The following is a 57,671-nucleotide window of genomic DNA, read 5'->3' on the forward strand; positions in this document are numbered from 1 at the left end:
CCGACGATCTCGCCGGCCGCGACGAATTCCGTACGGCGCTGGTGGAATCGCTGCAGGACGGGTTCTTCGTCGCCGACTCCCGCGGCACGATCATCGAGGTCAACAAGGCTTTCGGGGAGCTCACCGGGTACGGCGCGCCGGGCGTTCCCTACCCGATTCCCCATCCGTGGTCGATACCGGAGGGACCGCGCTACCCCGATTTGGGCACCGAGGCGTCCCGGTTCGTGGTGCCGATCCAGCATCGGGACGGCCGGCGCCGCTGGATCGGGGTGAGTACCAGCTCATTGGTGAAACCCGACGGCGGGGAGCATATCTTCGTCGGCACCGTTCGCGATGTCACGGCCGAACACGACGCACAGGCGCGCGATCAGGCCGCCAACCGTCTCGCCACCGCCTTGGCCGCCGCCACCACAGTGGCCGAGGTGCTCGAGGTGGGTCTCGACGAACTACGGCGGACGGTCGGCGCGGAAACCGCGGTGGTGGCGGTCTGGGCCGCCCATCAGGCACCGGCGGTGTACGTGTCCGGAACACCGCCCGCCGCGCCCGCGGAAGCGAGCGCCACGGGCCTGAAACCGGCGACCGAGGCCATTCTCAAACGCGCGCGCCTACGTCCCGGCCGCACTCTCATCGCCGTCCCCGAGGGTGCGGGCAGCGCGGAGGGGATCGTGGCGCCGCTGGGCGAAACCGGAGATGCCGCCCTATGGCTGCGGTTTGCCGTGCCGCGAGTTGTCGACGCCGCCGATTGGACGCTGTTCTCGCTGCTCATCGGGCATCTGAGCCTGGCCGTGCAGCGGGCACGCAACTTCGACCAGGCCCGCTCCACCTCGCTGACCCTGCAGCGGGCCATGCTCGGCCCGATCGAACTCCCACCCCGCTTCTCGGTGCACTACGAACCCGCGCTGCCGCCGCTCGAGATCGGCGGTGACTGGTACGACGTGGTCCCGCTGCCGGACGGGACGATCGGGGTCGTGGTCGGCGACTGTGTGGGCCGCGGACTCTCGGCCGCCGTGGTGATGGGCCAGCTGCGCACCGCCGCCCGCGCGCTGCTGCTTCGCGGCGCCGGACCGGCGCAGCTGCTCACCGAACTCGATCCCGTGGCGGCCCGGATCCCCGGTGCCCTGTGCACCACCGTCTGCGCGGCAGTTCTCGACCCGGTGCGCGGACTCGTCCGCTACAGCAATGCCGGGCATATGCCGCCCATCCTGGCCGATGTGGACAAAACCGGCCGGCTGCTCGAGGGCGGCCGATCGGTTCCGCTGGCGACCTTCGAAACCCTGCGCCGTCCCGAGGCCACCACCCCGCTGCCGCCGGGATCGACCCTGGTGCTGTTCACCGACGGACTGGTGGAACGCCGCGGTGAGGATATCGACGAAGGTTTCACGAAGATCGCCGAAACCTTGGCCGATACGGCCGAGAAGCTACCGCGCGAGGTGGCCGATTCGGTACTTTCGGCCTTGCGGCCGGACGGCGGATACGACGACGATATCGCCATGGTGGTCTACCGCCAGCCCCCGGAACCGCTGAAACTGGACCTACCGGCCCGGCCCGACCGGCTGACCATGCTGCGCCGCTCCCTGACGGCCTGGCTGTCCGCTGCGGCGGTCCCGCACAACCTCACCGCCGATCTGGTGGCAGCCACCAACGAAGCGTGCAGCAACAGTATCGAACACGCCTATCAGGACGGCGCCACGGACGCCGAACGCGTGACGATCACCGCCGAATGCGCCGGCGACCGGGTGATCATCGAAACCACCGATACCGGGACGTGGCGGCCCCGCCCCACGGACCCGGGCCCGCGGGGCCGGGGAATCGATATGATGCGGGCACTCACCGAGGAACTCGAGATCGACCACCCGGGTCCCGGCACCCGGGTACGGATGTCGGTGACCCTGCCGGCGATCACATTCCCGGTGGCCAGCGCCCTGCGCGGAACGAACAACCGATCCCACGGGGGTACGATGCAGCGAGATCGAGAGGCCCATGGCAGATTGTGATGATGTGACGAACTCTTCCCCCGACGCGAACCCACTCACGGATACGATGACGACTTCGGTCGCCGACCACCACGGCGTCACCGTGCTCACGGTGACCGGCGAGGTGGATCTCGCCACGGCACCCGCTCTGGAGACAGCGATCGACGCAGCCCTCGACGCCGGGCCGAACCACCTGGTGGTCGACCTCGCGGCCGTGAGCTTCCTGGCCTCGGCCGGGATGGCCGCATTGGTCGCCGCACATCAGCGCGCCGGGGACAAAACCACCATCGCCCTGGTCGCCGAGGGGCCGGCCACCAGCCGTCAGTTGAAGATGACGGCGCTGGACCAGGTCTTCGACCTGCATTCCACCCTCGACGACGCGCTCGCGAGCGTCCGGGGAGACTGAGGCTGCCGCTCCGGCGGCCGCCCGGCTCGACCGGGCGGCCGCCGGGACCGGCGATCCGCCCGGTCCCGTAACCCGGCAGGCCGGTGAAGCACCGGGTCTACCCGGCCACGCTGGATGACAGCAGCGCGCACCCGCTACCCCACGCCACTGCGTGGGCGATACGGGCAGACTCCCGCACGGCCCTGCTATCGCAGCTCCGTCGTCGACATCCCACGGAGTTCATGTGCGGTCGAATCGAGTTGGTCCCGGGAACTGCCCCCGCCCGACCCCGACCGCCGTGTTCTCCGGCGATTCGACCGGTCGAGTTTCGCCGAGACCCGCTGACCTACTGTCTCCGAATCCGGTGTCCGCGGGACCGGCACGCTGCCGGGCGTGATGATGAGCCCCGACCATGCCGACCGGCTGCCGCCGCTGAGCTTCACCGCCGCCACAACCGGCGATACGGCCGTATCCCGGGACCTCGACCGGGGTAATTCGAACCGGGACGCGACGGCTCGTCTCCACCGCGCCCCGGCCGGCCTTCACATCAGTCGCAGAGGGCGCGTAGCTGTTCGATCAGCGCAACCCGGTCGGCGGGGGTGGCCGCCAGTGGGGCGACGTTGAGAACGGTGACTCCGGCTTCGGCGAAGGCCGCGATACGTTCCTTGACGTATCCGGCCGGGCCGATCAGCGAGACATCCCGGACCAACTGGTCGGGAACCGCCTGGGTGGCCTCGTCTTTCTTCCCGGCCAGGTACAGTTCCTGGATCCGGTCGGCCTCGGCGCCGTAGCCGTACTTCGTGGCGAGGGTGTGGTAGAAGTTCTTGCCCTTGGCGCCCATACCGCCGATGTAGAGTGCGAGCATGGGTTTGACGAACTCGAGCAGCGGCTCGACGTTCTCGCCGATCGCCAGGGCGGGTCCGGCGTAGACATCGAGCGGGCCGAGTTCGGGATCGCGCTTCTCTTTGCCCGCACGCAGGGCATCCCCGAAGACTGCGTCGGCGCGTTCGGGCAGGAAGAAGATCGGCTGCCAGCCTTCGGCGATTTCCGCGGCGAGGGCGACATTCTTCGGGCCGAGCGCGGCCAGTAGCACCGGGATGCGTTCGCGAACAGGGTGGTTGATCAGTTTCAGCGGCTTACCGAGTCCGGTGCCGGCGCCTTCGGGCAGCGGGATCTGATAGTACTTGCCCTGGTAGGTGAGTCGTTCCCGGCGCCACACCTTGCGGCAGATCTCGACGAGTTCGCGGGTCCGCCCGATCGGCGCATCGTAGGGAACACCGTGGAAACCTTCGATGACCTGCGGGCCGGAGGCACCCAGCCCCAGCACGAAGCGACCGTCGGAGACGAAATCGAGTCCGGCCGCGGTCATTGCGGTCAGCGTGGGCGTGCGGGTGTAGAGCTGCATGATTCCCGAAGCCAGTTGCAACCGGGTGGTTTTGGCCGCCAGGTAGCCCAGGGCACTCACCGCGTCGAACGAGTACGCCTCGGGGACGAACACGATATCCAGGCCGGCCCGTTCCAAATCGGCCACTTCGGCTGCGGCTTCCGTGAAGCCGCCCGAGTAATTGATGCTCAATCCGATCCGCATGCCCTCAACATAAACCCGGCTACGGGGTGGCCCGGCACCGGCCACGCCGGTGGACGCGGTAGGTTGAGGGCGGTAACCCCATGCGCAGTGCAGCTAACTTCGAGCTACCGTATCGAGAAAGGCCCGATCGTGTCGCAGCCCAACCAATCGCCCCAGCCCGCCGGTACCGGTTTCGGCCGGTCGCCCATCGGCGACTACCTGGGCGAACTCGCGGCGAAGGTGCCCGCACCGGGCGGCGGCGCGGTCGCCGCCCTGCATGCGGCCCAGGGCGCGGCACTGGTCGCCATGGTCGCGCGGTACACGACCCGGGCCAAGGACGCCGAACACCGGCCGGTCGTCGACCGGATCATCGAGGCGGCCGACGCGGCCCGCGAACGCGCGCTCGCCCTTGCCGACGCGGATGCCGCGGCATTCACCGCGGTGGGCGCGGCTTACAAGCTGCCCAAGGAATCCGAGAGCGAGCAGGCGCAGCGCAGCGCAGCGATCGAGGCGGCACTGCTCGAAGCCGCCCGGGTACCGGCGGCCGTGGTAGACGAGGCCGACGGCGTACTGGCTCTCGCAGCCGAATTGCTGCCGATCGGAAACCCGAATGTAGTCACCGATATCGGGGCTGCCGGTGCGGCCGCACGGGCGGCCGCGGTGACCTCACAACTGAATATCGAGATCAATCTGGGTTCACTCCCGGACGCGCGCGCCGCGGCCTTCACCGAGGTCCTGGGCCGGATTTCGGAAATCACCGCACGTGCGGATTCGCTCCACCAGGAAGTACTCCATACGGTCCGTACCTGAAACGCGTGCACATATCAGCACGCACAAATTAACCAGGTATATGCCGAACTGGGATTATTCGAGATATTAGTACGAACACGGCACGCGTAGAATGGGCGGCGTTCGGAGATATTCACACTGCTCCACCGCTCGACCCAGGCACCATCGGCTAGACCGGCCGGCGGAGTTCCGGTGGCCGGGAACTGTTTGCTCCAGCTCGACGAGTGCAGGAGGTAACGGTGAGGATCGGGTACACATCGGCGCCGGCCGCGGCGGAAGTCACCGAACCGGGAATCGATGTCATCACCGAACACGGAGTCGTCTCCAATATCGCCGACTGCTCGGCGGATCCGGGCACTTTGACACCGGGCCAGGCCCGGCGCGCCCACGATATCCACAGACTTTGTTCTCCCGAGTGTCTGGTCCGCAGACGCGCCGGCCTCACCCTGGCCATTGCCGCGCCACCGGACCGGTCTGCTTTCGGCATTTCGCCCGGCCGTTCGGCCCGTTACGGCGATTGATATTCCCGCGCGGCGGAGGCGAACAGCCCCGCATGCCGCGCTTCATTCCGGCCGCCGGGATATTCCGGCGTGCTTCCAGCAGCATCACCTCGACGAATGGTTCTTGATCAGCTCCACCCATTGGCCGGGCGGCGCTCGACAACTGTCGCGCGGCCACAAAACGAGGAGGAAAGTTGAGCACCATATTCACGAATGCTGATTCCGAATCGGATACTCCGGCGCGAAAACCCCGGCGCGCACGCTTCGGTGGGGCCGGGCGTAACCATCCGCTGAACATCGTGCTGGTGGCGCCCCCGTACTTCGATGTGCCCCCGGCCGGTTACGGCGGCGTGGAGGCCGTGGTCGCCGAACTCGCCGACACGCTGGTCGCGCGCGGGCACCGGGTGACACTACTGGGCGCCGGAAAGCCCGGTACGGATGCGGAATTCGTGCCGGTCTGGGAGACCACTCAGGCCGAACGGCTGGGCGACCCGTTCCCCGAGGTCGTCAACGCCCTCAAGGTGCGGCGCATGGTGGAGAAACTGGCCCGCTCCCGGCATATCGACATCATCCACGACCACACGTTCGCCGGACCCTTGAATGCCCCGGCCTACGAGAACCTGGGCATCCCGACCGCGGTCACCGTGCACGGGCCGGTCGACAACGATATGTGGGAGTACTACGGCGCTCTCGACGAGCACACCCGCCTGGTCGCGATCAGCGACCGGCAGCGCGAACTCGCCCCGAGCTTCAACTGGATCGGCCGTGTGCACAACGCGTTGCGCCCCAGCGAATGGCCGTTCCGCACCGAGAAACAGGACTATGCACTGTTCCTCGGCCGCTACGCCCCTTACAAGGGGCCGCAGCTGGCGCTGCGGGCAGCACACGAGGCCGGGATAAAGCTCGTCCTGGCCGGTAAGTGCAACGAGCCGCCCGAAAAAGCGTTCTTCGCCAAGGAGATCGAACCGCTGCTCACCGAATCCGACCATATCTTCGGTGAGGCCGACGCGGTGGCCAAACGCGAACTCCTGGCCGGTGCGCGCTGCCTGCTGTTCCCGATCCGGTGGGAAGAACCCTTCGGCATCGTGATGATCGAGGCGATGGCCTGCGGCACCCCGGTCGTCGCGTTGCGCGGCGGTGCGGTGGAAGAGGTCATCGAGGACGGCGTCACCGGCATCATCTGCGATCATCCGGACGAATTGCCCGCCGCCATCGCCAAAGCGAGCGAACTCGACCCGCATGCCTGCCGCCGCCGCGTCGAGGATTATTTCGGCGTGGATCAGCTCGGCGCGGGCTACGAGGCCGCCTATTACCGCATACTCGATGCATGGGACGAGGCCCACAGCAGGGGCCAGGCACTGTCCGCCGTCGGTATGCGCCGCAACGCCGTACCCGCGATCCGCGCCGACGCCGGCACGACACCGGTATGGAGTAGGGCATGAACGCAACGCCGAGTATTCTCAACTCCGGCCAGCCCGCCGCCATCAATGGCGGCGGGGGGACGGTCACCCTGGTCGAGGCAAGCACCTTCTGCCTGTCCGACCCACTCGGCGATATCCATTCCGGCACTTCGCAAGGACTGTTCTATCGCGATGCGCGCGTGATCTCGCGCTGGGAACTGCGCCTGGACGGCCAGCCCGCCGAACATCTCACGGTCCTCACGCCGGAGGCGTTCAAAGGGCGATTCATCCTGCGTAAGCCCCCACGGGCCGGGGTCGCCGACAGCACCGTTCTGGTGGTTCGCCGCCGGCTCATCGCCAACGGGCTCAAAGAGGCCATCTCCGTGCACAACCTCGGTCACGAGGATACGGCGATGACGATAACCCTGTTCGTCGACTCCGATTTCGCGGATCTGTTCGCTGTGAAGGAGGGCCGTAACCACGGCGGCGGCGCCGAACACAATGCCGTGGACGGCGATCTGCATCTGACCGATCACAACGAACCCGGCCGTGGCCTGACCGTCAGCGCCACGGGCGGGGCGGTCATGCTGCCCGGCACCATCACCTGGCAGGTGGTGGTGCCGGCCCGGGGCCGCTGGGATACCCAGATCCTGGCCCAGCCGGTGCTCGCCCACCGCAGGGTGCAGATGGCTTTCGGTGACGACGAGGACAGCCCGATCAGCCGGCTCAAGGCGTGGCGGGCCACCGCCACCGATCTCACCGCCACCGATCCGGCATTGTCCGAGGTGCTGCAGCGCACCGAGAGCGATCTGGGGGCCCTGCGTATCGACGGCAGTACCGACGGCGCCCCCGCCTATGTGGCCGCGGGCGCGCCCTGGTTCATGGCGCTGTTCGGCCGGGACAGTCTGCTCACTTCCTGGATGGCGTTACCGCTGGATTCGGCCCTCGCGGTCGGCACGCTGCGCCGGCTGGCGGATCTGCAGGGCACGAAGGTCGATCCGATCACCGAGGAGGAGCCGGGGCGCATCATGCACGAGATGCGGCACGGCCCGGCCAGCGGCCAGGTGCTGGGCGGCACCGTGTACTACGGATCGGTCGACGCCACCCCACTGTTCGTCATGCTGCTGGCCGAATGCTGGCGCTGGGGCGCCGGGGACGCGGTGGTGCGCGAACTGCTCCCGGCTGCCGACGCAGCACTGGCCTGGATCGACGAGTACGGTGACGCCGACGGCGACGGGTTCGTCGAATACCGCCGCAAAACCGATCGCGGACTGAGCAATCAGGGCTGGAAGGACAGTTTCGACGCGATCAACGACGCAACCGGGCATCTGGCCGAACCGTCCATCGCGCTGTGCGAGGTCCAGGGCTATGTGTACGCGGCGCGCCGGGCCCGCGCCCAGCTCGCCGAATACTTCGGGGATACCGGTACCGCCGAACGCCTGCGCGAACAGGCCGAAACGCTCAAGGCACAGTTCGACGAGGCCTTCTGGGTCGCCAAGAACGGCTGGTACGCGGTGGCGCTGGACGGCCAGAAGAACCAGGTCGACGCGCTGACCAGTAACGCCGCGCAGTGTCTGTGGACCGGGATCGTATCCGACGAACGCGCCGCCGAACTGATCGAACGACTCGCCGATATGGCCATGGACAGCGGTTTCGGGCTGCGCACCCTGGCCTCCTCGATGGGCGCCTTCAACCCGATGAGCTATCACAACGGCTCGGTGTGGCCGCACGACACCGCCATCGCCGTGGCCGGACTGTTGCGGTATCGGCATATCGCGGGCGCGAGCGAACTGGCCGAACGGCTCGCCACCGGACTGCTCGACGCGGCCTGCGAGTTCGGCGGGCGGCTACCCGAATTGTTCTGCGGGTTCGCCCGTACCGATTTCCGCTCCCCGGTCCCCTACCCCACCTCCTGTTCGCCGCAGGCCTGGGCGAGCGCCGCCCCGCTGCTGCTGGTGCGCTCTTTCCTCGGCCTGTCGCCGTGCGCGCCGACGCGCACCCTGCGGGTGACTCCGCAACTCCCGCGAGAATGGGGCAAGGTCGGCCTGACGGACCTGCGATTGGGTGCGGCCACGGTGAGTATCCACGCCGAGGGCTCGACCATGCATGTCCACGGGCTGCCCGACGACTGGAAACTCGTCACCGAATAGCAATCACCCGGTGTGTCTACATCGCAAACAGGTGCCGGGACGATATCCTGGCTGGTTTAGTTGATCATGGCCCCTTAGGATGGACCTCTGTCCACCAGTCCTCCGTAAGGGGTGGAACCATGAATATTGTTGCCCGGCACCTGTTTCTGGCTCTCACGATCGCACTGTCACTGATCGTCTTTCCGGCGGGCGCGAATGCCGTGACGGCCGGTGCGGCCGATTCCACGGCCGTCACCTCGGTCGCTCCGGCCGACGGCGCAGTCGTCGGAATCGCCCATCCGGTTACCGTCCGGTTTCCGGATACGGTCACCGATCGCGCACGCGCCGAGAAATCGCTGACGGTCACCGCCGACCGGCCCCTGCCCGGTACGTACTCCTGGCGCGGCGACCGGGAACTGACCTGGACACCGAGCGGTTTTCTCCCGGCGAACACCACTTTCACGGTGAACTTCGGTGATCAGCACACCCAGTTCCAGACCAACGGCGGAGTCGTCGCCGACGCGAACATGTCCACCCACACCTTCACCGTCTCCATCGGCGGCAACGTGGTGCGCACCATGCCGGCGTCGATGGGTAAGCCGGGGTTCGAAACCCCGACCGGCACCTATCCGGTCCTGGAGAAGTTCCGAAACCTCATTTTCGATTCCCGCACCATCGGGATCCCCCTGGATTCGCCGGAGGGGTACCTGATCGACGGCGAGTGGGCCGTACGGCTCACCTGGGGCGGGGTCTTCGTTCATTCCGCACCGTGGTCGGTGGGCCAGCAGGGCAATTCCAATGTCAGCCACGGGTGTATCAATCTGGCCCCCGGTGACGCGGCCTGGTACTACGAGAACGTCGGTATCGGTGATCCTGTGAACATTCACTGGTGAGCCGGCCCGGCCCCAGCGCTGCGCCGCGCCCGCCGATCCACTAGAAAAGTGGTCAGCGAGCGCACGCAGTGAATCGATGAAGGGGGCCCGCGTCATGGACCGACCGCCGCCGGGTCCCGGCACCGGCGGGGAGAACCCGCCCACCCGACCCGGACCCGATGCCGACGATTCCGGCCGCAGGCGCCCCCCGGAACATCCCCCGTTCCCGGACTCCGGCGGGCAACGGCCGGGACCCGGCAGCACGAACGGCCCGGTGCTCCCGGCCAGGCGCGGCCACACCGAACCCGGGTATCCGCCCGACGAGCCGCAGGCGGATCCGATGCCCACCGTGCCCATCCCGCTACTGCCGGATATGGGCAGCTCTGCCTCGGGAACTCCGGCCGGCTCCCGGCCGGGCCTGCGAACCACAACGGAGCCCTCGTCTCCGGGGGCAGCCGCCCCGGATTTCCCACGACACACCGGATCACCCGGCGCCGGCGTTCCCACCCCTTCAGCACCCGATACAGCAGGTCCCTGGACCATTCCCGCCGGCACCACAGGTGGTCCCGAACCGTCGCCGCCGGACCTCGGCAGTTCTCGGCACGGGCAGCCGGCCGCGGATACCCGCCGCCCGATACCTCCGCGATCAGCGGAGCCGCATCGCCGGCATCGGGACTCGGCGGGGTCGCACAACCTGCCTGGGACCACGGCCGATCCCGTACACCGGCCGCCGGCCGGAACCGGACCGGAGCATCGACCACCCCGCCCGGCCGGTTACCCGGCGGACCCGCTGGATGCCGGCGTGCCGGGTCATCTTGCGGCCGAGGCAGACGAGCCGCTTTCGAACGCCCGGTACGAAGGTAATTGGGCGGACTGGATGATGTCTTCGGACGGCTATCCCCCGAGACCCGGCGGCGACACCGTGGAACCGCATCCGTCCGGGCCAGGTGCTGCTCCGTCAGGCGACGAACCTCCGGTCGAGGAGGTACGTGCGCCGGAAAACCCGGAGGACGCCGGGCAGGCGCCGGGTTCGGGTACCGCTACCGTGCCGAGCACCGCGCGTGAACGGCTACGGGCCCGGCTGACCACCCACGAGAGTTCCACCCCGATTTCGGCGACCACCCGCCCGACACCTGCTCCCGGGCGAAACCGGTCAGCTCCCATATTGCTGGGCATCGCGGGGCTCGCGGCGCTCGGAGCCGCTGCCTATGTGCAATTCGCGGTCGTGGGCGCCGGCGAACCGGACCCCGCGACCACGGCGCCGAATCCACCCGCGGCCGCGGCGGGCGATGTCTCGTCGGAGGCGGACCCCAACTGTCCGGCCGAGCGTATCGGGAACACGATCCAGGGCAACGGCCCCGGCGGCACCGGATCCGGAACCGATGCCATCTTCGGTTTCCAGCACGCCTACTACGTGGCCCGGTCCGCGGAACAGGCGCGGACCGTGGTGGCCCCGGATGCCGCGGTTCCACCCGCGGCCGATATCCAGCGCGGTATCGACACGATCCCGGCAGGAACCACGCACTGCCTCCGGATTACGCCGGGCGCGTTCGTCGGCCAGTACACCGTGGTCGTCACCGAACACCGGCCCGGGTCCGCGCCGCTCGGGTACAACCCGCAACTGGTCACGACGATGCGAATCGGTGACCGAACCTTGATCACCGGTATCGGCCCCATGCCCTGACTGCCACGATTCGGTCCGGATCTCCTCAGGTGGTGGTCGGCCGTCCCGGCGCCGGGCAGACTCGGAAGATGGACGCTACCGGTACGGCTCGGGTTCCCGACCATCCGACGGTGCAGGCCGCGCTCGCCCTGGCTCGCCGCGCCCCCTCGGTCCACAACACACAGCCCTGGCGGGTCGTCTTCGACGGTCACCGGCTGCAGTTGTACAGCGATACCTGCCGGCGGTTGTCCTCGGCCGATCCACAGGGCCGGCAATTGATCATCAGCTGCGGCGCCCTGCTGGACCATATCCGCACTGCATTCGCGGCGGCGGGTTGGTCCACGCGGGTGACCCGGTTACCCGATACCGCCGCGGACCATCTCGCCGAAGTCGAGTTCGAGCCGGCCCGGGATGTCTCCGATACCGTCCGGGCGCGGGCGGCGGCCATCGACCGCCGCTACACCGACCGGTTGCCGATGCTGCCGCCGCGCGATTGGGCTCGAGTGGAGCCCGCGCTGCGGGCCGCGGCCGCGGCCTGTGCGATCGATGTGACCGCGCTCGACGCGTCGGCCCGGCTGCGGCTGGCCGCCGCCTCCGCGCAATCGGCGGCATTACGGGCCTACGATCCGCAGTACCTGAACGAACTGCACTGGTGGGCCGGTAACGATTCGCCTGCCGACGGTGTGCCGATCTCCGCGCTGGTCTCGGCCGCGGAACTCGCCCAGGTCGGGGTGGGCCGGGCCTTCCCGGCCGCGCCGCCCTCACTGCGGCGCGGCGAACTCACCGATGCCTCACAACTGTTGGTGCTGGGTTCGGACGCGGATACGCCCGCCCAGTGGCTGCGGTGCGGCGAAGCCCTGTCCGCGGTGCTGCTCGAATGCACGGCCGCGGGGCTGGCCACCTGCCCGCTGACCCATATCACCGAGGTCCCCACCAGCCGGCGCGCTATCGCGAACCTGGTGCCCGGACAGGTGCAACCGCAGGTGGTCGTCCGGGTCGGTACGGCGCCCACCACTGCCGCACAGCCCCCGACGCCCCGCCGCGCGGTCGGCGATTTCCTCGATCTGCACCGACTCGGCTGACACGCTGCCGGAAGCCCGTGGCGGGGCGAGCACCGGTAACCGACCGACCTGACCGCCGCCGGCACGTCCGGCCGCTGCGCCGACCACACCGATGCCTCGGCGCGCAAAACCCGGTGATCTCGGCGGCACCGGAATAGGGTGCACCCATGACAGCCGTGATCGATATCTCCGGTCTGGTGAAGACCTTCGGCCGAACTCGCGCCCTGGACGGTCTCGACCTGCAGGTCTCCTCCGGTGAGGTGCACGGCTTCCTCGGACCCAACGGCGCCGGTAAATCCACCACCATCCGCGTCCTGCTCGGTCTGCTGCGCGCCGACGGCGGATCGGCACGGCTGCTCGACGGCGACCCCTGGTCGCAGGCCGCCGAATTGCATCGCCGACTGGCCTACGTACCGGGCGATGTGAACTTGTGGCCCGGTCTCACCGGCGGCGAGGTGATCGATCTGCTCGGGCGGCTACGCGGCGGCCTGGACGAGGGCAGACGGAAGGACCTGCTGGAACGTTTCGACCTGGACCCGACGAAGAAGGGCCGCACCTACTCCAAGGGAAACCGGCAGAAGGTCGCCTTGGTCGCGGCACTCGCCTCCGATGTGGAACTGCTACTGCTCGACGAGCCCACAGCGGGCCTGGACCCGCTGATGGAAGCGGTGTTCCAGGAATGCGTGGAGGAGGTGCGCCGGGCGGGCCGGACCGTTCTGCTGTCCAGCCATATCCTGGCGCAGGTGGAGGCGCTGTGCGACCGGGTGACGATCATCCGGCACGGCCGGGCGGTCGAATCCGGGACGCTGACGCAGCTACGCCACCTCACCCGGACCTCGATCGACGCCGAAACCCAGCGTCCGGTCACCGGGTTGGCCGAACTGTCCGGGGTCCACGATCTGATCGCCGACGGCACCCGGGTCCGATTCCAGGTGGACACCGTCGACCTGGGCGCAGTGCTGGAACATCTCACCCCCTTCGGGATCCGCAACCTGACCAGTCAACCCCCGACTCTGGAAGAGCTGTTCCTCCGTCACTACGGCGACGAACTGGCGGCGGCGGGGGTGCCGGAATCGTGACCGTGCGGGATACGGCCCGATATACGGGCACCTTCACCGGTACCGGTGTTCTCACCCGGTTCGCGCTGCGCCGCGAACGCCTGCCGCTGGTGGCCTGGATCGTGGGCGGCACCATGATCTACTGGTCACAGGCGGTGGCGCTGGACGCAGCCTATCCCTCACAGGCCGAATTGGACGCACTGGCCGCCAGCCTGGGCAGTAATGCCGCGATGATCGCGATGGCGGGCCCACCACGGGTGCTGAACACGGTGGAAGGCCAGGTCGCTTTCCAGTCCGCGGCATTCGGGATGCTGGTGGCGGGGCTGATGGGTATGTTCCTCATCGGCCGGCACACCCGGTCCAATGAGGAATCCGGACGGGACGAACTCATCCGTTCGGGTGTGGTGGGCCGTTACGCTCCGTCCTGCGCGGCGGCGGTGGTGGCGGTGGCCGCGAATATCGTGCTGGGCGCGGCGATCGCACTCAGCCTGATCGGTTACGGACTCCCGGTCGCGGGCTCGATCGCATTGGGAGTCGGCGCCACCTGCGCCGGTCTGGTGTTCGGCGCGGTCGCCCTGCTGGCGGCCCAGCTCAGCGCGAGTACCCGCACCGCCTATGCGATCACGGGCGCTGTCCTGGGTATCTCGTATCTGCTGCGCGCGGTCGGCGATGTCGGAAGCGGTGTACTGTCCTGGTTCTCGCCGCTGGGCTGGGGTCAGGCGATGCGCCCCTACGACAACGAGATCTGGTGGCCCGCGCTGCTATCTCTCGCAGCCGCGACCGGAATCGGGATCGTGGCGGCACGAGTGCTGGACCGGCGGGACTTCGGCGCCGGATTGCTTCCGCCCCGTCCCGGCCCGGCCCGCGCCACCGAAACCCTGCACGGCACGTTCGGCCTGGCCTGGCGGCTCCAGCGCGGCGGCCTGATCGGCTGGGCACTGGGTATGTTCTTCGGTGGCCTGGCCTTCGGCACGATCGGCGACGACGTCGAAGATCTGCTGGGTGAAATCGACCTGAATCAGGTGCTGGGCCAGAATATGGGCAGTATGGTCGACGCCTTCTACGCGATGGCGGTCGCGATATTGGCGATCATCGGTTCGGCGTATACGATCTCCGCCGGCTTGTGCCCGCGCGGTGAGGAATCGGCCGGCCATGCCGAGCCTCTGCTGTCCACCCAGCTCACCCGGATGCGCTGGCTGGCCGGGCATGCGGTGATCATGCTGGCCGGATCGGCGGTCGTGGTCGCGCTCAGCGGTTTCGGGATGGGCCTCACCTACGGTATTTCGACCGGCGAGCTGTCACAGACGATCACGCTGACCGGTGCGGCACTGACCTACCTGCCGGCGGTATGGGTGCTCGGCGGGATCACCTTGTTCCTGTTCGGTTTCGCACCGCGGGCCACGGCCGCGGCCTGGCTGGCAATGGCCTTCTGCGTGGTCGTGCTGATGTTCGGCGCGACTCTGAAATTCCCCGCTTGGCTGATGAGCCTGTCACCGTTCGACAACATCCCACTGGTACCCGCTCAGCCGCTCGACCTCACCCCGGTGCTGATCACCCTGGCAGTTGCCCTGATCCTCTGCGCGGCCGGCGCTTTCGGCCTCCGCCGCCGCGACCTGGAATCCAGCTGATCGCCGCGTGTCGGGTCCGGCCGGCCGCGCACCGGCGTCCACTCATACCCGGCAATCCGGGGGTCCGCCTCTCACCGCGGTTTGCTCAGCGTGCGGTTCACCGGAGACCGGGACGGCGGATTCACTGATCGCCCGTGGGAATCGGTGGGCTCGCGGGGAAGGTGACCGGCAGCGAGACCAGCGCGCGATGGAACGGGCCCGGTCGCCAGCGCAGTTCCGCACGCGGTACGGCGAGCCGCATTTCCGGAATCGCGTCCAGTAGCTGGTCGATGGCATCCTGGACGATCAGCAGCGCCACCGATTGGGCCGGACAGCTGTGTGGGCCGATGCTGAACGCCAGGTGCGACCGATTGTGGGCCGGCCCGCCGGCATTGATCGCGGGATCGTTGTTGCAGGCGCTCATACTGATCACCACCGGTTGCTGCGCCGGCAGCCAGATACCGTCGATCAGCATGGGCTGACGTGGGTAACTGATGCAGTAGTTCGCCATCGGCGGATCGTTGAACAGCACTTCGTCCAGCGCGTCGCGAGTGGACAGGCTGCCGTCGAGGACCGTGGCGGCAAAACGTTCGTCGGTGAGCATCAGCAGCAAGGTGTTCGTGATGAGGCTCTTCGGCGGCTCGGTACCGGCGCCGTATATCAGCGCCAGTTGCTGCCGAGTCTCCTCGTCGCTCAGATGAACCGGATGCTGCACCAGGCGGCTGGTGATATCGTCGCCCGGCTGCATGCGTTTGAGCCGGGCCAGCTCGAGCAGGGCGTCGGCCTGCGCCGCATTCCCGTCGCCCGCGTCCACGGTGTCGAACATGGCCGCCAGCCCCTGTGCCGCCCGATGCCCGAGTTCGGGTGGGCAGCCGAGTATCGTGTTGAGGGTGGCGAAGACCAACGGGGACGCGTACTGGCCGACCACATCGCAGTAGCCGTCCGCGCAGAACGCGTTGATCAGCGGGATCGCGTTCTTCTCGATGATGGCGTGCAGTTCGTGCATATCTACACCACCGATCGCCGCGACCGCGGCCGATCGGTAGCGCGTCCGGTCGTGCCCCACGGTGCGCAGCGGGTTCGGGCGGTATTCCATCATCGGCAGCACCGGGCAGTCGGCACTCACCCCCTGCTGCCAGACCCGCGGGTCGGCGGGGAAATGCTCGGGATCGTGCAGGATCCGCACCGCGGTGTGGTAGCCGATCACCAGGGTGGCCGGAACGCCCGGCGCCAGTTCCACCGGGGCCAGCGATCCGAAGCGTTCGCGCATCTCCCGGTAGGCCCGGTGCGGGTCGGCCGCGAATTCTTCGGTATACAAGGGGATTCGTGGGCCGCTGGTGTCGACGGGAGAGCCATGGGCCGGCGGGACGCTGTCGACAGCGTCGTACCGATCGATTTTCGCTGTGGTCAAGACATCACACTCCGAGGTTCGTACGAATCGGGAACAGTGCGGGTTCGCAGACCTATCCGCCGACTCATACCTCCGTTCAGCGACGTCCGCGACGAGCCATCAGCAATGAAGTTGTGCGTTGTTACGCTACCGGCCACAACGCCGCCGTACAGGCGATTTCCGATGCCCAGCGAAGAAGTTCCGTCTCCCTGTCCGGGATTCAACGGCGGCAAGGGCGAAACGACAACCGGTACCGCCGCCAGGGCACAGTGGAACGGTCCGGACGCCGGTCGCCCCGTACCGCCGACTCCGTTTCCGGGAGCGCGTCCGGGTTCCACTCCATCATCGGCCGGAAAGGCGAGGCCGCCGCGATACTGTCCTCCCCGGCAGGTCGATCCCGCGGGCGAACAGTTGTTTCGCCGACGAATTCGCCGACCCTACATCGCGTTCGGCGACCCGGCGCGACGGACCATCACCATGAAGTTGCAGGAATCCGCCCTGAGCACCGTACCGGCATCAGGACAGCTGCACAGGCAATTCCTGATGTCCGTTGGAAACGAAACTGACCACGGGTTTCAGCTCGCCCGGATCCACCGCCAGCCGCATATCCGGGAAGCGGCGGAACAGGGCGGGCAGTGCCAGCTCGGCTTCCATCCGCGCCAGCGGCGCCCCGATGCAGTGGTGGGCGCCGTGCCCGAAGGCGATATGGTCTTTGACCGTCCGCGCCGGATCGAAGGTATCCGTGGTGGGACCGTGCACTTTCGGGTCACGACTGGCGGCGGCGTAGGACGCAAGGATGGCTTCGCCCTTACCGATACGCAGACCTTCGATCTCGATATCCTCCACCGCGAAACGCAGTGGCAGATGCGCGACGGGGGCCTGGTAGCGCAGTGTTTCCTCGACCACATCTGACCAGCTCACCGTTCCGGCCAGCGCGGCCGCGCGCTGGTCCGGATGGGTGAGCAATGCGACGATGGCCTGGTCCAGCAGGTTGACCGTTGTCTCGTGGCCCGCGTTGATGACCAGCATCAGCGTATCGACGATCTGATTCTCGGTGAGCTGCGAACCGTCCTCGTCCCGGTTGGTGATCATCACGCTGGTGATGTCGTCACCGGGGTTCGCGCGCCGGTAGGCGACGAGTTCGGTGACCAGGCCGTACATCTCGACGTAGTTGGCCTGCGCCTCCTGCTGGCCGATGGTGGTGTCGAAATACCGGTCGACACAGACACGCAGACCGGGGCCCAGAGTGTCCGGGACTCCGAGCAGTTCGGTGATCACCTGGATCGGCACCGGATAGGCGTAGTTCTCGCGCAGATCGACGATCTCACCGGACGGGACCGCGGCCAGTTGGTCGAGGAGTTCGGCGACGAGGGCCTCGACCCGGGGCCGCAGACTCACGGTCCGCCGGTGGGTGAACGCGGGCGATACCAGTTTGCGCAGCCGCCGATGGTCAGCGCCGTAGGCGGTGAACATGTTCTCCACCGCAATCCACGGCAGCAACGGCCAGTCCTCGGTGATCTCACCGTTGGCGAACGCCGTCCAGTGCTGCCGCGGATCCTTCGAAACCCGCGGATCCGCCAGCAGGCTCTTCAGCACCGCCGCGTCGGTGACCGCCCAGGCCGGCACCTCGCCGGGCAATTCCACCAGCGCCGCCGGCCCCTGGGCACGCAGTCGCGCGGATTCACCGGCGACATCGGCACCGGCCATATCCAGGACGATGGTTTCGCGTTCCAACGAACGTTCTCCTTAAACGGTATTCAGGGGTGGCGACGGCGGGAAGACGACCGGCAACGCCGCCAGGGCGCGGTGGAAGGGCCCCGGGCGCCAGCCGAGTTCCGCGGCCGGCACCGCCAGCTCCAGCTCCGGGAGCGCGTCGAGCAGTAGGTCGATCGCACCCTGGACCACGACGAATGCCGGAGACTGTGCCGGGCAGGTATGCGGTCCGATGCTCCAGGCCAGATGGGACCGGTTACCGATATGGTCGCCGCCCCGGATGGCGGGATCGTTGTTGCATGCGGCCAGGCTGATCAGCACCGGCTGATGCGCCGGTAGCCAGGTGTTCTCCACAAGAATCGGCTGACGCGGGTAGGTGGTGCAGAAATTCGCCATCGGGGGGTCGTTGAACAACACTTCGTCCAGGGCGTCCCGGGTGGACAGACTGCCGCCGAGCATACTTCCGCCGAACCGCTCGTCGGTCATCATCAGCAGCAGAGTGTTGTTGATCAGGTTCTGCTGCGGTTCCACACCGGCGCCGTAGAAGCTGATCAGGTTCGACAGCAGTTCTTCGTCGTCCAGTTTCGCCGGATGGTGGACCAGCCGCGAGGTGACATCGTTACCGGGATCGGAGCGCTTCTGGAAAATCAACTCCATCAACGCCTCGCTGAGATGGTTCATCCCCCACTCGGCGTTGACCGTATCGAACAGCGCGGCCATCCCGTTGGCCACGCGCTCCCCCAATTCCGGTGTGCACCCGACCATCCGGTTGAGCACCTCGAAAACCAGGGGAAACGCGTACTGGGTGACGAGATCGGCCTTCCCGGTTTCACAGAACGAGTTGATCAGCGGAACGGCGATCCGCTCCACTGTCTGATGCAACTCGTGCAGGTCGATCCCGTCGATCGCGTGCACATACGCCTGGCGATAGCGCAGATGCAGATCACCGCTGTTGCGCAGCGCGTTCGGATACCACTCCATCATCGGCCGGATCGGCGAATCGGGCGGGATGCTGCCCTGCCAGGTCCGTGGATCGGCCGGGAACCGTTCGGGATCGTTGAGAATCCGGACCGCTGCCTCGTACCCGATCACCAGGGTGGCCGGTACGTCCGGAGCCAGGTCGATGGGGACCAGCGAACCGTACCGGCTGCGCATCGCGGCATAGGCGCGATGCGGGTCGCCGGCGAATTCCTCGGTATAGAGACTGAATCGTGGGCCAACGCCTCCGGTAGGTTCTCCGTGGACCACCGGACAGCCGGCGAACGGAGGTTGTTGCTGGGGAACCGGAGAGTACTGCGTGGTCAAAGACGAGACTCCAATCGATGGAACAAATATTCGACGAGCGTGATCAGCCCCTGCAGGCAGGTACGCCGATCCCGGGCGTCGAGCGCGACGAGCGGAGTGTCGTCGGTCAGATCGAGAGCTTCCCGGATTTCCGACAGCGGATAGCGATTCGATCCCTCGAACTCGTTTACCCCGACCGCGTAGGGCACACCACGTTCCTCCAGTGTGGCGAGCACCTCGTCGGCCTTTTCGATCCGCCGGGTGTCGACCAGCACCAGAGCGCCCAGGGCCCCCTTCGCCAGTTCCTCCCACAGCGGGATGAACCGCTGCTGTCCCGGCGTGCCGAAAAGATACAGCGCCAACTCGGGATTGAGCGTGATGCGGCCGAAGTCCATCGCGACCGTAGTAGTCGTTTTCGATCCCAGTCCGCCCAGATCGTCGATGCCGACGCTGGCCTCGGTGATGGTTTCCTCGGTGCGCAGCGGTTTGATCTCCGAAACACTGCTCACGAAGGTAGTTTTGCCGACGCCGAAATTACCGGCGACCAGCAACTTCACCGACCGGGTCACCGTCTCCGCAACATAGTCGACCGCGCGGCCGTAATCCGCGGACCGATCAGGCCGGGAGAGCACGGAGCCCATTGAGTACCTCCTCGAGCAGGGCGATCTCCGGCATGATCTCCGCCGGGGTCGGGATATTGAGGTGTCCGCTGTCCAGCAGATCGGAGACGACGATCGTCACCACCGACGGCGGCAGGTCGAGATACGCGGCGACCTCCGCGATCGACAGGGCACCACGAGCGCATACATCGACCACTCGGCGCGCGTCCGGAGTGGCGCCCGGCGCCGGGTCCGATACGGCGACGACAAGCGTCACCAGACCCAGCTCGCGGGTCGGACGCGAGCGCCCGCCGGTCCGCACATAGGCACGGACCAGGTCTGGGTCACGCCGCGACCGGCTCATTGCAGATCGCCGCCGTGCGCGTTTCTGCGGGGTTCGCTACCGAGCTCGTGGCCCACCCGGCCGGCCAGCTCGTTCATGCGATGTGCGATGAGACCCACATCGATATCGGTCATGGTCGCCACGCCCAGCAGTGCCCCCTCGCCGGCGGCGGTGATCATGATCATGCCCTGGTCGTATTCGGTCATGTTCTGCCGTACATCGTTTCCGGTGCTACCGCAGAACTCCCCGAGCGCCTTGCCCAGCGAACGCAGGCCCGAGGCCGCGGCCGCGAACCGTTCGGCATCGTCTTTGGCGATACCGGCAGAATGCGCGATACGCAGCCCGTCCTCGGAGAGCAGAACGGCGAATCGGACGCCGGGAACCTCGAGATCGTCCAGTAACCAGCCCAGTTTATTGGTGCTGTCTGATACCACTGTCCTCGGTGAACCCATCAGGATGTCATCCCTTCGGTGTTTTCGGATGCGGCGGCTCGGCCGCTCTTGGAGCCGCTCTGCCAGGCGGCGGCGATATCGGGGCGAGCCTGCCCCGGTTCGGTCCTGGATTGCCCGGACAGACGATCGTTGATATCCGCGGGTACGGCCGCGGCACGGCGGCGCCGCCTGGGCAGACCACCGCTGGTGATGTCGTGCACGGTGGTCCGCTGTTCGGTACCGGGCTCGGCGGATTCGGCTGCCGAGGCCCATTCACCGGGCGCCGGTGACTCGGCCGGCGCGGGAACCGCGGCGTGCGCGCCGGTCTCGGCGGCGGCGTGTGCGCCGCCGCGCGCCGACATCGTATTGCCCGCCAGGGCGTTACCGTTACCGCTCGATACCGAGGATGCCTGGCCCCCGGGTACCGCGGCGAGTTCCCGGGGAGCCGGGCCGCCGTTGGATAGAGCGTCGTTGTCGTTATCGGCCTTGGGAGCGACCAGCAGTGCCTCCGGAATGTAGACCATGGCGCGCATACCGCCGTAGGCGTTCGGGCCGTCGATGTAGACGGTGAAGCCGTAGCGGCGAGCGAGGGCGGCGATGCCGGGGAAACCGACCTTGGGGGCCGGGCCCAGCTGGTGGATATCGACCGTGCGTTCGTTGGCCAGAACCTGGCGCGACTCCTCCATCTGCTCGGCGTTCATCCGCACACCGGCGTCGTCGACGATCACGGTCACGCCGTGATGGCCTTCCTGGAAGGTGACGTCGACGAACGAGGTGGGCGGCGAATAACGCAGGGCATTATCGATGAGGGAGGCCAGGGTGTGCACCAGCGGTTCCACCGCGCGACTGATGACGACGCGATCCAGCTGGGCGGGCCGCACACGCAGGTAGTCACGCACACGGCCGGTTGCGCCGCCCACCACATCGGTGAGCGACTGGGCGGGCCACCGGCGGCCGGGCAGGCCGCCGCAGACGATCACATAGGACTGCGCCTGGCGGATCATCTGCTGCACGGTGTGGTCGATACGGATGAGGGTCTCGTACACGCGGTCGTCCCGGTGTTCGCGCAGCGCCGCGCTCACCACCTGAGAGACGTCGGCGCCGAGGCTCACCACCGAGGTGCCGAACGAACGCACCGCGGCGCTGGTTGCTTCGCGGGCAAGAGATTCCGCGCGCTCGCGGCCACTGTCGGCCTCGGTGCGTACGCTCTGCTCGGCGGCGGCGACCGCCGCGCGGGTTTGTTCCTCGGTTTCGCGGGTGACGGTTTCGCGGGTTTCGCTCTGGACGGTGCGCAGATCTTCGGAAACCCGATCGAGTATCCAGCGCACGCACTGCGCGAAGCGCGAGTTCTCCAGTCCTGGCGGTACTTCGGGCGCGACGGCGGTCTGTTCGAACCGGCGTACGGATTCCGATAGCGCGGGCAGTGTACTGGCGGCGAGATGTTCGAGGGCATCTTCGCGAACGGCCAGCTCCCGCTCGAGTACGGAGAGGCGCTTCTGTTGTTCGCGCACGGCCCGAACGGCGTACCACGCCACGCCGAGCACCAGTAAGGTGGCGAGGATCCAGGGAAGCAGCACGGCGGTATTCAGATTCATCAGCTTTCTCGTCGTTGACGGGGCTCGAGGTGCGCCACGCGGTGCCGTGGCATGCCACGGCGCTTCGTCTCGCCTTCCTCGCGACGCCGACCATGTTCGCCCCTGGCCGGATGAGGTCCGCGCCGGGCACCGGCGGTCCGGTCGGTGACATATCCCTTAGGCACTTTCGGCTACTCGAAAGTAACTAAGGGACAAGTCATTCGGCCGTTCGCTGACCATCGGAGCACATCCTCGATGGCCCGGAACCCGACGACTCGCTCACAGTAGCAGCATTGTGGTGAACTCTCTCAATAACCGTCGATAATCGATTGTCACCGATCCGTGATAGTGCCGCGACCTCGCGAAATGCGGAAAGGTATTGCGCGGGTGAAGATCACGAACTCGATTCCCCCGGCCGCGACCCCCGCGGCCGCGCGCGTGCCGCAGCCCACAGCGTGAGGCCGTCCCTATCACCAGCGGCGGAGCCGAAACCGGACCGAGCGGTCGGCGATTGGCAACATGCGCCGAAAATTGATATTGAGGCAGCGCGCGAATGCCGGGGCATACAGCCGATAGCGGAGCCGGCCGCGCGGAAAACAATAACCCCGCGATGCACAATCCCCGTCCGCCCGCCGAGTCGGGATGTGCGAATATGTCCCGTATCCGGTAGCACACCGGCATTAACGGGTGGAAATGCGACCGTTCACAATCGACCGCACAGCGGTCCATACCGGCGGATGGCTCCCGCCCGCCCGGCCGGACCAATTCGGGTATAGACCGCTTTCGGGCGGCGACCGATCGGTCGCCGCCCGAAAGCCGGTATCCGCTGTCGCGCAGACTCCCCCTAGACGGTGAATCCCAGCGCCCGCAATTGTTCCCGGCCGTCCTCGGTGATCTTGTCGGGACCCCACGGCGGCATCCAGACCCAGTTGATCTTCAGATCGTCGACCAGACCGCTGCGCACCAGCGCATTACGGGACTGATCCTCGATGACATCGGTGAGCGGACAGGCCGCGGACGTCAGGGTCATATCGAGTACCGCGGTACTCTCCTCGACCCGCATTCCGTACACCAGGCCCAGATCCACCACATTGATACCGAGTTCGGGATCGACCACATCGCGCATCGCCTCCTCGAGATCGGCGAGCTGCGCGAGATCCTCGGCCGACAATTCGGCCTCGGCGGGGGCGCGATCCGCAGTGGATTCGGTGGCGGATGTATCGGTCATGATGATTCCCCGTTCCGTACTCGGTCGGTCTCCGGCGCCGCGGCGGCCGGGGCAACGGTATCGGCGGCACCGTCGATCCGGAGCACCGCGTCCTTGAACGCCATCCAGCCCAGCAGGGCACATTTCACGCGGGCCGGATACTTGGCGACACCGGCGAAGGCGATCCCGTCGCCGATGACGTCCTCGTCGCCCTCGACGGTACCCCGGCTGCCGATCATCTCGTTGAACGAATCGACGACCCCCAGCGCCTCACCCACGGGCAGGCCGATCACCTGATCGGTGAGCACCGAGATCGACGCCTGGCTGATCGAACAGCCCTGCCCGTCGTAGGACACATCGGCGACATCCCCGTCGTCGCCGAGCTGCACCCGCAGGGTCACCTCGTCCCCGCAGGTCGGGTTCACATGGTGCACCTCGGCGCCGTACGGCTCCCGCAACCCGCGATTATGCGGGTGCTTGTAGTGGTCCAGGATCACTTCCTGGTACATCTGCTCCATACGCATGTTCTAGGCAACCCCGAAGAAGCTCTGGGCCTTCCGCACTGCGGCGACCAGTTTCTCCACTTCGTCCACGGTGTTGTACAGGGCGAACGAGGCACGGGCGGTCGCGGCGATACCGAACCGCCGGTGCAGCGGCCAGGCGCAGTGATGCCCCACCCGGATGGCGACACCCTCGTCGTCCAGGATCTGCCCCAGATCGTGCGCGTGGATACCGTCGGCGACGAAGGCCACCGCACCGCCGCGGTCGACGTTCTCGGCCGGCCCGACGATCCGGATACCCGGTACCGCCCCCAGCCCTTCCAGCGCCGCCTCGACCAAAGTGTGTTCGTGTGCGGCCACCGCGTCCATACCGATATCCCGCAGATACCGAACGGCGGCTCCGAGCCCGACCACCTGAGAGGTCATCGGCACACCGGCCTCGAACCGCTGCGGCGGCGGTGCGTAGGTGGTCTCCTCCATGGTGACCGTTTCGATCATCGAACCGCCGGTGATGAACGGCGGAGTCTCGGTGAGCAGCTCCCGTTTGCCGTACAGCACACCCACACCCGAGGGACCGAGCATCTTGTGCCCGGAGAACGCCGCGAAGTCCACGTCCAAGGCATGGAAGTCGACCGGCGCGTGGGGCACCGACTGGCAGGCGTCCAGCACCACCAGCGCACCGACCGCACGGGCCCGGCGCACCAGTTCGGCGACCGGCGCCACCGCGCCGGTGACGTTCGACTGGTGGGTGAAGGCCACGACCTTGGTGGCCGGTGAGAGCTCCAGCGAGGACAGATCGATCCGGCCGTCCTCGGTCACCCCGTACCAGCGCAGGGTCGCGCCGGTCCGCCGGGCCAGCTCCTGCCACGGCACCAGGTTCGCATGATGTTCGAGTTCGGTGATGACGATCTCGTCGCCGGGGCCCACGTGGTAGGGGAAGCGCGCATCGGCGAAGGAATACGTCACCAGGTTCAGCGATTCGGTGGCGTTCTTGGTGAACACGATCTCGTCGGCCTCGGCGCCGACGAAACCGGCGATCTCGGCGCGAGCCGCCTCATAGGCGTCGGTGGCCTCCTCGGACAGCTGATGCGCGCCCCGATGTACCGCCGAATTGCTTTCGAGCAGGAAATCGCGTTCGGCGTCCAGCACCGCCAGCGGCCGCTGCGAGGTGGCACCGGAATCCAGGTACACCAGCGGCTTCCCGTCCCGGACCGTACGGTTCAGGATCGGGAAGTCGGCCCGGATCCGGGCGACGTCGAAGGCGGGAAGGGTCGCTGTCATATCACGCTCCGGCGGTGGCAGTCTGAGTGAATTTCACATAGCCGTTGGCGTCCAGTTCCTCGGCCAGCTCGGGGCCGCCCTCGGCGACGATACGGCCGCCCACGAAGACGTGCACGAACTGCGGCTGGATATAGCGCAGGATGCGGGTGTAGTGGGTGATCAGCAGAACCCCGCCGTTCTCCCGCTCCTTGTAGCGGTTGACACCGTCGGAGACGATACGCAGTGCGTCCACGTCCAGGCCGGAGTCGGTTTCGTCGAGGATGGCGATTTTCGGCTTGAGCAGGCCCAGTTGCAGGATCTCGTGCCGTTTCTTCTCGCCGCCGGAGAAGCCTTCGTTCACACTGCGTTCGGCGAAGGCGGCGTCGATATCGAGTTCGTTCATCGACTCCTTCACCTCCTTCACCCAGTGCCGCAGCTTCGGCGCCTCACCACGCACCGAGGTGGCGGCGGTCCGCAGGAAGTTGGACATGGAGACCCCGGGAACCTCGACGGGATACTGCATCGCCAGGAACAGGCCGGCGCGCGCCCGCTCGTCCACCGACATCTCCAGCACGTCCTCACCGTCGAGCGTGATGGAGCCGCCGGTCACGGTGTACTTGGGATGTCCGGCGATCGCGTAGGACAGCGTCGATTTACCCGACCCGTTCGGTCCCATGATCGCGTGCGTCTCACCGGATTTCACGGTGAGGTTCACGCCCTTCAGGATCTTGACGGTATCGCCGTCGGGAGTGGCGACCTCGGCGTGCAGGTCCTTGATTTCCAGGGTGGTCATCGGTTTCTGAATTCCTTCGGTGGCTGTGGCTGAGTGGTCGGTCAGGCGCCGATGGCGGCGAGTTCGGCCTCGATGGCCGCCTCCAGCCGCTCGGCGACCTCGGGCACCCCGATCTTCTGGATGATCTCGTGGAAGAAACCGCGCACCACGAGACGACGCGCGGCGTCCTCCGGAATACCGCGGGCCCGTAGGTAGAACAGCTGCTCGTCGTCGAAACGACCGGTCGCCGACGCATGTCCGGCGCCGACGATTTCACCGGTTTCGATTTCCAGGTTCGGCACCGAATCGGCGCGCGCCCCGTCGGTGAGCACGAGATTGCGGTTGATCTCGAAGGTGTCGGTGCCCTCGGCGGCGGCGCGGATCAGCACATCACCGACCCACACCGTACGGGCGTCGCCCTTGGACGAGGCCGGGTCGCCCTGCAGCGCACCCTTGTACACCACATTCGATTTGCAGTGCGGTACCGCGTGGTCGACCAGCAGACGCTGTTCGAAATGCTGTCCGGCATCGGCGAAGTAGAGGCCGAGCAGTTCGGCGTCGCCACCCGGGCCGGCGTAGCGCACGGTGCCGGTGAGCCGGACGAGATCGCCGCCGAGCGTCACCGCGGTATGCCGCAGGACCGCATCGCGGCCCAGGTTGGCATGGTGGGCGGTGGCGTGCACGACATCGTCGGCCCAATCCTGTACGGCCACGACGGTGAGTTTGGCGCTGTCGCCGAGGACGAATTCGACGTTCTCGGCATAGGTCCCGCTGCCCCGCTGATCGATGACGACGGTCACGACGGCGAATTCGGACAGCCGCACCTGCAGATGCCCGTAGGCCGTCTTCCCCTCGCCGGGGCCGGTGATCCGCACGACGACCGGGTCGGCGACCTCGGTCTCCTTGCCGACCGAGATGATCGTGGCCTGTTCGAACCCGGAGTACGCCTGCGCCGCCACCCGGTCGGCGGGAGTGCCACCTTCACCGAGCCTGGCATCATCGCGACCCACGGTCTCCACGGTGACACCGGGCGCGTCGGTCACCTCGACACCGGCCTGTCCGTCTGCGGTGGCCGTGCCGTTGTGCAGGCCGCGCAGCCGGCGCAGCGGGGTGAACCGCCACGCCTCGTCTTTACCGGACGGGATCTCGAAGGCATTCACGTCGAAGGAGGTGAACACCTCGCCCTTGTTGATCGCCGGTGTACGAGCCTCCGCGGCCTCCGAAAGATTCGAAGGACGACGGGCTGCACTTTTCGGTTCGCTCGCAAGCTCGCTCACTAGCCGACGGCTCCTTCCATCTGCAGTTCGATCAGGCGGTTGAGTTCGAGCGCGTACTCCATCGGGAGTTCCTTGGCGATGGGCTCGACGAACCCGCGCACCACCATCGCCATGGCCTCGTCCTCGGTCAGACCGCGGCTCATCAGGTAGAAGAGCTGGTCCTCCGATACCTTCGAGACAGTCGCCTCATGCCCCATGGTCACGTCGTCCTCGCGGATATCGACATAGGGGTAGGTATCGGAACGGCTCACGGTATCGACCAGCAACGCATCGCATTTCACCGTCGACTTCGACCCGTGCGCGCCCTTGTTCACCTGGACCAGGCCGCGGTAGGAGGCCCGGCCACCGCCACGCGCCACCGACTTGGAAACGATGGTCGAGGAGGTGTGCGGCGCCAGATGCACCATCTTGGCGCCCGTGTCCTGATGTTGCCCCTCGCCGGCGAAGGCCACCGAGAGCACCTCGCCCTTGGCGTGCTCACCGGTCATCCATACGGCCGGGTACTTCATGGTGACCTTGGAGCCGATATTGCCGTCGATCCACTCCATGGTCGCGCCCGCCTCGGCCTTGGCCCGCTTGGTGACCAGGTTGTAGACGTTGTTCGACCAGTTCTGGATGGTGGTGTAGCGGCAGCGGCCACCCTTCTTCACGATGATCTCGACCACGGCCGAGTGCAGCGAATCCGATTTGTAGATCGGCGCGGTGCAGCCCTCGACGTAGTGCACATAGGCGTCCTCGTCGACGATGATCAGCGTGCGCTCGAACTGGCCCATGTTCTCGGTGTTGATCCGGAAGTAGGCCTGCAGCGGGATATCGACGTGCACGCCCGGCGGGACGTAGATGAACGAACCACCCGACCACACCGCGGTGTTCAGCGCGGAGAACTTGTTGTCACCGGCCGGGATGACGGTGCCGAAGTACTCGCGGAAGATCTCCGGGTGCTCCTTGAGCGCTGTATCGGTGTCGAGGAAGATGACGCCCTGCTGTTCCAGATCCTCGCGGATCTGGTGGTAGACGACTTCGCTCTCGTACTGCGCGGCGACACCCGAGACCAGCCGCTGCTTCTCCGCCTCCGGGATACCCAGCTTGTCGTAGGTGTTCTTGATGTCCTCGGGGAGATCTTCCCAGGTCTCGGCCTGCTTCTCGGTCGAGCGCACGAAGTACTTGATGTTGTCGAAGTCGATACCGTCGAGGTTGGATCCCCAGTGCGGCATCGGCTTGCGATCGAAGATACGCAGCGCCTTGAGCCGGTTCTCCAGCATCCAGGAGGGCTCGCTCTTCTTGTCCGAGATATCGCGTACGACCTCTTCGGACAGACCACGCTGCGCACTGGCGCCCGCCACGTCCGAGTCGGCCCAGCCGTAGCCGTAGTTACCCAGTGAGGCGATGGCCTCCTCCTGGGTCAGCTGCGGCGCCTGGTCGGTGGTGGTCGTCATTCGGCACTCCTTCCGGAGTCGTTCGTTGCGTCCGTTGCGGGCTGTGCAACGGTTGATGGTGAAGCGTTGTTCGGTTGGGGGCCGCCCGCCCGGTCCGGCAGGACGGTGAGCGGGACATGCGTGGTGCACGCGCAGTCGCCGTTGGCGATGGTCGCCAACCGCTGCACATGCGTGCCGAGCACTTCCCGGAAAGCCTCGAGCTCGGCCTCGCAGAGCTCGGGGAACTCCTCGGCCACATGCGAGACCGGGCAGTGGTGCTGGCAGATCTGCACACCGGCGCCCACCCGCCGGGTGCTGGCGGCGAACCCGGCGTCCGACAGCGCCGTGGCGATCTCGTCGGCCTTCGCCACCGTTTCGGACCGAACGGTATCGTCCCCGGCCGCAACCGCTGCATCCGACCGCCCGGGCAGGGGATCGATCCCGTCGACCAGAGTGCGCGCCCGCTTCCTGGCGAAGGCGGTGACGGCATCTTCGCCGCCGATCTCCCGCAGTTGCCGGATGGCCGCACCGGCCAGATCGTCGTACGCGTGCCCCAGCATGCCGCGCCCGGCGGCGGTCAATTGGTACTGCTTGGCCGGACGGCCACGCCCCTTCTGCTGCCACGGCGCGGACCGGCCCGCCCTCGCCTGGCCGGATTCGATCAGCGCGTCCAGATGCCGGCGTACGCCGGCCGGAGCCAGGCCCAGCGCGGTACCGATCGCGGTCGCGGTGATAGGGCCCTCCTCGAGCAGCAATTGGATGATCGCCGCTCGGGTATGCCCCTCACCGCCGGTCACGGGCGCGCCGAGGGACCCGGAACCGGCCCGGTGACCAGCCCTTTCGTCCACATTCGGCAAACCCACAGTTTTCACAACATCAGTGTGGCGGAATTCCTTCCCGAAATCTAATAAGGGTGCCCTGACCAGGAAGGGCACCACCGCGCCACCCGTTCCGGCCGGAACCGGAAATCCCCTGTTCCACCGAGAAAGTCCCGTTCACCTCGACCGGACCAGATTCCTACAGTGATCTGCTTCACTGCTCCGGCCACGCGGCCGGAGACCGGATCATCCTCCGCCCGGTTTGCTGCCCGGCTGCGCAGGGCGGTCGTTCACCCGCGAACAGAAACTGCTCTGTGTTCGCGAGCGGGGACGATCCCGGTCCCCCGCCCCGCTTCCGCCCGCGCGACCCCCCTGGCGAATCGGCCGACGGCCGATAACTGAGCGATATCCGGCAACGGCAGCGAGGTGGGCTCCCAGGCAGCCGGCTGCCGCTCCGGCGGCCCGGACCCGCCGATTCGGCACACCGAGTGTCGCGGGCCGGGGTTCACCGGCGTCTCCGGCGAACTACTCTCGGTGGCCGTGGCAGGACAGGCAGGCGCCCCGGGCGCATCGGCACCGCTCCGGCAGCGCGCGCTGCATCTGATGCGGCATGCACTCGGACTGGACGTCAAAGCCTCGGATCACTCCATCGCCGTCCTGCACAGCGACGAATCCGAGGTTCCGGGGCTCGATCGCCGCGAGCTCCGGCAACTGGACCGGATCCGGCTCATGGGCGCCACGGGAACAGTGCTCATGGCGATCAGCGCGCTCGGTATCGGGGCGCAGCCGGTGCACCAGAACCCCACATCCGGGATGCGGGTGCTGGGTATCTTCGCGCGGGCGCACACGGGATCGCTGGCGATGTGCATGGTCGGTACGGTCACCGTCGTCCTGGCCTGGCTGCTGCTCGGCCGCTTCTCCATCGGCGGTCTCGGCGGCTCGCCGCTGCGCCGGATCACCCGCCGCCAACTGGACCGCACCCTGCTCGTCTGGATCATCCCGCTGTGTGCCGCACCACCGATGTTCAGCAACGACGTGTATTCGTATCTGGCGCAGAGCGAGATCACTGCGCGCGGTATCGACCCCTATGTGGAGGGGCCGGTCGCGGGCCTGGGCATCGACAATGTCCTCACCAACAACGTTCCGAACATCTGGCGCGAGACTCCGGCACCGTACGGCCCGCTGTTCCTGTGGATAGGTCGCGGTATCGCGGAGATCACCGGCGACAACATCCTCGCCGGTGTCTGGGTGCACCGGCTGCTGGCGCTGGCCGGGGTCGCGCTGATCGTCTGGGCGCTACCGCGCCTGTCGGTGCGGTGCGGGGTGGCGCCGGTGAGCGCCCTCTGGCTGGGCGTGGCCAACCCGCTCGTGCTCTTCCATCTCATCGGCGGAGTGCACAACGACGCGCTCATGCTCGGTCTGATGCTGGCCGGGCTGGAACTCATGCTGCGGGCCGTCCACGGCCGGCCGGGCGACGGGGGCCCGCCACCGCTGGACGCCCGCGGCTGGGCTCTGCTGATCGGTGGTGCGGTCACCGTCAGTCTGTCCTCGTCGGTCAAGATCACGTCGATCATCGTGCTCGGTTTCGCGGGCATGGCCCTGGCGCGGCGCTGGGGCCCGGGGATTCGCCCGGTCGTCAAAGCCGCGGCGCTGCTCGGTGTCGTCGCCGGGCTCACCACCCTCGTGATCAGCACGGCGAGTGGTCTGGGCTTCGGCTGGCTCGATACGGTCAGCGTGGCCAACGCGGTGCGCAGCTGGATGTCGCTGCCGACGGCGCTGGGAATCGTCACCGGGTTCGGCGGCGTACTGCTCGGTCTGGGCGATCACACCACCGCTCTGCTGAGCATCACCCGGCCCATCGCGGGGGTGGTGGCAGGCTTCATCACCGTGCGTATGCTCATCGCGACCTGGACCGGCCGCATCCATCCGGTGGGCGCGCTGGGGGTATCGCTGGGGGCGATCGTGTTGCTGTTCCCGGTGGTCCAGCCGTGGTATCTGCTGTGGGCGATCGTGCCCATGGCGGCCTGGGCCACCCGGCCGGTATTCCGGGTCCCGGCCATCGGTATCTCCGCGGTGGTCAGCGTGATCCTCATGCCGCGCGGCGCCGACCTCGAGGTTTTCCAGATCGTCGGGTCCGCGGTCGCGACGGTGATCGTTTCCGTGCTGTTCATCGTGGTCACTCGCAACGCCTTGCCGTGGCGTGGCCAGCAGGGGGTGTCGGCCCCGTCACAGCCGGCCGGGGCATACGGTGTGACCTCGTGAGCGCTCCTCGTGTACCCGCCGTCCAGGTGGACCACGTCGCCAAACACTACGGCGATACCGTCGCGGTGGACGGTATCGGTTTCACCGTCGAACCGGCGCAGGTATTCGCCCTGCTCGGGCCGAATGGAGCCGGTAAGACCACCACAGTGGAGATGTGCGAGGGTTTCGTGCGCCCGGATGCGGGCACGGTCCGCGTCCTGGGCCTCGACCCCCGCGCCGACTCCGAACGGCTCCGTCCGCGGATCGGGGTGATGTTGCAGGGCGGCGGCGCGTACCCGGGAGCCCGCGCCGGCGAGATGCTGGACCTGGTCGCCTCGTATTCGGCGAATCCGCTGGATCCCGATTGGCTGCTGGGTGTGCTGGGCCTGTCCGACAGTCGGCGGACTCCCTACCGGCGGCTCTCCGGCGGTCAGCAGCAGCGGCTCTCGCTCGCCTGCGCGCTCGTGGGCCGGCCCGAGATCGTCTTCCTGGACGAGCCGACCGCGGGAATGGACGCCCAGGCCCGGATCATGGTGTGGGAGCTGATCGACGCGCTGCGCCGGGACGGGGTGAGCGTACTGCTCACCACCCATCTGATGGACGAGGCCGAGGAACTGGCCGACCATCTGGTGATCATCGACCACGGGCGGATCGTCGCCTCCGGCACCCCCGCGGAGGTCACCGCGCACGGCGCGGCCGGCCAGTTGCGTTTCGCCGCACCGCCGCGCCTGGACCTGGAACTGCTGCAGCGCGCGCTGCCGGAGGGTTTCGCGCCCACCGAAACGAGTCCCGGTTCCTATCTCGTGGAAGGCGAGATCAATCCGCAGGTGCTGGCGACGGTGACGGCCTGGTGCGCCCGGGTGAACGTCCTCGCCACCGATATCCGCATCGACCAGCGCCGGCTCGAAGACGTCTTCCTGGAACTCACCGGACGGGACTTGCGCGCATGATGCAGTACTTCCGCGGCGGCCTGCGGGGACCGTATGCGTCGGCTTCGAAGGCGGCCCGGTGATGCGATACCTCCGCCACGGCCTCCGCGAACCGCATGTACCACCGTCGAAGGAGGCATGGTGACCAAGCCGGATCTCACCGCCAACCGGTTCGAACCGGGGACCTTCGCGCCCGCGCCCCGCCCGGCGCCGCGGGCCGCCATGTTGTTCGCGCAGACCCGCCTCGATCTCGTACTGCTCCTGCGCAACGGCGAACAACTACTGCTCACCATGTTCATCCCGATCACGCTGCTGGTGGGGCTCGCGCTGCTGCCGTTCGGCGATATGGGCCCCGACAAGATCGACAAGATCGTGCCCGCCGTGATGATGGTGGCCGTCATGTCGACCGCTTTCACCGGCCAGGCGATCGCCATCGGATTCGACCGGCGCTACGGGGCACTCAAACGACTGGGCGCTACTCCCCTGCCACGCTGGGGCATAGTCGCCGGTAAGAGCGGCGCGGTCCTGCTGGTGGTGATTCTGCAGGCGGTACTGCTCGGACTGATCGGCGTCGCCCTCGGCTGGCGGCCCGGCCCCGCCGGGCTGGCACTCGGCGCGGTATTGATCGCATTGGGAACCGCCGCCTTCGCGGCTATGGGCCTGCTGCTCGGCGGCACACTCAAAGCCGAGATTGTGCTCGCGCTCGCCAATATCCTGTGGTTCGTCATGCTCGGTATCGCCAGCGTCGTCTTCGCCTCCGAAGAACTGCCCGAGATCGTGCACACCCTGGTCCGGCTCGTGCCCTCGGGAGCGCTGGCAGTGGCCCTGGAACATGCGCTCAACGGCAGTGTCGACTGGTTCGGCGTGCTCGTGCTGCTCGTCTGGGGTTCTGTCGCCGGGCTCCTGGCCGCGCGCTGGTTCCGCTTCGAGTAAGCCGCCGCCCGCGAGCACGACGCCTTGTAGTAGACCGGCTGCGACCACCACGGCACCGCCCGCTACCATCGTGACGTGCTCTATCGCGCATTCCTGCGAGTCGTGGACCGGCTGCCCCTGCCCTCCCGGCGCGTCCAGCTGCTGATCGCCCTGTCGGTAATCGTCACCCAGGCCGGGATCGCGGTGACCGGCGCGATCGTGCGGGTCACCGCCTCCGGGCTCGGCTGCCCCACCTGGCCGCAATGCTTCCCCGGCAGTTTCACCCCGGTCGGAGTTTCCGAAGTGCCGGTGCTGCATCAGGCGGTGGAATTCGGCAACCGGCTGCTCACCTTCGTCGTAACACTGTGTGCCGCGCTCATCGTGCTCGCGGTCACCCGGGCCCGGCGGCGCCGGGAGGTCCTTATCTACGCCTGGCTGATGCCCGCCGGCACGGTGCTGCAGGCAATCATCGGCGGTATCACCGTGCTGTCCGGACTGCTGTGGTGGACCGTCGCCCTGCATCTGCTCGCATCGATGCTCATGGTGTGGGTGGCCGCAGTCATGTACGCCAAGGTCGCCGCCCCCGACGACGGGGTCGATACGATCCGCGCGCCCGCGCCGCTACGGTGGCTCACCGCGCTCAGTGGTGTCGCGCTGGCCGGAGTACTCGTCGCGGGAACCCTGGTCACCGGCGCGGGACCCCATGCCGGCGACAAGAGCATCGACCGCCCGGTCGCCCGGCTCGAAATAGAGATCACGACGCTGGTGCATCTGCACTCGCAACTGCTCATCGGCTACCTGGCGCTGCTGATCGGCCTGGGTTTCGGCCTGTACGCCACCGGTATCACCACACCGGTCCGCAATCGCTTCTTCGTGCTCATCGGGTTGGTTCTCGCGCAATCGCTGGTGGGGGTGGTGCAGTACTTCACCGATGTACCCGCGGCGCTGGTGGCGATCCATGTGGGCGGCGCGGCGCTGTGCACCGCCGCCACCGCGGCCCTGTGGGCATCGCTGCACACCCGTGAACGCCTGCCTGTCGGCATACCCGAACCCGATACTCAGCCCGCCTGAACCATCGACGATCGGGGTCAGGTCAGGGACGGGCTGCACAGGTGAAGCGAGCGGTGCCCTGCCGAACCGAGCGCATTCGCCGGCACGACAACACCTCGTCGGCGGCGGGCCGCTCGTCCCCGGTACCGCTGGAGGTCCGGCAGCCGATGCACGGTCCGATACGGCAGGACGCCCCGGTCGGTCCGCGAACCTCTGAGCCGCGGCGCCGGAACACTGTCCCGGGCCGGTATCTTCTCGCGCGCACGACTCGATACTGCGTACCCGGTCGCTTTCGGTACGCCGGCCGGTTCCGGTGCGCCTGCTGTATCCGCCGTCGGCCGAGGGTTGGCGCCCCGTCCTCAGCTGCTGGGATGCTTCTGATAGCTGCGGGCGACCAGGGCCGAGGTCAGATACCACAGGCCGTTGGGTATCGCCGGATCGTAACCGGTGAGCAACCTGACCCGTTTGAGCCGGTAGTCGAGGGTATTGGTGTGCATATGCATGAGCCGGGCGGTGCGCTGCCTGTTGAAGTTGTTGGCGATGTGCTGGCGCAGCGTTTCCAGCAGTTCAGGATGTTCGTCGAGCGGATCCAGAATGGCGCTGAGATGCTCCCGGGCGGGCCCGGGCCGGGTGATCTGGAACTCCAGGGCCAGGTCCGAGAACCGGTGCAGCCCCCCGCCGTCGGTGATGCGCGAGACGATATCCAGCAGTTCGTGGGCGCGGTCGGTGGCGCCGGGGATATCGGCGGTCTCCGCGGTGACGACGGTGGCGGTGACCGGGACCTGCGCGGCCTGCGACAGCCGGGCGATCAGTTCGTCGAGTGAGCCGTCGGGAAACGCGTGCGCCGGCAGCAGTACCGTGCCGCCGTCGATACTGAGCAGGGAAAGTGCGCGCTCACCGCAGCTGCGGGCCAGTTCGGCCTGCACCCGGCGCAATTTCCGGCGCGCGACGATACGGCCGTCCACCCGTGGCGCGGATTCGTCCGGATGCGGCGGCAGCCCCAGGGCAAGGACCTGGTACGACTCCGCGATCTCGATCGCGCATTCCCGTGCCATGGTCGCGGTACCGTGTCCGCCGAGCAGCGCGGAGGTCAGCGTGTGCACGGCGGTGTGATGTTCGGAGACCACGCCGCGGTATTCGCTCACATAGGCCAGCGCGACCTCGGAGGTGATGGTGTCGAGGATTTCCAGCATCCGGCGGGCGGTAGCGACCAGGGTCGCCGAATCCGCGGGGCCGGCGGTGGACATGATGTGGTCGAACCCGAGTTTGAAGCCTTCGTGGATGGCGTGGTTGATGGTGTCGATCGGAATACCCTCGCGCGCCCATTCGGCGGCGGCCTCGCGAACCTGTTCGATCTCGTGCGGGAGTTCGCGGCCGTCGAGGCGGCCGAGGGTGAGTTCGAGGCACAGCCGGGTCACCGCGGTGACATCGCCCTGTAGCGCGTCACCGGGGAGGGTGCCGCAGGGTGCCACATTCTCGACGAAATGCCCGACCATCTGACGCGAGAGGGTCGATACATCGCGGAGATGATTCGAAATCGGACGGCCGGACACCGTAAGTCGGGAACGGGTCGGACTACTGACCGTCATATCGGCTCCTTCTACCCCGGGCTGACGCTCGAAGCCCTAACGGTAGCGCGAAGCTGTTACTCGCCAGTAGGTTTTCGCCGGGAATCTGTCCGAGCTACCTGAAGCCGGGACCGGCGGCCTGTGAACGCGCACAGGACCGCCGCCACACGGGTCAATTCTCGTTACGCGCCTTGGGAAAACGGGTCTGCCCGGCAACCCAGCCCGCCATCTTCGCCCAATGCCCGGTACGCGGGGTGGTCTTGGCCACGAGATCGCGTTCCCAGCCGTCGGCGGCGGTCAGGCCGTCCACGGCATCGATCACGGCCTGCGCGGTGGCCGGATCGGCGACCATCCGGTCCCCCAGGACACCGTCGGCGCCGACCAGCGTGATCCGCACGCCCCGGCGCCCTACCGGCTGCGACACGGCCTCGGCCGAACCGCCGTGCGCGGCGACGAACTTACGCACCGATCCGACGATCTCCTTCGGGGCGCGAACGGTGGCGGTTGCGGTATCTGCACTCATGTACCGGAGTTTACCGGCGGGTAGTACAGCCCACCCGTCGCCGTTCCCGCCGGACCCGTGTACCGCAGCCCCGGGGGCCGGTGTAGAACTGGACCATGCGCGCCATCCAGGTAGACCGGCACGGCGGTCCGGAGGTACTGACCCTCACCGAAGTTGCCGACCCGTCGCCCGGGCCCAATCAGCTACTGGTCGAGGTCGACGCCGTCGGTGTGAACTACATCGACACCTATTTCCGCACCGGCACCTATCCGAGACCGGTGCCCTATATCCCGGGCTCCGAAGGTACCGGCGTCGTCACCGAAACAGGTGCGCAGGTCAGCGCGTTCGCCGTCGGCGACCGGGTGGCCTGGGCCGCCGGACCGAACAGCTACGCACCGCGCGCAGTGGTGGACGAGGCGGTCGCGGTGGCGGTGCCCGAGGGCGTGGACCCGCCGGTCGCCGCCTCGGCGCTGCTGCAGGGCATGACCGCGCACTATCTGATCGAATCGGTCTACCGGCCGGAACCGGGCGAGACCGTACTGGTTCATGCGGGCGCCGGCGGGGTCGGACTGCTGCTCACCCAACTGGCGGCGGCCCGTGATATCCGGGTGATCACCACGGTGTCCTCGGACGAGAAGGAAACGCTGTCCCGTGGCGCCGGCGCCTGGGAAGTCCTGCGCTACAGCGACGATCTCGCCGACCGGGTCCGCGAACTGACCGGCGGCGCCGGGGTGGCCGCGGTCTACGACGGCGTGGGTGCGGCGACATTCGACGCCAGTCTCGCCGCGTTGCGGGTCCGCGGCATGCTCGCCCTGTTCGGGGCGGCCAGCGGTCCGGTACCACCGGTCGATCTGCAGCGGTTGAACGCGGCCGGTTCGGTCTTCGTGACCCGCCCCAATATCGCCCATTACACGCGTGATCGCGCCGAACTGGATTGGCGCGCGGCCGATATCTTCGAAGCCGTCGCCGATGGTTCGCTCACCGTCCGGATCGGCGCGACCTATCCGCTCGCCGAGGCCGCGCAGGCCCACCGCGACCTGGAGAGTCGCAAGACCACGGGATCGATCGTCCTACTCCCCTGATTCCCCCGTTTCCGGCCGAGCGCGGTCTTAGTAGTCGCGCCCGGTCGGCCCGCGGTAGGCGAATCGCGTCAGCCTCCACCGCGTCGTCGTCCGCCGGTTCCACCGACCTTCCTCGACCGCGGCGAACAGACGCCTGGGCGAGCAAGAAGATCGTCGCGAGGCCGGCGTCCGGGGTGCTGGGTTGTGTTTCGGGTCCGTCGGCGAGCCCCCGCCGTGGCGGGTACCCGCGTGTTCACCGCGGTCCACCCCGGCGCACCGGCCTCGGCGGACGTCTTCAGATGTCGACGGCCACACCCACGCGGCCTACGACGCCGACGGGACGCGAATTCCCGGTGCGGCCCGACGGCTGTCTCGCCACCGTGATCACGGCCGCCACGCAACCCGGCGGGCGATCGGTTCCGTAGCGGCGCACCACCCGCGGTGACCGGTCGCTCGTCTCGGTCAGCCGAAGAAGACCTCACCGAGGGTCGTCCAGCCGAGGACCGAATCGACGGCCAGACCGCAGAACACCACCGCGAGGTAGTTGTTGGACTGCAGGAACAGGCGCAGTGGCTTCACCGATTCGCCGCGGCGCACACCCGAGTAGAGCTGGTGTGCCATGAGCAGGAACCAGGCTCCGGCCACCAGCGCCACCGCCGCGTAGATCACACCGGTCGCCGGAATCAACGCCAGGGTGGTGAGCACCGTGAGCCAGGTGTAGACGACGATCTGCTTGGTCACGGCCTGCTCGGTGGCCACCACGGGCAGCATCGGCACACCGGCGGCCCGGTAGTCCTCCTTGTAACGCATGGCCAGGGCCCAGGTATGCGGCGGCGTCCAGAAGAAGATCACGGCGAACAGGGCAAGTGCGGGCCAGCCGATGTTCCCGGTCACCGCGGACCAGCCGACGAGCGCGGGCATACAACCGGCGGCACCGCCCCAGACGACGTTCTGCGCGGTGCGGCGTTTCAGCCCGAGGGTGTAGACGAAAACGTAGAAGAGGATGGTTGCGACCACCAGGACACCGCTGAGCAGGTTCGCCTGCCACCACAGCCAGGCGAAGGAGCCGATCCCCAGGACGACGCCGAACACGAAGGCGTGCGAGGTGGGCACGGCGTCGCGAGCCAGCGGCCGTTTGGCGGTCCGTTTCATCACCTTGTCGATATCGGCGTCCGCCACACAGTTCAGCGTGTTCGCGCTCGCCGCACCCATCCAGCCACCGAAAAGGGTGGCCAGGATGAGCCGGATATCCACGTGGCCGCGGTCGGCCAGCAGCATGGTGGGGATGGTGGCGACCAGCAGCAGTTCGATCACGCGCGGCTTGGTGAGCGCGAGATACGCCAGGGGACGACGGGCGATCCGGGCGAGTCTCTCGCTACCGAGAACGCGGTCCGCTGGTGCCGGCGCGGAATCGTGGGCGCCGCCGACGCCCGGGTCATGACCGATCCGCACTGTCTCTCCTCGCACACTGTCGAACGGGCGCAGCCGGGTACCGCCTCGCTCGCAGCCACACCGGCCTGGAGCGGAGCCGGAGGCCGCTGCACATCGCATCCGGTTCGCGGGTCAGCAGCACGCGGCTGCGACGCGGCTACTACTACACACGATGGTAGACCCAAGACCGTGGCGCCCTGCCGCGCGCCCCTGCGACCCCGGCCACAGTGCCGGGTTACGCCCGGCGGAACCGGCGGGTCCGTCTTGGCCGGGGGTCGTGCGCAGGGGCGGCCGGACGCATCTAGGGTATGAGGTGTATGCGGCGCCGCCGTCACCGCGCCGTACCGGTTCGCCGCCCCTGCCCGCCCCTTTTCGACGCCTCGAAAATGTCAGGAGAAACACGGTCGTGTCAGTGACAGACGACATCCGCGCCCTCACCCAGCCGAACCTGCCGGACGACTGGACCGATCTGGACACCAAGGCCGTCGATACGGTCCGCGTCCTGGCCGCCGACGCCGTGCAGACCGCGGGCAACGGCCACCCGGGCACCGCGATGAGCCTGGCCCCGCTGGCGTACACACTGTTCCAGCGCACCATGCGGCACGACCCCGCCGACCCGGAATGGGTCGGGCGCGACCGCTTCGTGCTGTCCTGCGGCCATTCCAGCCTCACCCTCTACATCCAGCTGTACCTGGCGGGTTTCGGGCTGGAACTCGACGATCTGAAGAATCTGCGCAAATGGGGTTCACTGACGCCGGGACACCCGGAGTACCGGCACACCAAGGGCGTCGAGATCACCACCGGTCCGTTGGGCCAGGGCTTGGCGTCGGCGGTGGGTATGGCGATGGCGGCCCGCCGTGAGCGCGGCCTGTTCGATCCGGAGGCCGCGACCGGCGCCAGCCCGTTCGACCATCACATCTATGTGATCGCCTCCGACGGCGATATGGAGGAGGGCGTCACCTCCGAAGCCTCCTCGATCGCGGGCACCCAGCAGCTGGGCAACCTGGTCGTGATCTACGACGACAACAAGATCTCCATCGAGGACGACACCACCATCGCCTTCACCGAAGACGTGGCGGCCCGTTACGCTGCGTACGGCTGGCACGTCGAGGTGGTCGAGGGCGGCGAGGACGTCGTCGCGATCGAGGCGGCGCTGGCCGCGGCGAAGGCCGAGACCGCCAAGCCGTCGCTGATCCTGCTGCGCACCATCATCGGCTATCCCGCGCCGAACAAGATGAACACCGGCGCTTCCCACGGTGCGGCGCTGGGCGCCGACGAAGTGGCCGCCACCAAACGCGCCCTGGGCTTCGATCCCGAGCAGACTTTCCAGGTCGACGCCGACGTCATCGCGCACACCCGCAAGGCCGCCGAACGCGGCGCGCGGGCGCATGCCGAGTGGACCGTCGAATTCGATGCCTGGGCCCAGCGCGTACCGCAGGGCAAGACGCTGTTCGATCGGCTGTTCAACGGTCAACTGCCGGAGGGCTGGACCGACAACCTGCCGACCTGGGAACCGGACGCCAAGGGCCTGGCCACCCGTAAGGCATCGGCCAAGGTGCTGGCGGCCGTCGGCCCGGTACTGCCGGAGCTGTGGGGCGGTTCGGCCGACCTCGCCGAATCCAACAACACCACTATCCCGGAATCGCTGAGCTTCGGCCCGGAATCCATCTCCACCGGAATGTGGAAAGCGAGCCCGTACGGCCGCACCCTGCATTTCGGTGTCCGCGAACACGCGATGGGGTCGATCCTCAACGGTATCGCCCTGCACGGGCCCACCCGCCCCTACGGCGGCACCTTCCTCGTGTTCAGCGATTACATGCGCCCGGCGGTGCGGCTGGCCGCGCTCATGCGGGTGCCGGTGACCTACGTCTGGACCCACGATTCCATCGGCCTCGGCGAGGACGGCCCCACCCACCAGCCGATCGAGCACCTGGCCGCGCTGCGCGCCATTCCCGGCCTGTCGGTGGTGCGTCCCGGTGACGCCAACGAAACCGCCTACGCCTGGCGCGCGGTGATCGAGAAGCACAGCGGTAAGCACAATTCGCCGTTCGTCTCCAGCGACGCCGTGGGCACCGGCGGCCCGGCCGCGCTGGCCTTGACCCGCCAGGACCTGCCGGTACTCGAGGGCACCAGCCTCGACGGCGTGTCGAAGGGCGGTTACATCCTCGCGGAGGCATCCACCGGTGTTCCGCAGGTGATTCTGATCGGCACGGGCTCCGAGCTCCAGCTCGCCGTCGCCGCGCGCACTACCCTGGAGGAGCAGGGCATCGGCACCCGGGTGGTCTCGATGCCGTGCGTGGAATGGTTCGACGCGCAGGACAAGGCCTATCGCGACGAGGTGCTGCCCCCGGCAGTGGCCGCCCGGGTCGTGGTCGAAGCCGGTATCGCCATGCCGTGGCACCGGTTCACCGGCGATGCGGGCGAGATCGTGTCGATCGAGCATTTCGGCGCCTCGGCCGATTACAAGACCTTGTTCCGCGAGTTCGGCTTCACGCCGGAGGCTGTCGTGGCCGCTGCGCAGCGCACGCTCGACAATGTGAAGGGATAAGGGTTATGGCACAGAACGAGAACGTCGCCGCCCTGGCCGCGGCCGGGGTATCGGTGTGGCTGGACGATCTGTCACGCGATCGGATCAACTCCGGCAACCTCGCCGAACTGATCGCCACCCGCGGGGTCGTCGGGGTCACCACCAACCCGACCATCTTCCAGGGTGCCCTCAGCAAGGGACACGCCTACGACGAGCAGGTCCGGTCGCTGGCCGCCCGGGGTGCCGATACCGAGGCCGCCATCCGCACCATCACCACCGACGATGTCCGCGCGGCCTGCGATGTGCTGGCACCGGTGTTCGAGCAGACCGGTGGTGTGGACGGCCGGGTTTCCATCGAGGTCGATCCGCGGATGGCCTTCGACGCCGACAAGACGGTGGCCCAGGCCGTCGAACTGTGGAAGATCGTCGACCGGCCGAACCTGTTCATCAAGATCCCGGCCACCGAGGCCGGCCTGCCCGCCATCACCGCGGTCATCGAGGAGGGCATCAGCGTCAACGTGACTCTGATCTTCTCGGTGCAGCGGTATCGCGCGGTCATGGGTGCTTACCTGGACGGGCTGCGGAAGGCCCGGGTCGCCGGGCACGATCTGGCCAAGATCCATTCGGTGGCGTCGTTCTTCGTCTCCCGGGTGGACACGGAGATCGACAAGCGGCTGGAGGCGATCGGCACGCCCGAGGCCCTCGCGCTGCGCGGTAAGGCCGGGGTGGCCAATGCCCGGCTCGCCTACGCCGAGTACCTGGATGTGTTCGGCGCCGGCGGCGACCACGCCTCGACCTACAACCATCTGGCCTCCGCCGGCGCGAACCGGCAGCGGCCGCTGTGGGCGTCGACCGGGGTGAAGAACCCGGATTACCCGGATACGCTCTACGTCACCGAGCTGGTGGCCGCGAATACGGTGAACACGCTGCCGGAGAAGACGCTCGAGGCCGTCGCCGATCACGGACAGGTTCGCGGGGACACCGTCTCCGGGACCGCCGACGAGGCAGCCGGGGTCTTCGAGCAGCTCCGCGAAGTGGGTATCGATCTCGACGATGTTTTCGCCGTCCTCGAACGCGAAGGCGTGGACAAGTTCGAGAAGTCCTGGGCGGAACTGCTGGAGGCCACCGCGGCCGAACTGCGGGCAGCAGCAGGAGGTAACTGACCCCGATGGCCGGCGCTCCGGAGAGCACAGGGACGGCATCCGGCACCCCGTGGCGTAATCCGCTGCGTGACAGCCGGGACAAACGGATACCGCGGATCGCGGGCCCGTGCAGCATGGTGATCTTCGGGGTCACCGGAGATCTCTCCCGGCGCAAGCTGATGCCGGCCATCTACGATCTGGCGAACCGGGGGCTGCTGCCCCCGGGTTTCGCGCTGGTCGGTTTCGCGCGCCGGGAGATGTCGGACCGGGATTTCGGCGATATCGTCCATGAGGCCGTGCGCGCGCATTCGCGGACACCTTTCCGCCAAGAGGTCTGGGATCATCTGGCCGAGGGGTTCCGCTTCGTCCAGGGCACCTTCGAGGACGACGACGCGTTCGCGACCCTCGCCGATACCCTGGCCGGGCTCGATGCCGAACGGGGCACCGGGGGTAATCACGCCTTCTATCTGTCCATCCCGCCCGATATGTTCCCGGTCGTGCTCGATCAGCTGCACCGGCATCGGCTCACCAGCCGGCACGCCGAACAGGGGCCCGCGCCGTGGCGGCGGGTGGTGATCGAGAAACCGTTCGGGCACGATCTGGACAGCGCCCGCGAACTCAACGCATTGGTGAACCGGGTGTTCCCGGAGGAGACCGTCTTCCGGATCGACCACTATCTCGGTAAGGAGACGGTGCAGAACATTCTGGCGTTGCGTTTCGCGAACCAGTTGTTCGATCCGATCTGGAACGCCAACTACGTCGATCACGTGCAGATCACCATGGCCGAGGATATCGGTCTCGGCGGCCGCGCCGGGTACTACGACGGGATCGGCGCCGCCCGGGATGTGATCCAGAACCATCTGCTGCAACTGCTCGCGCTCACCGCCATGGAGGAGCCGATCAGCTTCCAGCCCCGGCAGCTGCAGATGGAGAAGATCAAGGTCTTGTCCGCGACCAAACTGGTGGAACCCCTCGACGAGACCACCGCCCGCGGTCAGTACGCGGCCGGCTGGCAGGGCGGCCAGGAAGTAGTGGGGTTGCTGGACGAGGAAGGTTTCGATCCGCAGTCCCGCACCGAAACCTATGCCGCACTGACCCTCGAGGTCGACACCCGGCGCTGGGCCGGGGTTCCGTTCTACCTGCGGACCGGTAAACGCCTGGGCCGCCGGGTCACCGAGATCGCGGTGGTGTTCAAACGCGCGCCGCATCTACCGTTCGACCAGACCATGACCGAGGAACTCGGCGAGAACGCCCTCGTCATCCGGGTGCAGCCGGACGAGGGCATCACCATGCGGTTCGGTTCGAAAGTGCCCGGCTCGTCCATGGAAGTGCGCGATGTGAACATGGATTTCAGCTACGGCGAATCGTTCACCGAATCCTCTCCGGAAGCCTACGAACGGCTCATCCTCGACGTCCTGCTCGGCGAACCGTCCCTTTTCCCGGTCAATGCGGAGGTCGAATTGTCCTGGCGCATCCTCGATCCCGTGCTCGCCCACTGGGCGGCCGACGGAAAACCCGAACAGTACGAGGCCGGGACCTGGGGCCCGGAATCCGCCGACGAGATGCTGGCCCGCACGGGCCGGGAATGGCGGCGGCCGTGATCATCGATATTCCCGACACCACCACCGGTGCCGTCACCAAACGGATCGTGCAACTGCGTGAGAGCAACGGTGTGATCACCATGGGCCGGGTGCTGACCCTGGTCGTGTGCACCCTGGACAGTTCCGAGGCCGAGGGCGCCATCGACGCCGCGAACGATGCCAGCCGCGAACACCCCTGCCGGGTGGTGGTGCTCGCGCGCGGGGACCGCTCGGCCGCCACCAGGCTGGACGCGCAGATCCGGGTCGGCGGCGATGCCGGCGCCGCCGAGGTGATCGTGCTGCGCCTACAGGGACAGCTGGTGAATCACGAGAGCAGCGTGGTGATCCCGTTCCTGCTTCCCGACACCCCCGTGGTGGCCTGGTGGCCGCGGGGCGCCCCCGAGTTCCCGTCGAAGGATTCGGTGGGCCGGCTGGCCGCGCGGCGTATCACCGACGCCACCTTCGCCCCCGATCCCCAGGCCACCATCAAGAAACGCCACGCCTCCTACGCCCCCGGCGATTCCGATCTCGCGTGGAGCCGGATCACCTACTGGCGGGCCTTGCTGGTCGCCGCGATGGACGAGGCCCCGCACGAACCGGTGGAATCGGTGACGGTCTCCGGGCTGCGTGAGGAGCCCGCGCTGGATATGCTCGCCGGCTGGCTCGCCGGCCGGCTCGAATGCCCGGTCTACCGGAAAACCGGGGAGCTGGTAGTCGAACTGCACCGGCCCACGGTGTCGATAGCCATCGCCCGCCCGCAGACCGGGGTCACCGCGACGCTCACCCGCACCGGTGAACCCGAGCAGCGGATCGCGCTGGCGCGCCGGGAGACCCGCGACTGCCTGGCGGAGGAACTGCGCCGGCTCGACGCCGACGAAATCTATGCCGAAGCCCTCGCCGGAATCGAAAGGGTGACCTATGACCACCAGTAGTGACGCGTCCGCCCCGGCCGTTGATGTGCACCCCGACAGCGATGCCCTGACCACGGCCGCCGCTCGGCACTTCGTCGAGGTCTTGGTGGCGGCGCAGGCCGAACGCGGTTCGGCGTCGGTGGTGCTGACCGGCGGCGGTACCGGTATCGCCCTGCTGGAGAAGGTTCGCGCGGAGCCGGGTGCGCTGGATTGGTCGAAACTCGATATCTTCTGGGGCGACGAGCGTTTCGTCCCGGCTGGCGACCCCGAACGCAATGAACTGCAGGCGCACCGCGCACTGCTCGACCACGTGCCCGTGGACCCCGCCCGCGTCCACACCGTGGCCACGTCCGACGGCGAGTATCCCGACCCGGTCGAAGCGGCCGCCGAATACGCCACCGCGGTCCGGGCCCATCTGGCCGCAACCGGTGGTTTCGACCTGCACCTGCTCGGCATGGGCCCGGACGGGCATATCAATTCGCTGTTCCCCGGGCATACCGCGACGATCCGCGAAGAGCGGGAACCGGCGGTCGCGGTCACCGACTCCCCCAAACCGCCGCCGGTCCGGGTCACCCTGACCTATCCGGCGATCCGGCGCTCTCGCCATGTGGCACTGGTGGTCTCGGGAGCCAACAAGGCCCAGCCGGTCGCGGACGCGCTGAACGGCGCCGACCCGATCGAGGTCCCCGCCGCGGGCGCCCACGGCACCGAATCCACCACGTGGTTCCTGGACCAGGACGCGGCCGCCGCACTTCGCTGAACCTGCCATCGGCCTGCCGTCTCGTCGCGACTTGCCGGGAAGGTACGGCCTCGGGTTCCGATACACGCCTTAGGCTCGCAACGGTGAGGGTCCGGTGAATATCGACGAGGCCGAACAGCGGTTCCGCGCGGAGATCGGCGGCCTGCACGCCGCACCACCGACGCCGCCCGATCGTGAACTCGCGCCCGGGTTGACCGGTGCCCGCTGTCTCGACCTGTTCACCGCGCAGGTGCTGAGCCGGCAGGCCGATATGGCCGCCCGGCGGCTCGGGGCGAGCGGGCAAGGGTTCTACAGCATCGGATCCGCGGGGCACGAAGGCAATGTGGCCCTGGCCGCCGCGACCCGCACCACCGACCCGCTACTGCCGCATTACCGTTCCGGTGCGCTGTTCGTCGAGCGGGTCCGCCGGGCGGGCGGCGTCGACCCGGTCCGGGACCTGCTGTTCGGCGTGGTCGCCGCCGCCACCGATCCCATCTCCGGCGGCCGGCACAAGGTGTTCGGCAGCGCGGCGGCCCGGATCATCCCGCAGACCTCGACCATCGCCTCCCAGCTACCGCGCGCGGTGGGGCTCGCGTTCGCGATCGATCGCGCCGCCCGACTCGGCCTCAGCGGTCCGTGGCCGGCGGATGCGGTGGTGCTGTGCGGTTTCGGCGATGCGTCGGCCAACCATTCGACGGCCGCCGGCGCGATCAACACCGCGGTGCATACGGCGTATCTCGGAGTGCCTGTTCCGGTGCTGTTCGTCTGCGAGGACAACGGGCTCGGGATCAGTGTTGCGACGCCGCCGGGATGGATCGAGCAGGCCTACGGTCACCGGCCGGGGCTGCGCTATTCCGATGCGGACGGTTGCGATCTCCTCGATGCGGTCACTACGGCATCCGCCGCCGTGGCGTGGGTGCGAGCACACCGGCGACCGGCATTCCTGCGGTTGCGTACGGTGCGATTGTTCGGGCATGCCGGGTCCGATGTGGAGTCTGCCTATCGCGACAGCGCCGCGATCGCCGCCGATCTGGCCCGCGACCCGGTCACCGCCACCGGACGCCTGCTGGTCACCGCGGGAATCTGCAGTCCGCGGGAGGTCCTCGACCGCTACGACCGGCTGGCCGGGCAGGTGGCCGCCACGGCCGGCGAGGTGTGCCGGGAACCCAAGCTGGACTCGGCCGATCAGGTGATCATGCCGTTGGCGCCGGCTCGCCCGGAATCGGTGCTCGACGATGTCCTGCGTTCCGGTCCGCCGGGCCCGGCCGCGCCGCACGCCACCGGCCGTCGCTACGCCGCATCCGCGACCGCCGGTGGCGACGCATCCACCGCGGCCGGTAGCGAGCCGGTCGACGGCGGCACCGGGGCAGTCAGCGGCGGCGCCGGGCAAGGCGACGCGATACCCGGCGGCTACGGCCGCGGTCCCGATGCCCTGCGAATCCACCGCGACCAGCCGGCCCCGGCAGGGCGCGACTCCGGCTCCGGGCAAGGCAGGGGTCCGGCAGCCGGGCCGGACGGGCACGCGGGCGGCGCTCACCACGAGCCTCCGGGACCGGCCGCGGACGACCCCACCCCCGGCAACTCGGTGCCACCGCCCGCGGATCCGGTGACGCTGGCGCAGGCGCTCAACCAAACCCTCGCCGAACTGCTCGCCCGCGATCGCGATGTCCTCGTTTTCGGCGAGGACGTCGGTCGCAAGGGCGGCGTCTACGGGGTCACCAAGGGACTGCGCCGGCGATTCGGCGCGCGCCGCGTATTCGATACCCTGCTCGACGAGCAGAGCATTCTCGGAACCGCGCTCGGCGCCGGTCTGGCGGGGTTCGTCCCGATTCCGGAGATCCAGTACCTGGCCTACGTCCACAACGCCCTGGACCAGCTGCGAGGCGAGGCGGCCACTCTGTCGTTCTTCTCCGCGGGCCGCTACCGCAATCCGATGGTGGTGCGGATCGCCGGCTACGGCTATCAGCGGGGTTTCGGCGGGCATTTCCACAACGACAATTCCGTGGCGGCGCTGCGCGATATTCCCGGTCTGGTCGTGGCGTCCCCGTCCCGGCCCGATGACGCGGCGGCCGTGCTGCGCACCTGTGTTTCGGCCGCGCGCGTGGACGGACGGGTCTGTGTGCTGCTCGAACCCATCGCGCTCTATCACACCCGGGACCTGTACGAACCGGGCGACGAGCAGTGGGTGACCGCCCGCACCGAAACCCATGTCCCGATCGGGCGGGCCCGCGTGTACGGCACCGGTACCCATCTGACGATCGTCGCCTTCGCCAACTCCGTCCCCATGAGTCTGCGGGTGGCCCGGCGGCTGGAACGACGCGGGATCACCACCCGCGTCCTCGATCTCCGCTGGCTGTCCCCGCTACCGCTCGACGATCTGCTCCGCCACGCCACGACCACCGGCCGGGTGCTGATCGCCGACGAAACCCGCCGCAGCGGCGGGGTCGCCGAATCGGTGTGCGCCGCCCTGGCGGACGCCCGTTTCACCGGATCCCTGGCGAGGGTGAACAGTGCGGACAGTTTCGTCCCGCTCGGTCCGGCAGCGGCTTCGGTATTGCTGAGCGAAGCCGATATCGAGGCGGCCGCCTACCGGCTGGTCTCCGGCGCCGGGCACCACCGACCACGATGACCCCGCCGGGCTCGGCACCACCGCTGCCACTCAGCTATCGATAGGAAACGTCGCGCGCCGGCAAGGCGCGGTTCAGCAGCGTTCCCGGGCGGTCCTCGCGGCTATCGTCGACGCCGAACCAGTACGGTCCGACGATGACCGCCGAGGTCGATACACATATCGGTGCTGTGGCGAGTACAGCGATTTCCCCGTCATACGGGAGGTCGCCCGGATACCGCACCGGTGAACGGGTGCTCCCGCCATTGTGCGAGGGCGGGAATCAGGTGCTCGTGCAGGGCCGGTAATTGCGGTACGAGCGCCAGACAGGCGATAACTCGCAACATGCCCACGGCGTTCACGAAGCGCAGGACTTCGTCGTCGAGCGGGCGGATACCGTTGCGCCGCGCGCCGCGATCGTAGGCGGCCTCCAGTTCGGGCCCCAGTCCCGCCAGGTCCCATTCGACGGGCCCCAGGGTGACGAGTTCGAAGTCGGCGAACAGGTTCCCGCCGACACCGGGGAAGATGTTGGCCGGCGGGGAATCGCCGTGTACAGGCTGCAGTTCGATTCCCGGGAAGGCGGATTCGAAAGCTTGCCGCGAGCGGACGAGCGGTGCGAGAACGCGCCACTCGCGGCGGGCCCGGTCCAGATCGGCGGCATCGAGCAAATCCGGGTGTTCGCCGAGCACCGCGAGGCTTTCGGTGACGAAATCCGGTTCGGCCGCCGACAGGAACGACAGCGGCCCCGGGTACGCTCGCAGCGCGGCGTGCAGATCGGCGACGAGATCGCAGTTCGCCGCATAATCGGGTGGTGTGTCCCGGTCTTCTTCCACGTACTGCCAGAACGTCATCGAGAATCCGGCACGCCGGACAGGTTCCCGCGGCCCGGCCGGACTCGGTGCGATCACCGGCACTCCGTGCCCCGCAAGCCAGGTCGCCACATCCAGTTCCGCCTGCTGTCGCCGCCCGAGCGATTCGAGCTGGGCCGGTGCCAGCACGGTGGGGATGCGCGCCACCACGGGTGCGGGCGCGAGATGCACCACCACCGAGAACATATCGTGCAGCACCGCGGCATCGGTCACCACGACCCCCAGATCGCGGGCGGCGCCGACCGCCGCATCGACCGCGGCGGACGTACGGCGGGCAAGTTCCTGCGGCGTCGCGTAACCGGTCATGCCCGAATCGTCGCACGCCCAGGCCGGGGCGCGGCGGCTACCCAGCGGTGCCGACCCGGTTCCGGTCTTGCCAGGTCGCGCGGGCGACTCTTTCGTAATTCCGGCCGAGCACGGCGTCGATATCGCTATCGGACCAACCCCGCGCGCGGAGGTGGTCACCCAGCGTGACGAATGTTTCCGGCGGCATCCAGCGGATCGGCCCCCAGCGTGTGTACGACTCGTCGAACAGCTCCGGGTTCGCGGTCACTTCGGCCAGGAAATCCGCGGCGTCGAACGAATGGTCGGTGCTCACTCCGACATGGTCGATCCCCACCAGTTCGACGGCGTATTCGAGATGCCGGGCCATGGCTTCGAGAGTAGGCGTGTTGGGGCCCAGGAAGATACCGACACCGGTGATCCCGACGACGCCTCTCGTTTCCGCGCAGGCCCGCGCTTGATCGTCGGTGATGTTGCGCGGGTGATCCCATACCGCGCGCATGCACGAATGGCTGTACACCACGGGCAGAGCGGAGACTTCGCAGATATCCAATCCGGTGCGTTCGCTGCAGTGCGACCCGTCGGGCACCATCCCGGCAGCATTCATTTCTGCCACCAGCGCACGACCCCATTCGGTCAACCCGGTGTCCTCGGTATCCAGGCAGCCACCGCCGGCCCGGTTCGCATGGTTGTAGGTAGGCAGCAGTGTGCGTACGCCCAGGTCGGCGAATGCACGCACATTGGTCAGGTCGCCGTCGAGCGGATTGGAGTCCTCGAGATCGAATGCCACGGCGATCCGTCCCGCGGCACCGGCCGTCTCGATATCGTCGACGGCGGCGATCACCTCCAGATCCGGACGACCGGCCATCGCGTTCCGGTAGTACTCGAGCAGCGCGACCGAATCCGCGAAGCTGTGCGGTGAATACCCGGCATTGACCGAGACGAAGGTGGGCCCGGGGCGCGCGAAGCGGGACAATACGCCGATATCCGTTCCGGCTTGCAAGGGCAGGCAGGCATGCTGATCCCAGAGCAGGTTCATGAGATCCGATCCTGCCTGTCCACGCCGAACGCCGGGGAAGCACCGTCCGGATCGTCAGGTCTGGAGGTGCAGACGCGCGACCAGAGTGCCGGGTGTGCAACGCAGCTGTCGTTCCAGTTCCTCGCTGGGGTGGCTGGGCAGGATACGGTTGCAGCCGGTGGGCGGGTCGAACAGCCGGGGATTTGCACCGGGCAGCCGGACATGGGCCGTGACCATATCGTCGCCGAGGGACAGCGCGGCCGAGAGGGCTTCGCGGCCGAGTTCGGAAACCTCCGAGATCGGGACGACGATCACCGGTTCCCCGGGCCGGGGCGGTGCGGGCACGGTGTTCGCGCCGGGGCATTTCCCGATCCGCCCGTAGGCGGCGCGCACCGGCCGCGTCACCACGACGAGCATCGGCAGCACGATCAGCCAAGCGCCCTCGGTGAATTTCGTCGCCGTGGTGATGACGGGGGCCGCGGCGGTGAGCAGGCAGTACCGCGCCGAACTGCCGGCGTTACGCCGGGAGGCGCTTACCGGGTAGTGGTTGCCTGCTTCGCCTCACAGCAGCCGACGCTGGACGACATCGGCCATTACCGTATCCACGACCCGGCCGACCGCCGCACGGTCCGGCTGTGCCGGTGCACCCGCGAACAGCAGATGCCCGGCGCCGATCAGCGACAGTGCCAGCGATTCGGTATCCGCGTCCGCCGCGATACGGCCCAGCGCGCACTCGTGGGCGAGGTAGCGGGCGATCACGGCGCCGGCCTCGGTGAGGACGGGCAGGCCGGGAGTGGTCCTGTCCTGGCGGAGCCGCGCGCGCAATTCGTCCCGCGCGACGACCAGCGCTACGACCGCGACCGCCACGGGGTCGAAAAGCTCGAGCAGAGCCTCGGTCAGATTCCCCGTGACGGTCCCCGTGCCGGCGGACGCGTACAGGGTCACCGCCTGGTCCGAGAGCCGGGCGAGCCGGTCGCCGACGAGTTCGGCGAGGAACGCATCGAAGTCGGTGAAATACCTGTGCAGGACGCCTTTGGCCACCCCGGCCTCGGCGGTGACGGCGCGGCTGGTCAGCGCGTTCATCCCATCCCGCAGCAGGATTCGTTCGGCCGCGTCGAACAACTGCCGACGCGCGTCTCGGATATGCACTCCGGTCGGCACCGAGTCCATCCTTCCGCCTGTTCCCAGCCCACCCGATTGCCTAGTGGGCACACGCCCACTAGGGTGGGCATATGCCCACTCTACCCTTGCGCTCATCGTGCCCCCAGCCCGAGCCGCACCGGCACCGCGACGTCGCCGAATCGTTCGGCGTCGACACACAGCGTTACGACCGGGCTCGACCGCGCTACCCCGACGCACTCATAACGCGGATAATCGCCACCAGCCCCGGCCGCGATGTTCTCGATATCGGGTGCGGTACCGGGATCGAGGCCCGGCAGTTCCAGGAAGCCGGCTGCACGGTACTGGGAATCGACCCGGACGACCGGATGGCCGAATTCGCCCGCGGCACCGGGGTCGATGCCGAAACTGGCACGTTCGAAGCCTGGGATCCGGCCGGCCGGACCTTCGACGCGGTCGTCGCCGGCCAAGCCTGGCACTGGGTCGACCCGGTCACCGGCCCCGCAAAGGCCGCGCAGGTCCTGCGGCCGGGCGGCCGGATAGCCGTATTCGGGCACGCCTTCGACGCCCCCACCGAGGTCACCCGGGCATTGGCGGCCGCCTACGCGCAGGTCGCGCCCGATTCCCCCTTCACCCGCACGGCCGCCCAGGAGAAATCCGCGCTGGAAACCTACCGGGAGATGTTCGCCGCAGCTGCCGACGGTATCCGCCGGGCGGGCGGATTCGACGAACCGGAACAGTGGCGTTTCGACTGGGAACAGTCCTATACCCGCGAGCAATGGCTGGACCATCTGCCCACCACCGGCCCGCTCACCCGGCTCGCACCGGATCAGCTGGCGGCCGTGCTCGACAGAGTCGGGGCCGCCATAGACGAGATCGGCGGCGGTTTCACCATGCCGTACACCACCTTCGCCGCCACCGCCACGCTGGCCGGCTGAGCCCGCGAGCCCGGTACCGCCGCACACCGCGGGAAGCACCGGCACCGGTCATCGGCTCGCCGCCGAGGATCTCGGCCGAGCAGCTGTGCATCAGCGGATCCCGTACTCGGCAAGCGCATCCACCAGCGCGGACGGCCGCTGGTGGGCCGGTACGGGTTCCACAAGGGTGACCGCACAGCCCAGTTCGGCGGCAGCACCGTCCGCCTCGTAGCTGTCACCGATCATCAGCACCTTTTCGGGAGCGATACCGATACGGCCACAGGCGATTTCGAAGAGCCGAAGGTCGGGTTTCACCACGCCTTCGGCATACGACAGGACGAATTCGTTCACCTGCTCGGCCACTCCCGCCCGTTCGAATACCGGCCGGATATCCCAGGCGATATTGCTGACCACAGCGAGCGGTATCCCGGCCGCCGCCACCGCAGTCAGGGCGGCCTCCGTATCCGGGAACGGTTGCCAGGCCCCGGCCGACACCAGTTGTTCGTACAGGTACTCCGGGTTGGCGACCCCGGATCCACGCAGCACCGCCAGGTACAGCTCACGATGCAGCGGCGGGTCCAGGTCCCGCCGCCCCCATTCGTCGTGTAACCGCTGCGGCAGGCTGCTCGGCCGCCCGGCCGGCGCCGTCATCCGCCGCACCACCTCGGCCTGGGCTTCGCCGTCGAGGGCTTCTCCGTTGTGCCCGATCAGCCCGTCCAGTTCCGGTTCGAATCGGAAAAGAGTACCGGAGAAGTCGAACAGCACACCGCGGACAGTCATAGCGGTCAGGTTACGGCGACGCCACCGCGCGCGGACAAGCGGTTTGCCGGTGGCCGCGGGCGCGTAGTCCCTGCCGAACCTCAGGACGCGAGATCGCCGAGACTGTCGAGCAGGAAGGTGTTCACCGCATCGGTGGCTTCCAGCTGGACCAGGTGACCGGCGCCGGGTACGCACCGGACCGCACGCAGGTCGGGGAGGGTCGCGCGCATGGTCGCCAGCGGGTCGCGACCGCTGAAACCCTCCATATCCGGATCGTTCTGCCCGTAGACGAAATACACCGGCGCGGCGGGGGCGGCCTGTGCGTAATCGGCTGTCAGCTCCCAATTCCGGTCGATCGCACGATACCAATTCAGTCCGCCGGTGAAACCCGTGCGCTCGAATTCCGCGGCCAGAATGTCGAATTCCGCTTCGGGAAGCCACGGCCACGGTAGTTGCGGGGCCTGCGGCAGCGCATCGATATAGCGCATACCGGGCGGGTTCTGCCAGACATCGAGATAGTGGTAATCGCCGCTGAGCGCATAGTAGACCCGGGACAGGAATTCGCGCGGCTGCTCGGCGAGATGGGCGTCGGCGACCCCGGGTTCCTGGAAATACTGCAGATGCAGGAAATGCCGTTGGGCCATTTTCGCCCAGTAGTACCCGGGCGGTTTCGGCGCACGCGGCGCGAACGGATTGTTCAGCACGATCAGGCCGCGCACCCGCTCCGGGGCGCGCATCCCGAGTTCCCACAGCAGGGCGGCACCGAAATCGACACCCGCGAACACCGCGCGCTCGGCCCCGATATCGTCGAGTAACGCGAGCAGATCACCGATCACGGCCTTGTTCGTGTATTCGTCGACGGCTTCGGGTGCCTGGGTGCGCCCCGCACCGCGCAGGTCGGGGGCGATGGCCCGGTATCCGGCCGCCGACAGGGCGGCGAGCTGCCGGTGCCAGATGTAGCCGGTGTGCGGGAACCCGTGGCAGAAGATCACCGGATCGCCCTGCCCCTGTTCGGTGATGTGCATCCGCACACCTCCGGTATCGATGAACCGGTGTATCGGCGCCACGGAACCTCCCGAATACTAGAACGCGTTACAGTTTCACGGTAACGTCCCGGGACTGTGAGCGGAACACCACACCCACTGAAAAACCGGATCGCGGTGGTCACCGGCGCGAGTCGCGGGATCGGCAAAGGTATCGCACTGGAACTGGGCGCGGCCGGCGCGACCGTCTACGTCACCGGCCGATCGCAGCAGCCCGGCAAACTCCCGGGCACGGTCGGCGAAACGGCCGCCCGGATCGACGAGCTGGGCGGTACCGGCGTACCCGTCCTCTGCGATCACGGCGACGACGAGGCGACCGCGGCCCTCTTCGAGCGCATCGGCGCCGAACACGACCGGCTCGACATCCTGGTCAACAATGTCTACAACTCCCCCGCCGCCGCCCGCTGGCTGGGCCGCAAATTCTGGGATGTACCGCCGAAAGCCTGGGACGAGACGTTCCGGATCGGGGTGCGTTCACACTACGTCGCGGCCGTATACGCGGCACCGCTGCTGCTGAAAGGGGACGGCCTCATCGTGAACGTGTCCTCCCCCGGCGCGCAGCGCGCCATGCACAACGCCGTCTACGGGATCGGTAAAACGGCGCTGGACCGGATGACCGCCGATTTCGCCCGGGACCTCGCCGATACCGAGGTCACCGCCGTTTCGATCTGGCCGGGCCTGGTCGCCACCGAACTACTGCAGCTGGTCCCCGCGGACGAGACGGGTAAACGCGTGGTGACTCTGCCCGGCGAGGGCAGCTTCGACCTGGACGAGGCCGAAACGCCGCGGTTCGCAGGCCGCGCAGTGGTCGCGCTGGCCGCCGACCCCGACCGTAAGAAACGATCGGGCAAAGCCTGGAAAGTCGCCGATCTGGCCGAGGACTACGGATTCACCGATATCGACGGACGGATACCCCGGACCGACTGACGATCAGGCGAATTTGATCTCCAGGCCGATCCCCAGAATCGCGATGAACCAGACCAGCCCGGTGAAGATGGTGATGCGGTTGAGGTTCTTCTCGGCGACGGTAGAACCGGACAGGCTCGACTGCATCCCACCACCGAACAGGCTGGACAGACCTCCGCCCTTGGCGCGGTGCAACAGCACCAGCAGCACCAGCAGCAGGCTGGTGACGATCAGGAGGATATCCAGGAACATCCGCATGCCGGACAGTGTATCTATGCGCGCGGTCCGACCGACACCAGGTGGGTGAGCGTCTCGTCGTGGGCGAACTCCGCGACCGCACGTTCACGCATCAGATCCTGGGCGGTGAGCCGCACTTTGTGCTGCTGCATATGCTCCGACCAGGAGCGCACCACAAAAGCCTCGACGTAGCGGTCGGCGGCGCCGACATCGCGGTACAGCCGCCACTCCATCGCGCCGGTGCGCTGCCGGGACCGGCCCACGTAAGCCATTGCGTCGAGGAACTCCGGTACCCGGTCCGCCGGCACGTCGTAGTCTTTGAGCACCAGCACCGGGCCGTCGTCCGGCTCCGGTTCCACCACCAGTTCGGGTTCGGGCCAGTACGCGTGCGGAGTCAGGTCGAAACCGGCCACGAACTGCCGCATGGGCAACCATATGGTGCTCAACGCGGCCAACCCCAGCAGCGCCCCCGCGATCAGCAGGGCAGTGACCGCACTGTAAGCGCCGGCCACCAGACCCCACACCACCGAGCCGATCGCCTGGCCGGCCATGAAGATCAGCATGTACACCGACAGTCCACGCGCCCGCACCCATCCCGGGAGCAGCAGCTGCATGGTGGCGTTCATGGTCGAGAGGGTGAGCAGCCAGGCCGCACCGGCGAAGACCAGCAGGATCAGCACCAGCGCCTCGACCCGAAGCAGGGCGGTTCCGCAACAGGCCACGCCGAACATCACCGCGGCGACAGCGACCTGCTGAGTGGGTGTGAGCAATGCCCGTACCCGCGCCAGGCTCACCGCGCCGAGTACCGCCCCCACCCCGAGTGCGCCCAGCATCACGCCGTAACCGGAGGATCCCAACCCCAGCTGGTCACGCGCGATCACCGGCAGCAACGCCCACAACGCACTACCGGGAGCGACGAACAGCGCGGTACGCAGTAGCACCCGCCGGATGGCCGGCGCCGATTTGATGAACCGGGTACCCGCCTGCAACGCCGCCAGCGGGCGTTCGCTCGGAAATTCGCGTGCCACCTTCGGCCGCCGCCAGAGCAGCAACGCCGCGACGATGGCACAGAAGGAAAAAGCGTTGAGAGTGAACACCAGCGCCGGCCCGGACAGCGCGACCAGCACGCCCGCGACCGCCGGGCCCACCGCCCGGCCGATATTCATATTCATACTGCCCAGCGCCGCCGCGGACGGAATCTGGTCGCGTGGCACCAGTTCGGGCTGGATCGCCTGCCACGACGGACCGACCAGAGCCTGCCCGCAGCCGAGCAGGAACAACAGCGTGAGCAGCACCGAAGGGGTGGTGTGACCGGTGGCGGTCGCGATCGCCAGCACCGCCGCCAGCAGCGCCATCGTGGACTGCGCGCCCAGCAGCAGGCGCCGTCGGTCCAGCAGATCCGCGAGTACCCCGGACGGTATCGACAAGATCATCACCGGCAACGTCGTCGCCGTCTGCACGAACGACACCAGAGCCGCCGCATTCGGTTCGTCGACCAGTACCCATTGGGCACCCACCATCTGCATCCAGGTGCCGAGATTGGATACCAACTGGGCGATCCATAGGGCTCGGTAGACCGGGGATCGCAGCGGCGCCCAGGTGGAAACTGGGTTCGGCGCGGCTGTGGTCACTCGGGACAGCATAGCCGCGTGCTACGGCCCGATTGCCGGACGCTCACGCGGTGAGGCGATCCTCTTCGCCGATGAACCGGGTGGCGAGCACGCTCACCACCGCGG

50 protein-coding genes (1 of these 50 only partly in view) are annotated in these 57,671 nt (G+C 67.9%); 24 read left to right on the forward strand and 26 right to left on the reverse strand.

All coding sequences use genetic code 11. The features are described 5' to 3' along the window. Together IU448_RS05645 and IU448_RS05650 are read left to right on the forward strand one after the other, a co-directional pair. Positions 1-1,994 carry the 3' portion of a SpoIIE family protein phosphatase gene (locus tag IU448_RS05645; protein WP_195054380.1) on the forward strand. Its footprint begins 346 nt before the window's first position, so the window shows 1,994 of its 2,340 coding nt (coding positions 347-2,340); its start codon lies off the left edge, out of view; the stop codon is at positions 1,992-1,994. Between the two features lie 46 nt (positions 1,995-2,040). Continuing rightward, entirely contained in the window at positions 2,041-2,379 is a 339-nt protein-coding gene (locus IU448_RS05650; RefSeq protein ID WP_195055052.1) for an STAS domain-containing protein, read from the forward strand. Between the two features lie 526 nt (positions 2,380-2,905). Here IU448_RS05650 and IU448_RS05655 read toward each other — a convergent pair. After that, positions 2,906-3,946, reverse strand: a complete 1,041-nt coding sequence (locus IU448_RS05655) for an LLM class F420-dependent oxidoreductase (protein ID WP_195054381.1) — start codon at positions 3,944-3,946, stop codon at positions 2,906-2,908. Between the two features lie 129 nt (positions 3,947-4,075). Here IU448_RS05655 and IU448_RS05660 point away from each other — a divergent pair, with 129 nt between their 5' ends. From IU448_RS05660 to IU448_RS05700, 9 genes are all read left to right on the forward strand, one after another. After that, positions 4,076-4,735 (forward strand): cyclodeaminase/cyclohydrolase family protein, encoded by a 660-nt coding sequence (locus IU448_RS05660; RefSeq protein WP_416382958.1) that lies wholly within the window; start codon positions 4,076-4,078, stop codon positions 4,733-4,735. A gap of 218 nt (positions 4,736-4,953) precedes the next feature. After that, positions 4,954-5,235, forward strand: a complete 282-nt coding sequence (locus IU448_RS05665) for a hypothetical protein (RefSeq protein WP_195054382.1) — start codon at positions 4,954-4,956, stop codon at positions 5,233-5,235. A 269-nt stretch (positions 5,236-5,504) separates the two neighbouring features. Then, positions 5,505-6,656, forward strand: a complete 1,152-nt coding sequence (locus IU448_RS05670) for a glycosyltransferase family 4 protein (protein WP_228812297.1) — start codon at positions 5,505-5,507, stop codon at positions 6,654-6,656. Continuing rightward, positions 6,653-8,764, forward strand: coding sequence for a glycogen debranching N-terminal domain-containing protein (locus IU448_RS05675; RefSeq protein ID WP_195054384.1), 2,112 nt, complete (start codon positions 6,653-6,655; stop codon positions 8,762-8,764). Before IU448_RS05670 ends, IU448_RS05675 begins: the two co-directional genes overlap by 4 nt. 119 nt (positions 8,765-8,883) lie before the next feature. Then, positions 8,884-9,636 carry a L,D-transpeptidase gene (locus tag IU448_RS05680; RefSeq protein ID WP_195054385.1) on the forward strand — a complete coding sequence of 251 codons (753 nt, stop codon included), beginning with the start codon at positions 8,884-8,886 and terminating at the stop codon, positions 9,634-9,636. 1,024 nt (positions 9,637-10,660) lie between these two features. Next, complete coding sequence (locus IU448_RS05685) at positions 10,661-11,299, forward strand: hypothetical protein (RefSeq protein WP_195054386.1); 639 nt, start codon at positions 10,661-10,663, stop codon at positions 11,297-11,299. 68 nt (positions 11,300-11,367) lie between these two features. Beyond that, positions 11,368-12,360 carry an Acg family FMN-binding oxidoreductase gene (locus IU448_RS05690; protein ID WP_195054387.1) on the forward strand — a complete coding sequence of 331 codons (993 nt, stop codon included), beginning with the start codon at positions 11,368-11,370 and terminating at the stop codon, positions 12,358-12,360. Positions 12,361-12,506: 146 nt separating this feature from the next. Continuing rightward, the gene (locus IU448_RS05695) at positions 12,507-13,418 is read left to right on the forward strand and encodes an ABC transporter ATP-binding protein (RefSeq protein WP_195054388.1); all 912 of its coding nucleotides are present in this window, start codon (positions 12,507-12,509) and stop codon (positions 13,416-13,418) included. Further along, entirely contained in the window at positions 13,415-15,025 is a 1,611-nt protein-coding gene (locus IU448_RS05700; RefSeq protein WP_195054389.1) for an ABC transporter permease, read from the forward strand. The genes IU448_RS05695 and IU448_RS05700 overlap by 4 nt, the downstream gene beginning before the upstream one ends. 121 nt (positions 15,026-15,146) lie before the next feature. Here the strand turns inward: IU448_RS05700 and IU448_RS05705 are convergent, their stop codons facing one another. The 14 genes from IU448_RS05705 to IU448_RS05770 form a co-directional block, all read right to left on the reverse strand. Then, the gene (locus tag IU448_RS05705; protein WP_228812032.1) at positions 15,147-16,415 is read right to left on the reverse strand and encodes a cytochrome P450; all 1,269 of its coding nucleotides are present in this window, start codon (positions 16,413-16,415) and stop codon (positions 15,147-15,149) included. A gap of 495 nt (positions 16,416-16,910) precedes the next feature. Continuing rightward, positions 16,911-18,128, reverse strand: a complete 1,218-nt coding sequence (locus IU448_RS05710) for a cytochrome P450 family protein (RefSeq protein ID WP_228812033.1) — start codon at positions 18,126-18,128, stop codon at positions 16,911-16,913. Positions 18,129-18,140: 12 nt separating this feature from the next. After that, a complete protein-coding gene (locus IU448_RS05715; RefSeq protein ID WP_195054390.1) occupies positions 18,141-19,412 on the reverse strand; it encodes a cytochrome P450 in 1,272 nt (423 codons plus the stop codon). Next, positions 19,409-20,032 carry a GTP-binding protein gene (locus IU448_RS05720; protein ID WP_195054391.1) on the reverse strand — a complete coding sequence of 208 codons (624 nt, stop codon included), beginning with the start codon at positions 20,030-20,032 and terminating at the stop codon, positions 19,409-19,411. Before IU448_RS05720 ends, IU448_RS05715 begins: the two co-directional genes overlap by 4 nt. Next, the gene (locus tag IU448_RS05725) at positions 20,007-20,354 is read right to left on the reverse strand and encodes a DUF742 domain-containing protein (protein ID WP_033241677.1); all 348 of its coding nucleotides are present in this window, start codon (positions 20,352-20,354) and stop codon (positions 20,007-20,009) included. Before IU448_RS05725 ends, IU448_RS05720 begins: the two co-directional genes overlap by 26 nt. Next, positions 20,351-20,785 (reverse strand): roadblock/LC7 domain-containing protein, encoded by a 435-nt coding sequence (locus tag IU448_RS05730; RefSeq protein ID WP_195054392.1) that lies wholly within the window; start codon positions 20,783-20,785, stop codon positions 20,351-20,353. The genes IU448_RS05725 and IU448_RS05730 overlap by 4 nt, the downstream gene beginning before the upstream one ends. Continuing rightward, positions 20,785-22,359 (reverse strand): ATP-binding protein, encoded by a 1,575-nt coding sequence (locus tag IU448_RS05735; RefSeq protein WP_195054393.1) that lies wholly within the window; start codon positions 22,357-22,359, stop codon positions 20,785-20,787. Before IU448_RS05735 ends, IU448_RS05730 begins: the two co-directional genes overlap by 1 nt. An 823-nt stretch (positions 22,360-23,182) precedes the next feature. After that, positions 23,183-23,566, reverse strand: a complete 384-nt coding sequence (locus tag IU448_RS05740) for a metal-sulfur cluster assembly factor (RefSeq protein WP_195054394.1) — start codon at positions 23,564-23,566, stop codon at positions 23,183-23,185. Beyond that, a complete protein-coding gene (gene sufU / locus IU448_RS05745) occupies positions 23,563-24,069 on the reverse strand; it encodes a Fe-S cluster assembly sulfur transfer protein SufU (protein WP_195054395.1) in 507 nt (168 codons plus the stop codon). Before sufU ends, IU448_RS05740 begins: the two co-directional genes overlap by 4 nt. 3 nt (positions 24,070-24,072) lie before the next feature. After that, positions 24,073-25,326: a cysteine desulfurase gene (locus tag IU448_RS05750; RefSeq protein WP_195054396.1), complete on the reverse strand. Its 1,254-nt coding sequence runs from the start codon at positions 25,324-25,326 to the stop codon at positions 24,073-24,075. A gap of 1 nt (position 25,327) precedes the next feature. Continuing rightward, positions 25,328-26,098: a Fe-S cluster assembly ATPase SufC gene (gene sufC / locus IU448_RS05755; protein ID WP_195054397.1), complete on the reverse strand. Its 771-nt coding sequence runs from the start codon at positions 26,096-26,098 to the stop codon at positions 25,328-25,330. A gap of 41 nt (positions 26,099-26,139) precedes the next feature. Beyond that, positions 26,140-27,270 (reverse strand): Fe-S cluster assembly protein SufD, encoded by a 1,131-nt coding sequence (gene sufD, locus IU448_RS05760; RefSeq protein WP_280456536.1) that lies wholly within the window; start codon positions 27,268-27,270, stop codon positions 26,140-26,142. An 83-nt stretch (positions 27,271-27,353) separates the two neighbouring features. Continuing rightward, positions 27,354-28,790, reverse strand: coding sequence for a Fe-S cluster assembly protein SufB (gene sufB / locus IU448_RS05765; protein ID WP_195054399.1), 1,437 nt, complete (start codon positions 28,788-28,790; stop codon positions 27,354-27,356). Beyond that, entirely contained in the window at positions 28,787-29,641 is an 855-nt protein-coding gene (locus tag IU448_RS05770) for a metalloregulator ArsR/SmtB family transcription factor (RefSeq protein ID WP_324188514.1), read from the reverse strand. The genes sufB and IU448_RS05770 overlap by 4 nt, the downstream gene beginning before the upstream one ends. A 549-nt stretch (positions 29,642-30,190) precedes the next feature. Between IU448_RS05770 and mptB the strand changes: the two genes are divergently transcribed. The 4 genes from mptB (at position 30,191) to IU448_RS05790 (ending at position 34,740) form a co-directional block, all read left to right on the forward strand. Next, the gene (gene mptB / locus IU448_RS05775; RefSeq protein ID WP_195055056.1) at positions 30,191-31,849 is read left to right on the forward strand and encodes a polyprenol phosphomannose-dependent alpha 1,6 mannosyltransferase MptB; all 1,659 of its coding nucleotides are present in this window, start codon (positions 30,191-30,193) and stop codon (positions 31,847-31,849) included. Positions 31,850-31,875: 26 nt separating this feature from the next. Further along, positions 31,876-32,778, forward strand: a complete 903-nt coding sequence (locus tag IU448_RS05780; RefSeq protein WP_416382969.1) for an ABC transporter ATP-binding protein — start codon at positions 31,876-31,878, stop codon at positions 32,776-32,778. A 117-nt stretch (positions 32,779-32,895) separates the two neighbouring features. After that, complete coding sequence (locus IU448_RS05785; RefSeq protein ID WP_195054402.1) at positions 32,896-33,690, forward strand: ABC transporter permease; 795 nt, start codon at positions 32,896-32,898, stop codon at positions 33,688-33,690. 75 nt (positions 33,691-33,765) lie between these two features. Further along, entirely contained in the window at positions 33,766-34,740 is a 975-nt protein-coding gene (locus IU448_RS05790) for a COX15/CtaA family protein (RefSeq protein ID WP_195054403.1), read from the forward strand. Positions 34,741-35,078: 338 nt separating this feature from the next. On the opposite strand, the gene IU448_RS05795 is transcribed toward IU448_RS05790, so the two are convergent. After that, the gene (locus IU448_RS05795) at positions 35,079-36,308 is read right to left on the reverse strand and encodes a PucR family transcriptional regulator (protein ID WP_195054404.1); all 1,230 of its coding nucleotides are present in this window, start codon (positions 36,306-36,308) and stop codon (positions 35,079-35,081) included. Between the two features lie 151 nt (positions 36,309-36,459). After that, complete coding sequence (locus IU448_RS05800; RefSeq protein WP_195054405.1) at positions 36,460-36,810, reverse strand: hypothetical protein; 351 nt, start codon at positions 36,808-36,810, stop codon at positions 36,460-36,462. A gap of 95 nt (positions 36,811-36,905) precedes the next feature. On the opposite strand from IU448_RS05800, the gene IU448_RS05805 reads away from it, so the two are divergent. Further along, positions 36,906-37,871, forward strand: coding sequence for a quinone oxidoreductase family protein (locus tag IU448_RS05805; protein ID WP_195054406.1), 966 nt, complete (start codon positions 36,906-36,908; stop codon positions 37,869-37,871). Between the two features lie 441 nt (positions 37,872-38,312). Here the strand turns inward: IU448_RS05805 and IU448_RS05810 are convergent, their stop codons facing one another. Next, complete coding sequence (locus tag IU448_RS05810; RefSeq protein ID WP_280456537.1) at positions 38,313-39,209, reverse strand: heme o synthase; 897 nt, start codon at positions 39,207-39,209, stop codon at positions 38,313-38,315. Positions 39,210-39,687: 478 nt separating this feature from the next. Here IU448_RS05810 and tkt point away from each other — a divergent pair, with 478 nt between their 5' ends. The 6 genes from tkt to IU448_RS05840 all read left to right on the forward strand — a co-directional run bounded on the left by tkt (position 39,688) and on the right by IU448_RS05840 (position 48,809). After that, entirely contained in the window at positions 39,688-41,829 is a 2,142-nt protein-coding gene (tkt, locus tag IU448_RS05815; RefSeq protein WP_195054408.1) for a transketolase, read from the forward strand. 5 nt (positions 41,830-41,834) lie between these two features. Next, positions 41,835-42,971, forward strand: coding sequence for a transaldolase (tal, locus tag IU448_RS05820; protein WP_195054409.1), 1,137 nt, complete (start codon positions 41,835-41,837; stop codon positions 42,969-42,971). Between the two features lie 5 nt (positions 42,972-42,976). Beyond that, the gene (zwf, locus tag IU448_RS05825) at positions 42,977-44,551 is read left to right on the forward strand and encodes a glucose-6-phosphate dehydrogenase (RefSeq protein ID WP_195054410.1); all 1,575 of its coding nucleotides are present in this window, start codon (positions 42,977-42,979) and stop codon (positions 44,549-44,551) included. Continuing rightward, on the forward strand, positions 44,548-45,462 hold the full coding sequence (opcA, locus tag IU448_RS05830; RefSeq protein ID WP_195054411.1) for a glucose-6-phosphate dehydrogenase assembly protein OpcA: 915 nt from the start codon (positions 44,548-44,550) through the stop codon (positions 45,460-45,462). The genes zwf and opcA overlap by 4 nt, the downstream gene beginning before the upstream one ends. Continuing rightward, the gene (gene pgl, locus IU448_RS05835) at positions 45,449-46,201 is read left to right on the forward strand and encodes a 6-phosphogluconolactonase (protein WP_195054412.1); all 753 of its coding nucleotides are present in this window, start codon (positions 45,449-45,451) and stop codon (positions 46,199-46,201) included. Before opcA ends, pgl begins: the two co-directional genes overlap by 14 nt. A gap of 94 nt (positions 46,202-46,295) precedes the next feature. After that, positions 46,296-48,809 (forward strand): thiamine pyrophosphate-dependent enzyme, encoded by a 2,514-nt coding sequence (locus IU448_RS05840; protein ID WP_416382959.1) that lies wholly within the window; start codon positions 46,296-46,298, stop codon positions 48,807-48,809. Positions 48,810-49,000: 191 nt separating this feature from the next. Here IU448_RS05840 and IU448_RS05845 read toward each other — a convergent pair whose 3' ends face one another. The 4 genes from IU448_RS05845 to IU448_RS05860 form a co-directional block, all read right to left on the reverse strand. Continuing rightward, positions 49,001-49,960 carry a phosphotransferase gene (locus IU448_RS05845; RefSeq protein ID WP_195054413.1) on the reverse strand — a complete coding sequence of 320 codons (960 nt, stop codon included), beginning with the start codon at positions 49,958-49,960 and terminating at the stop codon, positions 49,001-49,003. A gap of 37 nt (positions 49,961-49,997) precedes the next feature. Beyond that, on the reverse strand, positions 49,998-50,975 hold the full coding sequence (locus IU448_RS05850) for a dipeptidase (RefSeq protein WP_195054414.1): 978 nt from the start codon (positions 50,973-50,975) through the stop codon (positions 49,998-50,000). A 54-nt stretch (positions 50,976-51,029) separates the two neighbouring features. Further along, positions 51,030-51,371 carry a hypothetical protein gene (locus IU448_RS05855; RefSeq protein ID WP_195054415.1) on the reverse strand — a complete coding sequence of 114 codons (342 nt, stop codon included), beginning with the start codon at positions 51,369-51,371 and terminating at the stop codon, positions 51,030-51,032. A gap of 144 nt (positions 51,372-51,515) precedes the next feature. Further along, on the reverse strand, positions 51,516-52,124 hold the full coding sequence (locus tag IU448_RS05860) for a TetR/AcrR family transcriptional regulator (RefSeq protein ID WP_228812034.1): 609 nt from the start codon (positions 52,122-52,124) through the stop codon (positions 51,516-51,518). 62 nt (positions 52,125-52,186) lie between these two features. Here IU448_RS05860 and IU448_RS05865 point away from each other — a divergent pair, with 62 nt between their 5' ends. Continuing rightward, a complete protein-coding gene (locus tag IU448_RS05865; protein ID WP_195054417.1) occupies positions 52,187-53,011 on the forward strand; it encodes a class I SAM-dependent methyltransferase in 825 nt (274 codons plus the stop codon). A gap of 90 nt (positions 53,012-53,101) precedes the next feature. On the opposite strand, the gene IU448_RS05870 is transcribed toward IU448_RS05865, so the two are convergent. Next, positions 53,102-53,770 carry an HAD family hydrolase gene (locus IU448_RS05870; protein ID WP_195054418.1) on the reverse strand — a complete coding sequence of 223 codons (669 nt, stop codon included), beginning with the start codon at positions 53,768-53,770 and terminating at the stop codon, positions 53,102-53,104. Between the two features lie 80 nt (positions 53,771-53,850). Further along, positions 53,851-54,774: an alpha/beta fold hydrolase gene (locus tag IU448_RS05875; protein ID WP_195054419.1), complete on the reverse strand. Its 924-nt coding sequence runs from the start codon at positions 54,772-54,774 to the stop codon at positions 53,851-53,853. A 96-nt stretch (positions 54,775-54,870) separates the two neighbouring features. On the opposite strand from IU448_RS05875, the gene IU448_RS05880 reads away from it, so the two are divergent. After that, positions 54,871-55,719: an SDR family NAD(P)-dependent oxidoreductase gene (locus IU448_RS05880; RefSeq protein WP_195054420.1), complete on the forward strand. Its 849-nt coding sequence runs from the start codon at positions 54,871-54,873 to the stop codon at positions 55,717-55,719. A gap of 3 nt (positions 55,720-55,722) precedes the next feature. Here IU448_RS05880 and secG read toward each other — a convergent pair whose 3' ends face one another. Both secG and IU448_RS05890 read right to left on the reverse strand, forming a co-directional pair. Next, on the reverse strand, positions 55,723-55,956 hold the full coding sequence (gene secG, locus IU448_RS05885; protein ID WP_062995774.1) for a preprotein translocase subunit SecG: 234 nt from the start codon (positions 55,954-55,956) through the stop codon (positions 55,723-55,725). Between the two features lie 14 nt (positions 55,957-55,970). Continuing rightward, on the reverse strand, positions 55,971-57,578 hold the full coding sequence (locus IU448_RS05890) for an MFS transporter (protein ID WP_195054421.1): 1,608 nt from the start codon (positions 57,576-57,578) through the stop codon (positions 55,971-55,973). Positions 57,579-57,671: the final 93 nt, after the last annotated feature.

The sequence above is a fragment of the Nocardia flavorosea genome, from assembly GCF_015477805.1.
GTDB lineage: Bacteria > Actinomycetota > Actinomycetes > Mycobacteriales > Mycobacteriaceae > Nocardia > Nocardia flavorosea_A.

Coding starts and splice junctions, on each gene's coding strand:
- IU448_RS05650 (WP_195055052.1), top strand. CDS start 2,041: ATGACGACTTCGGTCGCCGACCACCACGGCGTCACCGTGCTCACGGTG.
- IU448_RS05655 (WP_195054381.1), bottom strand. CDS start 3,946: ATGCGGATCGGATTGAGCATCAATTACTCGGGCGGCTTCACGGAAGCC.
- IU448_RS05675 (WP_195054384.1), top strand. CDS start 6,653: ATGAACGCAACGCCGAGTATTCTCAACTCCGGCCAGCCCGCCGCCATC.
- IU448_RS05680 (WP_195054385.1), top strand. CDS start 8,884: ATGAATATTGTTGCCCGGCACCTGTTTCTGGCTCTCACGATCGCACTG.
- IU448_RS05690 (WP_195054387.1), top strand. CDS start 11,368: ATGGACGCTACCGGTACGGCTCGGGTTCCCGACCATCCGACGGTGCAG.
- IU448_RS05695 (WP_195054388.1), top strand. CDS start 12,507: ATGACAGCCGTGATCGATATCTCCGGTCTGGTGAAGACCTTCGGCCGA.
- IU448_RS05720 (WP_195054391.1), bottom strand. CDS start 20,032: ATGGGCTCCGTGCTCTCCCGGCCTGATCGGTCCGCGGATTACGGCCGC.
- IU448_RS05725 (WP_033241677.1), bottom strand. CDS start 20,354: ATGAGCCGGTCGCGGCGTGACCCAGACCTGGTCCGTGCCTATGTGCGG.
- IU448_RS05730 (WP_195054392.1), bottom strand. CDS start 20,785: ATGGGTTCACCGAGGACAGTGGTATCAGACAGCACCAATAAACTGGGC.
- IU448_RS05735 (WP_195054393.1), bottom strand. CDS start 22,359: ATGAATCTGAATACCGCCGTGCTGCTTCCCTGGATCCTCGCCACCTTA.
- IU448_RS05740 (WP_195054394.1), bottom strand. CDS start 23,566: ATGACCGATACATCCGCCACCGAATCCACTGCGGATCGCGCCCCCGCC.
- sufU (WP_195054395.1), bottom strand. CDS start 24,069: ATGCGTATGGAGCAGATGTACCAGGAAGTGATCCTGGACCACTACAAG.
- IU448_RS05750 (WP_195054396.1), bottom strand. CDS start 25,326: ATGACAGCGACCCTTCCCGCCTTCGACGTCGCCCGGATCCGGGCCGAC.
- sufC (WP_195054397.1), bottom strand. CDS start 26,098: ATGACCACCCTGGAAATCAAGGACCTGCACGCCGAGGTCGCCACTCCC.
- sufB (WP_195054399.1), bottom strand. CDS start 28,790: ATGACGACCACCACCGACCAGGCGCCGCAGCTGACCCAGGAGGAGGCC.
- mptB (WP_195055056.1), top strand. CDS start 30,191: ATGCGGCATGCACTCGGACTGGACGTCAAAGCCTCGGATCACTCCATC.
- IU448_RS05785 (WP_195054402.1), top strand. CDS start 32,896: ATGGTGACCAAGCCGGATCTCACCGCCAACCGGTTCGAACCGGGGACC.
- IU448_RS05795 (WP_195054404.1), bottom strand. CDS start 36,308: ATGACGGTCAGTAGTCCGACCCGTTCCCGACTTACGGTGTCCGGCCGT.
- IU448_RS05800 (WP_195054405.1), bottom strand. CDS start 36,810: ATGAGTGCAGATACCGCAACCGCCACCGTTCGCGCCCCGAAGGAGATC.
- IU448_RS05805 (WP_195054406.1), top strand. CDS start 36,906: ATGCGCGCCATCCAGGTAGACCGGCACGGCGGTCCGGAGGTACTGACC.
- tal (WP_195054409.1), top strand. CDS start 41,835: ATGGCACAGAACGAGAACGTCGCCGCCCTGGCCGCGGCCGGGGTATCG.
- zwf (WP_195054410.1), top strand. CDS start 42,977: ATGGCCGGCGCTCCGGAGAGCACAGGGACGGCATCCGGCACCCCGTGG.
- pgl (WP_195054412.1), top strand. CDS start 45,449: ATGACCACCAGTAGTGACGCGTCCGCCCCGGCCGTTGATGTGCACCCC.
- IU448_RS05845 (WP_195054413.1), bottom strand. CDS start 49,960: ATGACCGGTTACGCGACGCCGCAGGAACTTGCCCGCCGTACGTCCGCC.
- IU448_RS05850 (WP_195054414.1), bottom strand. CDS start 50,975: ATGAACCTGCTCTGGGATCAGCATGCCTGCCTGCCCTTGCAAGCCGGA.
- IU448_RS05855 (WP_195054415.1), bottom strand. CDS start 51,371: ATGCTCGTCGTGGTGACGCGGCCGGTGCGCGCCGCCTACGGGCGGATC.
- IU448_RS05860 (WP_228812034.1), bottom strand. CDS start 52,124: ATGGACTCGGTGCCGACCGGAGTGCATATCCGAGACGCGCGTCGGCAG.
- IU448_RS05865 (WP_195054417.1), top strand. CDS start 52,187: ATGCCCACTCTACCCTTGCGCTCATCGTGCCCCCAGCCCGAGCCGCAC.
- IU448_RS05870 (WP_195054418.1), bottom strand. CDS start 53,770: ATGACTGTCCGCGGTGTGCTGTTCGACTTCTCCGGTACTCTTTTCCGA.
- IU448_RS05875 (WP_195054419.1), bottom strand. CDS start 54,774: ATGCACATCACCGAACAGGGGCAGGGCGATCCGGTGATCTTCTGCCAC.
- secG (WP_062995774.1), bottom strand. CDS start 55,956: ATGCGGATGTTCCTGGATATCCTCCTGATCGTCACCAGCCTGCTGCTG.
- IU448_RS05890 (WP_195054421.1), bottom strand. CDS start 57,578: ATGCTGTCCCGAGTGACCACAGCCGCGCCGAACCCAGTTTCCACCTGG.